The organism is Serratia sp. 201, from assembly GCF_037027545.1.
GTDB classification, from domain to species: Bacteria; Pseudomonadota; Gammaproteobacteria; order Enterobacterales; family Enterobacteriaceae; genus Serratia; species Serratia bockelmannii.
In genome coordinates this window covers 569,549-627,219 of the sequence record NZ_JAXCHC010000003.1, presented here as the reverse complement: position 1 = coordinate 627,219, position 57,671 = coordinate 569,549, and the positions used below count along the sequence as shown (strand labels likewise).

Annotated in this window: 43 protein-coding genes and 3 tRNA genes (2 of these 46 running past the window's edge); 18 read left to right on the top strand and 28 right to left on the bottom strand. The window is 60.7% G+C overall.

Annotation, left to right across the window (positions count from 1 at the left end; translation table 11 throughout):
* The 3 genes from glnD to WA302_RS18530 all read left to right on the top strand — a co-directional run.
* A protein-coding gene (gene glnD, locus WA302_RS18540) for a bifunctional uridylyltransferase/uridylyl-removing protein GlnD (protein WP_043139899.1) crosses the window boundary here: on the top strand, window positions 1–900 show its 3' portion. Its footprint begins 1,764 nt before the window's first position; the window shows 900 of its 2,664 coding nt (coding positions 1,765–2,664); the start codon falls outside the window, past its left edge; it ends in the stop codon at window positions 898–900.
* A 42-nt stretch (window positions 901–942) separates the two neighbouring features.
* A complete protein-coding gene (gene dapD / locus WA302_RS18535; protein ID WP_025304039.1) occupies window positions 943–1,767 on the top strand; it encodes a 2,3,4,5-tetrahydropyridine-2,6-dicarboxylate N-succinyltransferase in 825 nt (274 codons plus the stop codon).
* Window positions 1,768–1,896: 129 nt separating this feature from the next.
* Window positions 1,897–2,286: a DUF3461 family protein gene (locus WA302_RS18530; protein ID WP_004931929.1), complete on the top strand. Its 390-nt coding sequence runs from the start codon at window positions 1,897–1,899 to the stop codon at window positions 2,284–2,286.
* 57 nt (window positions 2,287–2,343) lie between these two features.
* Here the strand turns inward: WA302_RS18530 and WA302_RS18525 are convergent, their stop codons facing one another.
* The 5 genes from WA302_RS18525 to WA302_RS18505 form a co-directional block, all read right to left on the bottom strand.
* Window positions 2,344–2,796 (bottom strand): flavodoxin, encoded by a 453-nt coding sequence (locus WA302_RS18525; RefSeq protein WP_033644870.1) that lies wholly within the window; start codon window positions 2,794–2,796, stop codon window positions 2,344–2,346.
* A 33-nt stretch (window positions 2,797–2,829) separates the two neighbouring features.
* The gene (gene truC / locus WA302_RS18520; protein WP_049206169.1) at window positions 2,830–3,600 is read right to left on the bottom strand and encodes a tRNA pseudouridine(65) synthase TruC; all 771 of its coding nucleotides are present in this window, start codon (window positions 3,598–3,600) and stop codon (window positions 2,830–2,832) included.
* A 60-nt stretch (window positions 3,601–3,660) separates the two neighbouring features.
* Window positions 3,661–6,009 (bottom strand): penicillin-binding protein 1C, encoded by a 2,349-nt coding sequence (gene pbpC / locus WA302_RS18515; protein WP_049206168.1) that lies wholly within the window; start codon window positions 6,007–6,009, stop codon window positions 3,661–3,663.
* Between the two features lie 49 nt (window positions 6,010–6,058).
* Window positions 6,059–12,034, bottom strand: coding sequence for an alpha-2-macroglobulin family protein (locus tag WA302_RS18510; protein WP_197801136.1), 5,976 nt, complete (start codon window positions 12,032–12,034; stop codon window positions 6,059–6,061).
* A 146-nt stretch (window positions 12,035–12,180) separates the two neighbouring features.
* Entirely contained in the window at window positions 12,181–12,507 is a 327-nt protein-coding gene (locus WA302_RS18505) for a YqcC family protein (protein WP_025304043.1), read from the bottom strand.
* 178 nt (window positions 12,508–12,685) lie between these two features.
* On the opposite strand from WA302_RS18505, the gene WA302_RS18500 reads away from it, so the two are divergent.
* A complete protein-coding gene (locus WA302_RS18500) occupies window positions 12,686–13,924 on the top strand; it encodes an MFS transporter (RefSeq protein ID WP_049206166.1) in 1,239 nt (412 codons plus the stop codon).
* Between the two features lie 608 nt (window positions 13,925–14,532).
* On the opposite strand, the gene syd is transcribed toward WA302_RS18500, so the two are convergent.
* Window positions 14,533–15,081 (bottom strand): SecY-interacting protein, encoded by a 549-nt coding sequence (gene syd, locus WA302_RS18495; protein ID WP_025304045.1) that lies wholly within the window; start codon window positions 15,079–15,081, stop codon window positions 14,533–14,535.
* A 63-nt stretch (window positions 15,082–15,144) separates the two neighbouring features.
* On the opposite strand from syd, the gene queF reads away from it, so the two are divergent.
* The 3 genes from queF (at window position 15,145) to xni (ending at window position 18,360) form a co-directional block, all read left to right on the top strand.
* The gene (gene queF / locus WA302_RS18490) at window positions 15,145–15,990 is read left to right on the top strand and encodes an NADPH-dependent 7-cyano-7-deazaguanine reductase QueF (RefSeq protein WP_049206165.1); all 846 of its coding nucleotides are present in this window, start codon (window positions 15,145–15,147) and stop codon (window positions 15,988–15,990) included.
* Between the two features lie 192 nt (window positions 15,991–16,182).
* The gene (gene ppnN, locus WA302_RS18485; RefSeq protein WP_049206164.1) at window positions 16,183–17,547 is read left to right on the top strand and encodes a nucleotide 5'-monophosphate nucleosidase PpnN; all 1,365 of its coding nucleotides are present in this window, start codon (window positions 16,183–16,185) and stop codon (window positions 17,545–17,547) included.
* Window positions 17,548–17,601: 54 nt separating this feature from the next.
* On the top strand, window positions 17,602–18,360 hold the full coding sequence (gene xni, locus WA302_RS18480; RefSeq protein WP_261456831.1) for a flap endonuclease Xni: 759 nt from the start codon (window positions 17,602–17,604) through the stop codon (window positions 18,358–18,360).
* 39 nt (window positions 18,361–18,399) lie between these two features.
* Here the strand turns inward: xni and rlmM are convergent, their stop codons facing one another.
* The 4 genes from rlmM to WA302_RS18460 form a co-directional block, all read right to left on the bottom strand.
* Window positions 18,400–19,503, bottom strand: coding sequence for a 23S rRNA (cytidine(2498)-2'-O)-methyltransferase RlmM (rlmM, locus tag WA302_RS18475; RefSeq protein ID WP_019455735.1), 1,104 nt, complete (start codon window positions 19,501–19,503; stop codon window positions 18,400–18,402).
* Complete coding sequence (locus tag WA302_RS18470) at window positions 19,496–19,891, bottom strand: DUF423 domain-containing protein (protein WP_004931896.1); 396 nt, start codon at window positions 19,889–19,891, stop codon at window positions 19,496–19,498. The genes rlmM and WA302_RS18470 overlap by 8 nt, the downstream gene beginning before the upstream one ends.
* Window positions 19,892–19,942: 51 nt before the next feature.
* Window positions 19,943–20,860: a transcriptional regulator GcvA gene (locus WA302_RS18465; protein WP_025304049.1), complete on the bottom strand. Its 918-nt coding sequence runs from the start codon at window positions 20,858–20,860 to the stop codon at window positions 19,943–19,945.
* Between the two features lie 385 nt (window positions 20,861–21,245).
* The gene (locus WA302_RS18460; protein ID WP_025304050.1) at window positions 21,246–21,470 is read right to left on the bottom strand and encodes a YgdI/YgdR family lipoprotein; all 225 of its coding nucleotides are present in this window, start codon (window positions 21,468–21,470) and stop codon (window positions 21,246–21,248) included.
* A gap of 196 nt (window positions 21,471–21,666) precedes the next feature.
* Here WA302_RS18460 and csdA point away from each other — a divergent pair, with 196 nt between their 5' ends.
* Both csdA and csdE read left to right on the top strand, forming a co-directional pair.
* On the top strand, window positions 21,667–22,872 hold the full coding sequence (gene csdA, locus WA302_RS18455) for a cysteine desulfurase CsdA (protein ID WP_141998858.1): 1,206 nt from the start codon (window positions 21,667–21,669) through the stop codon (window positions 22,870–22,872).
* Between the two features lie 19 nt (window positions 22,873–22,891).
* Window positions 22,892–23,326: a cysteine desulfurase sulfur acceptor subunit CsdE gene (gene csdE, locus WA302_RS18450; protein WP_049206161.1), complete on the top strand. Its 435-nt coding sequence runs from the start codon at window positions 22,892–22,894 to the stop codon at window positions 23,324–23,326.
* Here the strand turns inward: csdE and tcdA are convergent.
* Together tcdA and mltA are read right to left on the bottom strand one after the other, a co-directional pair.
* On the bottom strand, window positions 23,317–24,123 hold the full coding sequence (gene tcdA / locus WA302_RS18445) for a tRNA cyclic N6-threonylcarbamoyladenosine(37) synthase TcdA (RefSeq protein ID WP_025304053.1): 807 nt from the start codon (window positions 24,121–24,123) through the stop codon (window positions 23,317–23,319). The two genes, csdE and tcdA, sit on opposite strands and share 10 nt — an antisense overlap.
* 84 nt (window positions 24,124–24,207) lie before the next feature.
* Window positions 24,208–25,344 (bottom strand): murein transglycosylase A, encoded by a 1,137-nt coding sequence (gene mltA, locus WA302_RS18440; RefSeq protein WP_025304054.1) that lies wholly within the window; start codon window positions 25,342–25,344, stop codon window positions 24,208–24,210.
* 216 nt (window positions 25,345–25,560) lie between these two features.
* Between mltA and WA302_RS18435 the strand changes: the two genes are divergently transcribed.
* From WA302_RS18435 to WA302_RS18425, 3 genes are all read left to right on the top strand, one after another.
* A tRNA-Met gene (locus WA302_RS18435) sits at window positions 25,561–25,637 on the top strand.
* A 57-nt stretch (window positions 25,638–25,694) separates the two neighbouring features.
* Window positions 25,695–25,771: transfer RNA gene (locus tag WA302_RS18430), tRNA-Met, on the top strand.
* Window positions 25,772–25,836: 65 nt separating this feature from the next.
* Window positions 25,837–25,913, top strand: a tRNA-Met gene (locus WA302_RS18425).
* Window positions 25,914–26,003: 90 nt separating this feature from the next.
* On the opposite strand, the gene amiC is transcribed toward WA302_RS18425, so the two are convergent.
* Window positions 26,004–27,257 carry an N-acetylmuramoyl-L-alanine amidase AmiC gene (amiC, locus tag WA302_RS18420; RefSeq protein ID WP_004931882.1) on the bottom strand — a complete coding sequence of 418 codons (1,254 nt, stop codon included), beginning with the start codon at window positions 27,255–27,257 and terminating at the stop codon, window positions 26,004–26,006.
* Window positions 27,258–27,498: 241 nt separating this feature from the next.
* On the opposite strand from amiC, the gene argA reads away from it, so the two are divergent.
* Complete coding sequence (gene argA, locus WA302_RS18415; protein ID WP_025304056.1) at window positions 27,499–28,824, top strand: amino-acid N-acetyltransferase; 1,326 nt, start codon at window positions 27,499–27,501, stop codon at window positions 28,822–28,824.
* 38 nt (window positions 28,825–28,862) lie between these two features.
* Here argA and recD read toward each other — a convergent pair whose 3' ends face one another.
* The 12 genes from recD to rppH all read right to left on the bottom strand — a co-directional run bounded on the left by recD (window position 28,863) and on the right by rppH (window position 47,499).
* Window positions 28,863–30,713: an exodeoxyribonuclease V subunit alpha gene (gene recD, locus WA302_RS18410; RefSeq protein ID WP_043139870.1), complete on the bottom strand. Its 1,851-nt coding sequence runs from the start codon at window positions 30,711–30,713 to the stop codon at window positions 28,863–28,865.
* Window positions 30,710–34,255 carry an exodeoxyribonuclease V subunit beta gene (gene recB / locus WA302_RS18405; protein ID WP_261456830.1) on the bottom strand — a complete coding sequence of 1,182 codons (3,546 nt, stop codon included), beginning with the start codon at window positions 34,253–34,255 and terminating at the stop codon, window positions 30,710–30,712. Before recB ends, recD begins: the two co-directional genes overlap by 4 nt.
* Window positions 34,252–37,140 carry a pitrilysin gene (gene ptrA, locus WA302_RS18400; protein ID WP_049206156.1) on the bottom strand — a complete coding sequence of 963 codons (2,889 nt, stop codon included), beginning with the start codon at window positions 37,138–37,140 and terminating at the stop codon, window positions 34,252–34,254. Before ptrA ends, recB begins: the two co-directional genes overlap by 4 nt.
* 232 nt (window positions 37,141–37,372) lie before the next feature.
* Window positions 37,373–40,744, bottom strand: a complete 3,372-nt coding sequence (gene recC, locus WA302_RS18395) for an exodeoxyribonuclease V subunit gamma (RefSeq protein ID WP_261456829.1) — start codon at window positions 40,742–40,744, stop codon at window positions 37,373–37,375.
* Between the two features lie 32 nt (window positions 40,745–40,776).
* Window positions 40,777–41,130 carry a prepilin-type N-terminal cleavage/methylation domain-containing protein gene (locus tag WA302_RS18390; protein WP_060435075.1) on the bottom strand — a complete coding sequence of 118 codons (354 nt, stop codon included), beginning with the start codon at window positions 41,128–41,130 and terminating at the stop codon, window positions 40,777–40,779.
* Window positions 41,123–41,569 (bottom strand): YgdB family protein, encoded by a 447-nt coding sequence (locus WA302_RS18385; RefSeq protein ID WP_043139853.1) that lies wholly within the window; start codon window positions 41,567–41,569, stop codon window positions 41,123–41,125. Before WA302_RS18385 ends, WA302_RS18390 begins: the two co-directional genes overlap by 8 nt.
* A complete protein-coding gene (locus WA302_RS18380) occupies window positions 41,566–42,144 on the bottom strand; it encodes a prepilin peptidase-dependent protein (RefSeq protein ID WP_147823283.1) in 579 nt (192 codons plus the stop codon). Before WA302_RS18380 ends, WA302_RS18385 begins: the two co-directional genes overlap by 4 nt.
* Window positions 42,138–42,641 (bottom strand): prepilin peptidase-dependent protein, encoded by a 504-nt coding sequence (locus WA302_RS18375; RefSeq protein WP_147823282.1) that lies wholly within the window; start codon window positions 42,639–42,641, stop codon window positions 42,138–42,140. Before WA302_RS18375 ends, WA302_RS18380 begins: the two co-directional genes overlap by 7 nt.
* Window positions 42,642–42,815: 174 nt before the next feature.
* Entirely contained in the window at window positions 42,816–43,610 is a 795-nt protein-coding gene (gene thyA / locus WA302_RS18370; protein WP_025304065.1) for a thymidylate synthase, read from the bottom strand.
* Window positions 43,611–43,617: 7 nt separating this feature from the next.
* Window positions 43,618–44,490, bottom strand: coding sequence for a prolipoprotein diacylglyceryl transferase (lgt, locus tag WA302_RS18365; RefSeq protein ID WP_261456828.1), 873 nt, complete (start codon window positions 44,488–44,490; stop codon window positions 43,618–43,620).
* Window positions 44,491–44,712: 222 nt separating this feature from the next.
* Window positions 44,713–46,959: a phosphoenolpyruvate--protein phosphotransferase gene (gene ptsP, locus WA302_RS18360; RefSeq protein ID WP_043139841.1), complete on the bottom strand. Its 2,247-nt coding sequence runs from the start codon at window positions 46,957–46,959 to the stop codon at window positions 44,713–44,715.
* 12 nt (window positions 46,960–46,971) lie between these two features.
* Window positions 46,972–47,499, bottom strand: coding sequence for an RNA pyrophosphohydrolase (gene rppH / locus WA302_RS18355; protein ID WP_004931849.1), 528 nt, complete (start codon window positions 47,497–47,499; stop codon window positions 46,972–46,974).
* A 696-nt stretch (window positions 47,500–48,195) separates the two neighbouring features.
* Here rppH and mutH point away from each other — a divergent pair.
* The 4 genes from mutH to WA302_RS18335 all read left to right on the top strand — a co-directional run bounded on the left by mutH (window position 48,196) and on the right by WA302_RS18335 (window position 51,319).
* Complete coding sequence (mutH, locus tag WA302_RS18350; RefSeq protein WP_025304067.1) at window positions 48,196–48,882, top strand: DNA mismatch repair endonuclease MutH; 687 nt, start codon at window positions 48,196–48,198, stop codon at window positions 48,880–48,882.
* A gap of 100 nt (window positions 48,883–48,982) precedes the next feature.
* Window positions 48,983–49,699, top strand: coding sequence for a TerC family protein (locus WA302_RS18345; RefSeq protein WP_025304068.1), 717 nt, complete (start codon window positions 48,983–48,985; stop codon window positions 49,697–49,699).
* A 155-nt stretch (window positions 49,700–49,854) separates the two neighbouring features.
* A complete protein-coding gene (locus WA302_RS18340; protein ID WP_016929923.1) occupies window positions 49,855–50,073 on the top strand; it encodes a YgdI/YgdR family lipoprotein in 219 nt (72 codons plus the stop codon).
* Between the two features lie 205 nt (window positions 50,074–50,278).
* Window positions 50,279–51,319: an NADP(H)-dependent aldo-keto reductase gene (locus tag WA302_RS18335; RefSeq protein WP_060435062.1), complete on the top strand. Its 1,041-nt coding sequence runs from the start codon at window positions 50,279–50,281 to the stop codon at window positions 51,317–51,319.
* 33 nt (window positions 51,320–51,352) lie between these two features.
* Here the strand turns inward: WA302_RS18335 and lplT are convergent, their stop codons facing one another.
* The 3 genes from lplT to WA302_RS18320 form a co-directional block, all read right to left on the bottom strand.
* Window positions 51,353–52,537 (bottom strand): lysophospholipid transporter LplT, encoded by a 1,185-nt coding sequence (gene lplT, locus WA302_RS18330; protein WP_261456827.1) that lies wholly within the window; start codon window positions 52,535–52,537, stop codon window positions 51,353–51,355.
* Window positions 52,537–54,690: a bifunctional acyl-ACP--phospholipid O-acyltransferase/long-chain-fatty-acid--ACP ligase gene (aas, locus tag WA302_RS18325; protein WP_261456826.1), complete on the bottom strand. Its 2,154-nt coding sequence runs from the start codon at window positions 54,688–54,690 to the stop codon at window positions 52,537–52,539. The genes lplT and aas overlap by 1 nt, the downstream gene beginning before the upstream one ends.
* 345 nt (window positions 54,691–55,035) lie before the next feature.
* Window positions 55,036–57,294: a molybdopterin guanine dinucleotide-containing S/N-oxide reductase gene (locus WA302_RS18320; RefSeq protein ID WP_261456825.1), complete on the bottom strand. Its 2,259-nt coding sequence runs from the start codon at window positions 57,292–57,294 to the stop codon at window positions 55,036–55,038.
* Between the two features lie 220 nt (window positions 57,295–57,514).
* On the opposite strand from WA302_RS18320, the gene galR reads away from it, so the two are divergent.
* Window positions 57,515–57,671: the beginning of an HTH-type transcriptional regulator GalR gene (gene galR / locus WA302_RS18315; RefSeq protein ID WP_028127674.1), read on the top strand. Its footprint extends 863 nt past the window's final position; only the first 157 of its 1,020 coding nucleotides appear in the window; its start codon is at window positions 57,515–57,517; its stop codon lies beyond the right edge, outside the window.

Here is a 57,671-nt window from a genome sequence, read left to right as displayed (position 1 = left end):
TGCCTGACGGTGGCGGATATCTGCGCCACCAACGAAACCCTGTGGAACAGCTGGAAGCAGAGCCTGTTGCGCGAACTGTATTTCGCCACCGAGAAACAGCTGCGCCGCGGCATGCAAAACAGCCCGGATCTGCGCGAACGCGTGCGCCACCATCGGCTGCAGGCGCTGGCGCTGCTGCGCATGGACAACATCGACGAAGAGGCGCTGCACCGCATCTGGAGCCGCTGCCGCGCCGACTATTTCCTGCGCCACTCGCCGAATCAGCTGGCCTGGCACGCCCGCCATCTGCTTGCCCACGATTCCACCCAGCCGCTGGTGCTGGTCAGCCGCCAGGCGACGCGCGGCGGCACCGAGATCTTCATCTGGAGCCCGGATCGTCCTTATCTGTTCGCCGCCGTCGCCGGGGAGATGGATCGCCGCAACCTGAGCGTGCACGACGCACAGATTTTCACTAACCGCGACGGTATGGCGATGGACACCTTTATCGTACTGGAACCGGACGGCAGCCCGCTGGCGCAGGATCGCCACGCGGCGATCCGTCAGGCGCTGCTACAGGCCATCACCCAACGAGAGTATCAGCCGCCGCGTGTGCGCCGCCCCTCTTCCAAGCTGCGCCACTTCAGCGTGCCGACCGAGGTCACCTTCCTGCCGACCCACACCGATCGCCGCAGCTACCTGGAGCTGACGGCGCTCGACCAACCCGGCCTGCTGGCGCGGGTGGGCGAAGTGTTCGCCGACCTGGGGCTGTCGCTGCACGGCGCGCGCATTTCCACCATCGGCGAGCGGGTCGAGGATTTGTTTATTCTGGCCGACGGCGAGCGGCGCGCGCTCGACCAAGAAACGCGCAGAAAGTTGGAGCAACGGTTGACAGAGGCCCTCACCCCGAACGATAAAATGTGATACAAGTAACTTTTTACCGACAACATCAGGAAAGAGAACAGCATGCAGCAATTACAGAACGTTATTGAAAGCGCCTTCGAACGCCGTGCGGACATCACCCCGGTGAACGTAGACACCGTAACGCGCGAAGCGGTAAACCAGGTGATCGGCCTGTTGGACAGCGGCGCCCTGCGCGTTGCCGAGAAGATCGACGGTCAATGGGTCACCCATCAGTGGCTGAAGAAAGCCGTGCTGCTCTCTTTCCGCATCAACGACAATAAGGTAATGGACGGCGCGGAAACCCGCTACTACGACAAAGTGCCGATGAAATTCGCCGACTACGACGAAGCGCGCTTCCAGAAGGAAGGTTTCCGCGTCGTGCCGCCGGCTACCGTGCGCCAGGGCGCGTTCATCGCTCGCAACACCGTGCTGATGCCGTCTTACGTTAACATCGGCGCCTACGTCGACGAAGGCACCATGGTCGACACCTGGGCCACCGTCGGTTCTTGCGCGCAGATCGGCAAGAACGTTCACCTGTCCGGCGGCGTCGGCATCGGCGGCGTGCTGGAGCCGCTGCAGGCCAACCCGACCATCATCGAAGACAACTGCTTCATCGGCGCGCGCTCCGAAGTGGTGGAAGGCGTGATCGTGGAAGAAGGCTCGGTGATTTCGATGGGCGTCTACCTCGGCCAGAGCACCCGCATCTATGACCGCGAGACCGGCGAAATCCATTACGGCCGCGTGCCGGCGGGTTCGGTGGTGGTTTCCGGTAACCTGCCGTCGAAAGACGGTTCTTACAGCCTGTACTGCGCGGTGATCGTCAAGAAAGTCGACGCCAAAACGCGCGGTAAAGTCGGCATTAATGAGTTATTGCGTACTATCGACTAAATTGAAATAGCGGGTGATTCACCCGCTATTTTTTTGTCTGCGTTTCGCTGGCAGTCACAGTCGCAGATCTCGCTTTCCGCCATAATCGCAGTCGTGGAATATAACGATCACATCTAAAGAGGGCGCAGTATGTACGATAACTTGAAGAGTTTGGGCATCAATCAACCGGAAGACGTCGATCGCTATAGCCTGCGTCAAGAGGCCAACAACGACATCCTCAAGATCTATTTCCGCAAGGACAAGGGCGAGTTCTTCGCCAAGAGCGTGAAGTTCAAGTATCCGCGCCAGCGTAAAACCGTGGTGGCGGACAACGCCGGCCAGGGCTACAAGGAAATTCACGAGATCAACCCGAACCTGCGTTACGTGATCGACGAACTGGATCAGCTGTGCCAGCGCGATCAGGTGGAAGTGGATCTGAAGCGTAAAATCCTCGACGACCTGCGCCATCTCGAGGGCGTGGTGTCGCACAAGATTGCCGAGATCGAAGCCGATCTGGAAAAACTCACCCGCGGCAAGTAATGCGGATCGGTTGACCCGCATCATCGTTAAGGCGCCCTTTTACGGCGCCTTTTTACGTTATGACTGCAGCAGCGTGCCCCACTGCTCGACCCACGGGCAGGCGGCCACTTCCGGCTCCGGCTGTTCCATCGCATCGATTTCCAGCACTTCACCAACGCGGGTGGCGCCCTGCTCTTGCAGCAACGCATCAAACGTGCGCCCCGCGCCACAGAAGTGGTCATAGCTGCTGTCGCCGAGGGCAATCAGCCCGTAGCGCAGTTCCGGCTGATAGCCAACCTGATCGCGAATGGCGTGGAACAGCGGCGCGATGCTGTCCGGCAAATCGCCCTGCCCGGTAGTGGAGGTGATCACCAGCGCGTAATGCTGACGATAAAACTGCCAGGCCTCCAGCGTGCCCTCTTCGAACAGTTTGACCTCATGGCCCTGCTCGCTGAGGATGTTTTGCGCCTCTTCCGCCACCAACAGCGAATTGCCGTAGACCGTTCCCACGAAGATACCAACCTGAGCCATGGCTCCAACTCCCTTCATTACCTTTAAAAATTGTCAGCTATCCTGACCGTTAGCCGAGCTAAACTCAACCCCGGCAAGTTCAGGGAATACCCCCGCCCAGCCGAACTGCGCCATCACCCCTTGCCAGTCTTCGTCCCAGCGCGCCGTCACCTGCAGCGGCTCGCCGCTCACCGGGTGCGTCAGCTGCAGATGGCTGGCGTGCAGCATCAGGCGCGGGCAGCCGAAATGCTGCGCCATCCCACGGTTCTGCCGCAAATCGCCGTGCTTGCTGTCACCGATGATCGGATGGCGAAGATGCGCCATGTGGCGCCGCAATTGGTGCTTGCGGCCGGTTTCCGGCTGCAGTTCCACCAGACTGTAACGCGCGCTGTCGTAGCGGCCGACGGCCACCGGCATCTCTACCTGCGCCAACGGCCGGTAGTGCGTGACGGCCGGCTGCGGCCCCTTGTCGGCATCGGCATGTTTATCGGCGATTTTGTCCAGCTCCGCCGTCAGCGGGTAGTCGAGGGTCGCCCCCTCCTGCACGTAACCGCGCACCACCGCATGGTAGGTTTTCTGCACCTGATGCTGCTCGAACTGCTGCGACAGCAGGCGCGCCACCTCGCTGGAGAGCGCCATCAGCAGCACGCCGGAGGTCGGGCGATCGAGACGGTGCACGGTAAAGACGTGCTGCCCGAGCTGATCGCGCACCGTTTGCATCATAAAGCGTGTTTCATGACGATCCAGCCAACTGCGGTGTACCAACCAGCCCGACGGTTTGTTCACCGCCACCAGGTGTTCATCCTGATACAAAATCTCAATCACATCGCTTTCCCAGGTAAATAGCCGTTTCGGGCGCGAGTATAACAGGCGTGCGGCTCAGCGCTAGTTTACCCATTCGATGGTCACCAGGCGCGTATCGGCGCGGCCGCGATCGTCCACCGCCCGAATGCGATAACGCCCGTTGTTGATCGGCCGCCAGTCGATCGGCTTTTTGCTGGCGCTGCTACCGAGATAGATATCGTCGACAAACCAGTACACCGTCTTGCTGTCGGCGTCCGTCACCGCATTGAAGGCGATTTTGTCCCGCCCCTGCTGCGACTGGCGCAGGGTATAGGTGGTATTTTTCAGCGGCGAAGTGATGCGCGGTGCGTTGCCGCCGACGGCGATGCCGTTGTCCTTGCAGCGGTTAACCGGCGGCGTCCGTTTCGGCAGCCCTGCCTGGGCGAACACGTTGGCCAGATCGGAAGGCCAGAATTCAAAGATTTCGGTACGGGTCTGCGCCGCGTCATACGGCGGGCAAACGACCTCGCCGCTGTGAATATCCAGCACCACAGGCCGATAGACGCTGTCCACCTTGATCGGCGACTTGCCGGGAATGAACCAGGTCTTGCCCTTTTGCTGGCACCACGGCGTCGGCAGATCGCCGCTGGCGAGACAAATCTCCACCCGCCGCAGCCGTTGGGGGAACGGATGTTTCGGTTCCCGCAGGCCAGGGTAGCTGGCGTTGACGCTGTCGATGATATTGAAAAACAGCGGCGCGGCCGCCTCGGCGCCGACCAACGCATTGTTGCCGCGCCCGTCGAAGTTGCCTTCCCACACCACCAGCACGTAAGGGCCGAAAATTCCGACGCTCCAGGCGTCGCGAAAGCCCCATGAAGTCCCGGTCTTCCAATACACCGGCAGCGAAGAAGAACGCTGTGCCAGCGTATCGCCCGGCCGCCGGTGCTGGCGCAGCATATCCAGCGTGATGAAACTGGCCTCCTCACTCAGCAGCCGCACCGGCGTCGATTCGGCCTCGTTCAATCGCATGCGAAGCGGCCGCAGCTCGCCGCGGTTCGCCAGCAGCGCATACAGCTTCGCCAATTCCTGCGCCGTCACCTCACCGCCGCCCAATACCAGCGACAGCCCGTAGTGGCTCTCATTGGCCATATTGGCGACGCCGGTCAGGCGTAAGAACTGATAAAAAGTCGGCTGGCGCAGCTGCGAGGCGACATATACCGCCGGGATGTTACGGCTGAAGTTCAGCGCGTCGGTGGCGGTCACCGGGCCGAGAAAGCGCCGGTCGAAGTTTTCCGGCGCATAGGCGCCGAACGACGAAGGCACGTCTTTCAGGATAGTCATCGGATGCAACACGCCTTGCTCCATGCCCAGCGCGTAGATGAACGGCTTCAGCGTCGAGCCCGGCGAACGTTTGGCGTTGGTGCCGTTCACCTGCCCCTGGATCGGCCGATTGTAATAGTCCGCCGATCCTACCAGCGCGCGCACCCCCATATCGCGGCTGTCCACCAGCAGCACCGCGGCGTTTTGAATGCCGCGGCTGCGGTTGCGGGCGATAAAGGCGTTAACCTGCCGCTCGACCAGCCGCTGCAACCCGGCGTCCAGCGTCGTGTCTACGCGGGTATCGCGCTGCACCAGTTGCTGCGTCTGCAGGCGTAGCTGTTCGATAAAGTGCGGCGCAATATAAGGCACTTGTTCAGGCTGCCGCAGCGCCAGCGGCAGGCGGAACAGCGTTTGCTGGCTGGCGTCGGTGGGGTAAACCCGCTGCCAACGCTGGAACAGACGATTGCGCGCCTGCGTCAACGCCGCGCCGAGCACGCCGGTTTTCGGCTCCAGACGGTAGCTGGGTGACTGCGGCAAGACCGCCAGCGTCAGCGCCTCCGGCAGAGTCAACTCCCGCGGCGGCTTGGCGAAATAGATCAGGCTGGCGGCGCCGATGCTTTCAATGTTGCGGCCGTAGGGCGCGTAATTCAAATAGGCTTCCAGGATATCGCGCTTGGAGTAGCTCAGTTCCAGCTGCACCGCACGCAGCACCTGCAACACCTTGCCGCCCGGCGTACGGGTATTGAGATGCCAGCGCATCCGCGCCAGCTGCATGCTGATGGTCGAACCGCCCTGCATTTTGCCGCCGGCGACATAGCTGCGCCAGAAACCGCGCATCAGGCTGACAGGGTTAAAGCCGGGGTTATAGTAGAACCAACGATCTTCGTGCAGCAGCAACCCGCGCACCGCCAGCGGCGACACTTGCTCCAGCGGGGTCCACAGCCGGTAGCGATCGTCGTTGGCCAGCGTAATGCGCAGCAGCGCGCCGTGCCTGTCGTAATAAACGGAAGACTGCGGCAGCCCCTGCCACAGGGGCGGATGCGGCCACAGCCGAATTGCGGTCAACAGCAGCGCCAGTAAAAACACCGCCATCAAGCCGTTTTGCAGCACGCGCCCGGTCAGGATCTTCATACGTTCTCAGCATTCCGGCGCCAGACGCTGGCCTGGCGCCGGATACGGCCTAGTCGTTGCCCGCCGGCACCACCACCAGCTTGCCGCCGCCGGCCGACATGGCCTGCACTTCTCGGTCATACATGGCTTCGCCGTAGGCCGGTGGAATAATAAAGCTGCCGGTATTGGTGGCCTTGATCTGATAGACGAACTCCTGCACCTCGGTGCCGGCGCTGCCGTAGATAATCACCCGATCTTCACGGATGTCGCTGTAATCCGGCGCCCAGGTGGAGCCGGTGGCGGCCAGCGGCGACTGCCAGCCGCCGCGATCGTCGCTCTCTTCACCGGCATCGGCCGGTTCCAGCGGCGTCTGCTGCACCACTTCGAACCCGCCCGGCAGCAGATCGACAATCGCCAGGTTGCTCTGCCCCTCTTTCGAGTTGGCGCGCACCTTCAGATGGACGTTGATCTTCTGCCCCAGCGTCACCTGCGTCACCGGTTTGCCCTGTTCGTCGGTGTACTCGCGGACGATCTCAATCCCGCGCGACAGCGCTTTTTGCGGCGCGTTCAGATCGTAACCGGCCTGCGTCACCACATACCAGGCCGGCGCGCTGCCGCCGTTGGTGAAGCGCACGGCGGTGGCATCGGCGTTGAACTGCCCCTGAACGAACAGCCCCTGCAGTTCACTGATGCGCTGCGGGTCGCCGCCGCTTTTGCCCACCTGCACGATGCCTAACGCGTCCGCATTGGCGGATTGCGCCGCCACCTGGGCCGAGTAGCTTTCCAGCGCCAGGATGCTCATTGCAGAGGAGTAGGTGGTGTAACGCTCTTCTTTCAGCGCCTTGACCATATTCTCCAGCACCTGCGGCGGAATCGACGCCACCTTCTCAGGGAAGTGACGGGTAATCAAATACAGCCGCGTCGCATCCTGCACCAGCGGATCGAAATAGTTCTGCGTCCACCAGGCGCTGTCATACGCCTTGCTCAGTTGCTGCCAGCTCGGTTGCAACAGCGCGGCGGCTTCGTCGTCCATCTTCAACAGGCGATAGGAAGAGGCCAGATACAGCGCACTCAGGTCGGTTTTCCACTCTTCGCCATAGCGTTTTTGCAGCGTATCCTGCACCGCCGCCAGCGAGTTGGTGGTCACTTCGCCCTGCAGCGTCAGCAGGTAAACCGCCCAGCTGCGCAGGCGCAGCAGATACAGATCGTCGAAACCGCTGGCCGCCAGCTCGCGCAACGCGCCGTTGGCTTCATCCAGCATGCCTTCCGGCAGGGCGTAGCCCGCCGCTTTGGCTTCGAGCAGATACTGCACCACATAAGGCGTGACGAAAGGATCGGCATCCGGCGATGAACGCCAGGCGCCGATCGCCCCGCTGTCGTTCTGGCGGGCGCGCAGCACGCCAAGCAGATTGCGCAGCTGCTTGCTGACTTCCGCCTGGCTCAGGCTGCTTTTCATCTCTGGGTGGCGGCTCTGCAGCATCAGCGGAATGGAACGGCTGACGATCTGCTCGGAACAGTAATATGGGTAATCCGCCAGGTATTGCGCCAGCCCATTGGTCAGCACCAGCGGTGAATTCGACACCGCAGCCCGGCGCTGCGCGAAAGCATCGAACATCTGGCGCAGGCCATCGACGTTCTGGCTGCTGCCACTCATGCGCCCCATCACCGACTGGGTGCGGTACGGCGCCGCCGGCCGCACCGAGGTGCTGACGGTGCGGCGGCTGGCCTGGTCGCCGTAACGGGCGTCGAACACCAGCGGCGCATCGCCCAAAACGGCTTTGGCGCGCAGGCGGAAAGCGATCACGCCCTCGCGTTTTTCCGCCAGCGTCAGGCTTTGCGTCGCGTTGCCCACCACCTCCAACTGCGGCGGCGGCGTCAGCAGGACGTTGATGGCTGCCGACTGGCCGTTCAGCCCTTCGAGGTTGTTGCTGATGCCCACGCTGACGTCGAACTCATCGCCCGGCGCCACCATCGCCGGCACGTTCGGCGTCATGATGAAGCTGTCACGCACCGTGGCGGCGGTTTGCGCCTTGCCGATTTTCTCCGGCGTCACCGAAATCGCCATGACGCGGATCTTGCCGTTGAAGTAGTCCGGCACCGGGTAGACGAACTGCTTCTCGCCGCTGACTTCGGTAATGCCGGACCAGTAGGCCACCGGCTTGTCACGCTTGCGTTTGAACGGGTTGAGGTTGAGATCCAACCCTTCGCCCGCATCGCCGCCCGGCGCCGCGGTCAGCGCCATCAGCTTGCTGAACTCCGGCAGGATCAGATCGAGGATCTGCGAGCTGCTCACGTTCAGTTCGCGCTTGCTGAAGAAGAACTCCAGCGGATCCTTCAGGCGGTAACGCGCCACCTGCAGAATGCCCTCATCGACGGCGAACAGCGCCACCTGCTGCGGCGCATCGGTCTTGACCGTCATCGTCAGGTTTTCACCCGGCTTGATGACCGCCGGCGCCGTCACCTCGAGGCTGTTTTGGCGCGCCTTGGTGCTGATCTTGAACGGCATCACGCCGTAACTCAGCGGGCTCATGAAGATCTCGCTGGAGTTGATGTCGCGCACGAACTGCACGTTGATGTAGCCGTTGCCCTCCATGCCGGCCGGCACGCGGATCGTCTGCACCGAGCTGGTGGTATCGCTGTGGAACCACTGCCAGGCGTAAACTTTGTCCTTCTCGATGGTGATCAAACCGCTGCCGGTATAAGGCGCGTTAATCGCCACCTCGATCTCCTCGCCCGGCTGGTATTCCGCCTGGTTCAGTTTCAGCTTCAGTTCGGCGTTGCGATCCAGCGAACGGCTCAGGTTGGCGTTGCCGGCCACGCTGTAGGCGACGCGGTTGAGCGTCTTGCCCTGCGCATCTTCAATCACCAGCACGAAGTCGCCCGGCTTATCAGTCGTCAGCCGCAGATCCGCGCCCTGCTCACTCAGCGCCAGCGGCTGTTCCGACAGCTGCACTTCCTTCATCTTCGACTGGTATTTGTAAACGCCCGAATCCTGTTTGGTCAGCACCGAAATGTATTTCTGTTCGATCAGCACCTGCTTCAGATTCGGCATGGCGATCTGTTTCAGGGCCGGATCGATGGCGATCACATTCAGATGCCGCTCCGCGTCGCGATTGATGTAGCCCAGATCGCCGTCGGCCTTCACCCCAATCAGATAATCGTAAGGCGAAACCAGCGTACGGGCGGTAGCCGCCACCGAACGCCCGCCGCCGGCGACGAACGCCTCCGACAACAGCTGCAGCTGATAGGTCGCGTCGGCGTAGGATTTCAGATCGAGCGGAATATCGGCCGCGCCATGCTCATCGGTGGTGCGATCTTCCAGCTCGGTTTCGAACCCGTCGCTGTTTTGCCGGTTTTCGTAGAACGCATAATCCGGGAAGCGATCGAAGCTCGGATACATCGGCCGCAGCGTCAGCCTGGTGGTCACGCGGCGATCTTGCGCCGGGGTGCCGAACAGGTTCTGCACGTCGATGCTGGCCTTCAGCTCAGACGGTTTTACCCAGCCTTGCTGGCGGTCCGGCGTCAACGCCAGCTTCACTTTCAGCTGATCCGGTTCGAACTCCTTCACATTGACCGCGGTATGGCCGAGCAGCGTGGAGGTATCGTTGTTTTTGCCGATCAGATACAGATAGACGTTCCACTCGCCGGTCGGTGAGTTTTCATCGGTGGTATAGCTCAGCTCGTTGAAACCGCTGGCGCCCAGCGTCAGCGGTACGGTGGACATCAGCTTGTCGCGCGGATCGCGAATTTCGGCACGCACCGGCACGCCGGCCAGGCCAACGCCCCAGTCGGCGGCGCGGGTGATCAGGCCAATATTGAAAGTATCCCCCGGCCGATAAACGCCGCGATCGGAGAATAGATAACTGCTGAGGGTGCGCGGATCGGTCGGCGTTTGTTCACCGGCGACGTCGAAGCGCGAGAAGTCCAGCCCGCGATCGTTATAGCTACCGGTCGGCAGGAAGGAGACATCCCCTTCCTTTTCCACCAGGAACATCACCGGCTGGCGCTCGTTGGTGTATACATCGAGCGCCGGGAAACGCACGTGGCCGTCGGCACCGGTGGTTTGGCTGAGCAGCGTCACGCCGTTTTTGGCCACTACCGACACGGTGGCGCCGCTGACCGGTGCGCCGCTTTGGATCGACTGCACAAAGACATCGCGCGTCTTATCCTGCGAGCTCTTGGCGACGATGCCCAGATCGGTCACCACCACAAAGCGCGAATCGCCGACGTCGGGCTGCTCTTCCCCTTCGCTTTCATCTTGTTCCTGATCCTGCTCGGTGCCCGCCTCTTCCGCCGCCGGTTTTCGGTTCGGCTGCCATTCGGACAGCGTCAGCAGGAATACCCCGCGATGGGAGCTGGCGTTGGTGGAGAGATAACGGGAGAGATCGATGCCCTGATAGTTCACTTCCCCCGGCCGCTCGTTGTTGAGCGCCGTTTGGTATTTGAAATGCTCGGTGAAATATTCGTCGTTGAGACGGTTGAATTCCGTGGACGAGTATTCCCGGCTTTTGAAGGAAACGATGTGCTGCAGCTGGCTCGGGATCACCCGTTTGATGTCCAGCCGCAGGCCCGCCACGTTACGCGCCGCCACGCTGATCTGCTTGTCGCCGTTAACCGACAGCAGCGAGCCCTGCGACATGAACTGCAGCGATTTCGGGAACTCCGGCACTTCGACCACCCGATAAACCTTCTTCGGCATCTTGTAACCGCCGACAGAGACCAGCTGGTTGTCTATCTCGAGCAACACAAAGCGGTGCGCCGGAGCGTCGAAACGGAAGCTGAACTGCGGTTGATAGGCCTCTTCCGCCTCGTTAAGCGTCAACGGCAGTGGCGTCGCCTGCGCCAGCACGTTTTTGCCGACGCTGTCGACCGTCCATTGATAGAAGTCTTCGGCATCGTTGGCGGCCTCGGCATCGCTCGGATCGTGCTGCGGCAGCAGCCAGGCTTTGGTGGCCCGCACCAACTCTTTATCCTTCACCGCATCGCTGAAACCGACCACCAGCGCACGCTGCCCTTGGCCGCCGTCGGTGTCCACGACCTGAGCGCTGGCGTCACTCAGCGCCAGGCTGTAGAGGGTGGGTACCTTGACCCAGTTGCTTTTCGCCTCTTCGACAGCGTTGCCGGCCGCCGTCGATTTAACGCCCTTACCGACGGTCAGATGCACCGCGCCGCCCTGATCCAGCGCCTGAAGCGGCTCGGAATGCACCCAGGCGTTCAGTTTTTTCTCGTCATAGACCAGAGAGAAGTTCAGCTTTTTCTCGGAGGACGTGCTGCCTTCCTTCAATCCCAGCGAAATCTGTTTTTCAAAGCTGGCGACGTCGACCGGCGCGTTGAACTGCAGATTGAAAATCGCGCTGCGTTTCTGCGCATTCTGTGGATCGCGGTAATACTCGGCCTGCCCCAGACGGTAATCGAACGCGGGCACGGTGAAGGCATAGCGGGTTTTGGCGAGCTTGACCTGCGGCGCCAGCAAGGTGGCGGGCTCCAGGGCCACCTCATATTTCGCTCCCATCGGCAGCGGTTTTTTCGGCGAGAACACCAGCGTTGATTCATTGCTCCACGCCCACTGCCCTTCCGCCGTCGGTTTGAGGGTGATACCGGCGCTCACGGTTTTACCCACCACGGCGATCGGCGCGACCGAGCCGCTGAAGGTCAGGCTCACCGTTTGCGGCGCCTGCCGGGCGGCGGCGTAATCTATCGGCTCGGGGTTGGCCACCTCGGCGCTGATCTCCTGAACCACCAACGGCGCCGGCTCGATGGGCTGGGGCCGATTTTGCCACCAGTGCCAACCGTAAAACGCGCCGCCCGCGGCCCCCGCCAGCAGCAGCAGGCCCAGACCGATCGCTTTCGGGTGTTTATCCACGCCGCTTTCGAGCCGCAAAAAACCGCGCGGCAGCGCAGCCCACCAGGCCGGCGCGCGCCAGCTGAGGTTGCCGACCAGCGGTCTCAGCAACCGTCCCAACAGCGACAACGCCCCACCCAGCAGGCGACAAACGCCCTTAACCAGGGTAAAAGGCAAACGCAGGATAAACCTTAATAAATCCATTATTGCAGCACCTCATCATCCTAATGCAGCCCCCGGTCAACCGTCGCGGTTCAACCGAGCCGAAAGACACCGTCGGCTCTCCTGCCCGGCATCCGCGTGAGTACTCTACACTGCCGGACGGCAAAAATCTGCGCGCCGCCGGCGGATTACGGCTCTTTATTCAACATCAAATCCAGCTGTTGCAGCAGCACCAGCAGCGGCAGGCTGCTCGGCTCACGATCTTTCAGCGCCTCTTCGAAATAAGGCGTGATGGCGAAGCGCGTCGGCAGCGGCGCTTGGGCATCCAGCAGCGCATACATGCGCGGCAGAAACACCCACTGCAGCCAGGCTTCGGCCGACATGCTGTCGATACAGAACGGCTCGGTGCTGGAAAAAGCCTCATGCTCAGGCGGCGCGGCCTGCCACAGCGCCAGATCGCGCATGGATTGTTCAATCGCCTGCAAACTGCGGCGCACCTGGTTATGTATACTCATCTGCATTCCCGATCTCTTTTCATTATGGTATTCAGCTCGCTGGCTGAAAGGCGGCAAAGCATAGCATTTTTATAGCCCAAATTTGGCGCGCCCGAGACCGGCTGCCGTTTTTATCTGGTGGCGATCGCCGCCACGCGGCACAATAGGCCCATCGAATACACCACACAGATAAAGATTCATGTCCGTAATAACAGAGAAAAAAAACCACGCGACGCCCGGTAAAGCCATGCTGGCCTCGGTCACCGGTTATGCCATGGACGGGTTTGACCTGCTGATCCTCGGCTTTATGCTGCCGGCCATCAGCATCGAATTAGGATTAACCTCATCGGCCGCCGGTTCGCTGGTCACCTGGACGCTGATCGGCGCGGTGCTGGGCGGCGTGATCTTCGGCCACCTTAGCGATCGTTTCGGCCGAATCCGGGTGCTGACCATCACCATTCTGATGTTTTCCCTGTTCACCGGCCTGTGCGCCGTGGCGCAAGGGTATTGGGATCTGCTGGCCTATCGCACCCTGGCAGGCATCGGGCTGGGCGGCGAATTCGGCATCGGCATGGCGCTGATCGCCGAAGCCTGGCCGGCGGAGAAACGCAACCGCGCTTCGGCTTACGTCGGCATGGGCTGGCAATTGGGCGTGCTGGCAGCCGCCTTCCTGACGCCGCTGCTGCTGGAACACATCGGCTGGCGCGGTATGTTCCTGGTCGGTCTGCTGCCGGCGCTGGCGTCATTCCTGATCCGCCGCACGCTGGGCGAGCCGGAGGCGTTCGTGCGGCAGAAAGACGCCGGGCAGCCGCTCTCCTTCCTGCAGCGTTTGCGCCTGCTGTTTAAGGATCGCGCTACCAGCAAGGCCAGCATCGGCATCTTCATTCTCTGTTCGGTGCAAAACTTCGGTTACTACGGGCTGATGATCTGGATGCCGACTTACCTGGCGAAAAACTTCGGCTTCTCACTCACCAAGTCCGGCCTGTGGACGGCGGTGACGGTGGTCGGCATGACGTTCGGTATCTGGCTGTTTGGCATGCTGGCCGATCGCTTCGCCCGCTGGAAGATTTTCGTGTTGTATCAGGTAGGCGCGGTAGTGATGGTGATCGGCTACGCCCAGTTGAGCGATCCGATGCTGATGCTGTTCGCCGGCGCCGTGATGGGCATGTTCGTCAACGGCATGATCGGCGGCTACGGCGCATTGATTTCCGATACCTACCCGGTACAGGCGCGCGCCACCGCGCAAAACATCCTGTTCAATCTGGGGCGCGGCGTCGGCGGCCTGGGGCCATTGGTGATCGGTGCGCTGGTGACGCAGGTGTCGTTTACCGCCGCCATCAGCCTGCTGGCGGCGATTTACCTGCTGGATATCTACGCCACGCTGTTCCTGCTGCCGAAAAAACAGGGCGCAGGCGATACGCTGGGCGCGATTGGTTAACGCTGGCGATGGATTAAGCAGAGGAGCACGCACGGCGGGAGAGAACAAAAAGTTGGGGGCACTGCGTTAACAGTGCCCCCGGTTCGTTTTATAGCTATCCCGCTACACAGTGTGCTCCCTGCTCAATCCTTGAAAACTTTTCCTGCGGCCATCCTGACCAAGTGATCCTTGCATCATCCTGCAGCATCGTCCTGACGCGGTTCCTCAGCCTTCCTGACCCGCCGACAGTCCTGTGTCGGCTCTCAATCTCCGTCCTGGAGGTGTCCCTGGTTTCTATCCTGAAACATCCTGGGCATCTCCTGACGCCATCCTTCGCTCTGCCTGAGCGCATCCCTTTCTTCTTCCTGAAGCTGCATCATCCTGATGCTTTCCTGCTCCGCCGGTTCCGTTCCGGTAACGATAAGATCGCTTAAATTCCCCGGAATCACAAGGGTTTGGGAGGTGTCTCACACTAAATTAAGACTAAGAGTTATCCTAAAGAAATTCTAACCAATTGATCTGGATAACAATAATCTCATAGCCTGGAAAAAGGTGGGAAAAATTAAGAGCGATATCTCACAGCCCGTGTGAGAGATCTCTCACACGGGCGACGGCGAATCCGTCGCGATTCAGTCCAACACCGGGCGCAGCGCATCGAGGAAATTCCCGAGCGTCGCCGCCAACAAGGTGCGCTTATCGCTGCCGAACTGCTCCAGTACCACGTTGCCGCTGACGTTGCACAGCGACACCATCGTCATCTCGGATTCGGTGGTCGCCAGGAAGAGGGTCGGCGACAATTTGAGGCGCTTTTGCGTCACTAAATGGCCGATGAGGTTTTCCTGCAGGCGGATAAAATCCTCTTCGCTCCAGACCTGCAGCAGGCTCAGGCGATGCTCGCCGAACTGCGCGCTCATGTCGCCGGCGTATTGCTGCGTGTAGAAGCGATGCGCATCCGGCTGCAAACGCAGCTCCAGCGCGGTCTCTACCTTTTCCAGCGTCGCCGCCGGTTCGAAAGGCTGCGGCAACCACAGCACGTCGTCCTCGCGATTCTCCACGATGCAGGGCGACGGCACGCCGTACAGCGCCTCGCTGGCCGGCGCGTGGCCGCGCTCTTGCTGCCACAACTCGACATAGCGTTGAGTGAATTCACGCAGAGCGTGCGATACATCATGGTCCATATTCTTTCTCGCATACGTTAAACTGACGGCCATTGTACCTATCTCTGACCGAGGTGACAGCAGATGTCCTCATATCAAGACCACCAGGCCCTGTCAGGGCTGACGCTGGGCAAACCCACCGCCTACCGCGATCGCTACGACGCCACGCTGCTGCAGGCGGTGCCGCGCAGCATGAACCGCGAGCCGCTGGGGCTGTATCCCGACAACCTGCCCTTCCACGGCGCGGACATCTGGACGCTGTACGAACTCTCCTGGCTGAACGCCAACGGGCTGCCGCAGGTGGCGGTCGGCGAGATCAGCCTCAATGCCGACAGCCTGAACCTGATCGAATCGAAAAGCTTCAAGCTGTATCTCAACAGCTTCAACCAAACGCCGTTCGCCGATGGGGAAACGGTGCGCAGCACCCTGCAACGCGATCTGTCCGCCTGCGCCCAGGGCGAAGTCAGCGTCACCCTGTTCAGCGTCGAGCAGTTGGAAGGCTTGCCGATCGCCCGTCTGGCCGGCGACTGCATCGACCAGCAGGATATCCGCATCGACAATTATGAGTTCAACGCCGACTACCTGTTAAACGCCGCCGGTGAAGAGGTAGTGGAAGAGCAATTGGTCAGCCACCTGCTGAAGTCCAACTGCCTGATCACCCATCAACCGGACTGGGGCTCGGTGCAGATAAGCTATCGCGGCGCCAAGATCGATCGCGAAGCGCTCCTGCGCTACCTGGTCTCCTTCCGCCACCACAACGAATTCCACGAACAGTGCGTCGAGCGCATCTTCAATGATTTGATGCGCTACTGCCGGCCGCAGAGCCTGACGGTTTACGCTCGCTACACCCGTCGCGGCGGGCTGGACATCAACCCGTGGCGCAGCAACGTCGCGTTCACTCCCGAGCACGGCCGCCTGGCGCGCCAATAAGTGCGAAACATTGCTCAACAACTGAGCTAACGAGCGGTTTGTGTTGGTAAAAGCGCAGGGACGGCGGTAAGGTTAAAACGAGGCTGCAGCCGGGCAGAACGCCCGTTGCACCGCAGTACACCAACCATAACGAGATGCTGTTTTGCTGCGTATGGATTACTACCGCCCCGCACCGGGTGCAAAGGAGTTACCTTGATTACACACATCAGCCCGCTTGGCTCTATGGATTTATTGTCGCAGCTGGAAGTAGACATGCTGAAACGCACTGCCAGCAGCGACCTGTACCGCCTGTTCCGCAACTGTTCGCTGGCCGTGTTGAACTCCGGCAGCCAAACCGACAACAGCAAACAGCTGCTGTCGCGCTATGAAACCTTCGATATCAACGTGCTGCGCCGCGAGCGTGGCGTGAAACTGGAGCTGGTCAACCCGCCGGAAGAGGCGTTCGTCGACGGCCGCATCATCCGTTCATTGCAGGCCAACCTGTTCGCCGTGTTGCGCGACATCCTGTTCGTGCACGGCCAAATCGCCAGCGCCGGCCGTTTCCAGCATCTGAACCTGGAAAACTCGGCCCACATCACGAACCTGGTGTTCTCGATCCTGCGCAATGCACGCACGCTGCATCTGGATGAAGATCCCAACATGGTGGTGTGCTGGGGCGGCCACTCAATCAACGAGAACGAATACCTGTACGCGCGCAAGGTCGGCAGCCAGCTGGGCCTGCGCGAGTTGAACATCTGCACCGGCTGCGGGCCGGGCGCCATGGAAGCGCCGATGAAAGGCGCAGCGGTCGGTCACGCACAGCAGCGTTACCACAACAGCCGCTTCATCGGCATGACCGAGCCGTCGATCATCGCCGCCGAGCCGCCTAACCCGCTGGTGAACGAGCTGGTGATCATGCCGGACATCGAAAAACGTCTGGAAGCGTTCGTGCGCATCGCGCATGGCATCATCATCTTCCCTGGCGGCGTCGGCACCGCCGAAGAGCTGCTGTACCTGCTGGGTATCCTGATGAATCCGGAGAACAGCGAACAGGTGCTGCCGCTGATCCTGACCGGGCCGAAAGAGAGCGCCGACTACTTCCGCGTGCTGGACGAGTTCATCATGAACACGCTGGGCGACGCGGCGCGCCGTCACTACACCATTATCATCGACGATCCGGCGGAAGTGGCGCGGCAGATGAAGAAAGCCATGCCGCTGGTGAAGGAAAACCGCCGCAACACCGGCGACGCCTACAGCTTTAACTGGTCGATCCGCATCGCGCCGGATCTGCAGCTGCCGTTCGAGCCGACCCACGAGAACATGGCGAACCTCAATCTGTATCCGAACCAGCCGCCGGAGCAATTGGCCGCCGCGCTGCGCCGCGCCTTCTCCGGCATCGTGGCCGGTAACGTGAAGGAAAACGGCATCCACGCCATTGAACAGTTCGGCCCGTACAAGCTGCACGGCGAACCGCAGATGATGAAGCAGATGGACAGCCTGCTGCAGGGCTTTGTCGCCCAGCACCGCATGAAGCTGCCGGGCAGCGCCTATGTGCCCTGCTACGAAATCGTCGCCTGATCCTCAATCCTGGGCGGCGTAACGGCCGCCCTGTTTTTTCTGACCTTGCCGCCCATGATGATACACCTACTGATTGTCGACGCCCTGAACCTCATCCGCCGCATTCACGCCGTACAGGGCTCTCCTTGCGTCAACGCCTGCCGCCACGCGCTGCAGCAGCTGATCCAGCACAGCCGCCCGACCCACGCGGTAGCGGTATTCGACGAGGACGATCGCAGCGATAGCTGGCGTCACCAAATTCTGCCGGACTACAAGGCCGGGCGTTCGCCGATGCCGGAAAACCTGCAGCAGGAGATGCCGCAGTTGCGTGAGGCCTTCGCCGAGCTGGGCGTCGCCAGCTGGCATTCGCCCGGCAACGAAGCGGACGATCTGGCGGCCACGCTGGCGGCGAAGGTCGCCGGCGGCGGCCACCAGGTGACCATCGTCTCCACCGACAAAGGCTATTGCCAGCTGCTGGCGCCGAACGTACAGATCCGCGATTACTTCCAGAAACGCTGGTTGGATATGCCTTTCGTGCAGCAGGAATTCGGCGTGCAGCCGCAGCAACTGCCGGACTACTGGGGGTTAGCGGGGATCGGCAGCAGCAAGATCCCCGGCGTGGCCGGCATCGGGCCGAAAACCGCCGTGCTGCTGTTGCAGCAGTCGGGCAGTCTGGACGGGATCTATCAGCACCTGGAGCAGGTGCCGGAGAAATGGCGCGGCAAGCTGGAGCAGCACCGCGAGCTGGCCTACGTCAGCAAACAAGTCGCCACGCTGCGCACCGATCTGTCGCTGGACGGCAACCTGCAGCAGCTGCGACTGCCGATACAATAAGGGCGCTGCAAGCAGCGCCCTTCATCAGGTTTAACGCGATTAATCGCGCTCGTCGCGGCGACCCGGCACCGCCGACCACATGCGGCGCACGTGTACGGTGATCTCTTCGCGGTCGTGATACAGCTGTTTGGCGTGCACTTCGACGCTGATGCCGGCAGCGCCCAGCGCTTCGCGGATGCTCATCAGGTTTTGCGACACTTCCTCATAGCGCTTTTTCATCGGCAGCTTGAGGTTAAAGATCGCTTCGCGGCACCAACCTTTCACCAGCCACTGAATCATCAGGCTGGTCACTTTCGCCGGTTTCTCCACCATGTCGCACACCAGCCAGTAGATTTTGCTGCTGTTCGGCTCGAACTTGAAGCCGTCGGCGCGGTGGTGCGTCACCTGGCCGGTTTCCATCAGGCTCGGCGCCATCGGGCCGTTATCCACCGAATGCACCATCATGCTGCGTTTCACCAGCTGATAGGTCCAGCCGCCCGGGCAGGCGCCCAGATCGACCGCGTGCATGCCGCTGGCCAGGCGTTCGTCCCACTCGTCGGCGGGGATGAACACGTGGAACGCTTCTTCCAGCTTCAGCGTCGAACGGCTCGGCGCATCGGCTGGGAAGCGCAGACGCGGAATGCCCATGTAGAACGGCGAGTTGTTGTTGCTGTAGGAGTAACCGACGTAGCAGCAGCCCGGCGCGATGAAGAACACGTGCACCACCGGGCGAGTCGGGTTCTCGCGCGCCATCAGCACCTTCTGCTCGCGCATCGCGGCGCGCAGCGGCACCGTCAATTTGCGGCAGAATTTCATCAGCTCTTTGCTTTCGTTGGTGTCCGGCACTTCCACCCGCAGCTCGCCGCCGCGATCAACCACGCCGATCAGCATGCCAACGATCGGCGATACCCGATCCTCCGGTGGCAGATCGCGCAGCAGCTCACCCACCACGATCATCTGGCGGGCGAAAATCAGTTCGCGGAACGGAATCTCCCGCGCCAGGCGATCGGCATCGTCCGGCTGATAGCATTCGAACAGCACGTAACCGCTGTGCTCTTTTACCCGTGCAAAGCCGTAAATCTCCAACTGGGCGGCTTTGTCGGTGATCTCTGCCGCACACTCTTTTTCAAAGCCGGGGCGGCAGTACAACGCAATCTTATTCATGGCGCTCGGCCTTTTTCCTCAGACGCAAAGCGCCAATCAACATCAATATCCAGCCGATCAGGAAGCACACGCCGCCAACCGGCGTGATATATACCCAGACCTTCAGGTGCGACAGCGCCAGGCAATAGAGGCTGCCGCTGAACAACACGGTGCCGAACGCCAACAGCGCTCCGCTCCAGTAAAACCACAGGCTCACGCGGCGCTGCATCGCGACCGCCAGCGCCAGGATGGCCAGGGTGTGGAACCCCTGATACTCCAGCCCGGTACGGATCCAGGCCATTTCATTGGCGCCGAGCGTACCGCTTAACACATGCGCGCCGAATGCGCCCAGCGCGACAAACACAAAGCCGCTGATAGCGGCGAAAACCAGCATGGAACGGCTGCTCATCGTGATCTATCCCATTAAAAATCACCGGCCGCGGCAAGGCGGCGGCCGGCCTTATTGTTCGTAGCGGAAGCGGAACTTCTCTTGTTCGCTGGCGGCACGCGCCAGGATCCACTGCCGGAAGGCGGCTATTTTACCCAGTTCTGCCTGGCTGTCATGACATACCAGATAAAAAGCGTTTTTACTGACCAGCACATCGTTGAACGGGCACACCAGGCGACCGGCTTCAATCTCGGTTTGCGCCATCACGTTGTTCACCAGCGCCACGCCCTGACCGTGCACCGCCGCCTGCACCACCATGGCGCTGTGGCTGAAGATCGGCCCCTGCTGCACGTTGATGTGCTGCAACCCCAGCTGGCGCGTATAGGCCAGCCAGTCGCGGCGTGAAACGTCATGCAGCAACGTATGATAAGCCAGATCCTCTGCGGTTTTCAGCGGATGATCGCCGGTCAGCAGGCTCGGCGAACACACCGGCAGCAAATATTCCGCATACAGGCGCTCGGCGCGCAGTCCCGGCCAGTTGCCGCGGCCGTAGAAAATCGCCACGTCGACGTCGTCCGCCAGCTTGTCCTCTTCGCGGTCCACCGCCTGGATGCGCACGTCGATGCCCGGATAAGCTGAGTTAAAGCCGGACAGCCGTGGCACCAGCCACTGAATGGCGAAGCTCGGCGGCAGACTGACGGTCAATGCCCCCTTGGCGCTACGCGCCTGCAGCTTGCGCGTCGCCTCGTTGATCGAAGAGAAAATCTCCTTGATATCGAGGTAGTAACTTTGGCCCTCTTCGGTCAGCAGCAGCGAGCGATTGCGCCGGCGAAACAGCTTCAGTCCGAGAAAGTCCTCCAGCGACTTGATCTGGTGGCTCACCGCGGCCTGGGTCACGAACAACTCTTCCGCCGCCTTGGTGAAACTCAGGTGGCGAGCGGCCGCATCGAACACGCGCAGCGCATTGAGGGGAGGTAAGCGTTTAGACATTAAATTAGCTACTTTTGTGTAACATTAATCCGAATGATTCGGCGCCGAAAATCGGGCGGCTTTGTGTGGCAAGCCATCGGTAAACGCTAACGGCGTATTGCCATTAGTTTTTTTAATCCGAGCCATTATAATTTGTCCGTTGAGGATGCGCCAGCAAATACCTATAGTGGCGGCACTTCCCGGGCCGGAACGAAAAGGGAGTGGGTGTCGAGGACGCCGATGAACTTTTGGCTTGTGGTTGTGATGTTGTGTTTGCAAATTGTCCGGCGATTCCGGACATGGTAGCTAGGCTACTGTTTTTTCACTTCCTGTACATTTACCCTGTCTGTCCATAGTGATTTTATGCAGCACCGCAAAACTTGCGGTGCTTTTTTTTGCCTGACGGTTACTGGTTGCTTTCAACCATCTCTTTCACATCGGCGCGGTTGATCTGCTGCTCGACGCCGTTAGCGTCTTTATAGCTGATCATGCCGGTATCGTTGTCCACTTTTGGCTTGCCGTCAGCGACAATGGTGCGTCCGTCATTGGTATGCATCACGTAGTTGCTGGAACAGGCGGCCAGGGTGAACGTCAGCATCAGGGCAGAGAGAACTGCGGCTGTTTTCTTCATTGAGGACTCCTTTTTAGTTTTAAATGCTGATAAATACCTTTTATGTGTATAGATGCGATTAATAAGCGCACATTTAATAGCATAACAAACTTTTCCAATTTTGCCAGGCGATAAGTCCTAATAGGCAGGATCGCTTGTCTCCGGCGGCAAAATAGGACAGGATCACCCATCGACTCAAGCCAGTGACAATCAGGGTATGACGCCTTTTAACCCCAGCCTTTTTCGCCAACAGTTTCCCGCGCTCGCGCAGGATGGTATCTATCTGGACAGCGCCGCCACCGCGTTGAAACCGCAGGCGGTCATCGACGCCACGCAGCAATTTTATCGCGATGACGCCGCCACCGTGCACCGCAGCCAGCATCGGGCGGCGCAGGATCTGACTGCCCGCTTCGAGCAGGCACGCGGCCAGGTGGCGAAATTGATCAATGCGCCGTCGGCCGACGACATCGTCTGGACGCGCGGCACCACCGAGGCGATCAACCTGGTGGCGCAGAGCTACCTGCGCCCGCGTCTGCTGCCGGGCGATGAAATCCTGGTGAGCGAAGCGGAACACCACGCTAACCTGATCCCCTGGCTGATGGTGGCGGAACAAACCGGCGCGCGGGTGGTGAAACTGCCCATCGGCGCCGATCGGTTGCCGGATTTGACGCAGCTGCCCGCCCTGCTCAACGACAAAACCCGCCTTTTGGCGTTGGGGCAAATGTCCAACGTCACCGGCGGCTGCCCGGATCTGGCACCGGCAATCGCCATGGCGCATGCCGCCGGCGCGCACGTGATGATTGACGGCGCTCAGGGCGTGGTTCACGGCCCGGCCGACGTACAGCGGCTCGATATCGATTTCTACGCCTTCTCCGGCCACAAGCTGTATGGCCCGACCGGCATCGGCGCGCTGTACGGCAAAGCCGAGCTGCTGGCGCAGATGGCCCCCTGGCAAGGCGGCGGCAAGATGCTGACCCAGGCGTCGTTCGACGGTTTTACCCCACAAAAGCCGCCGCACTGTTTCGAAGCCGGCACGCCAAACATCGCCGGCGTGCTGGGGTTGGCCGCCGCACTCACCTGGCTCAGCGAACAGGACATGGCGGCGGCGGAGCGCTACAGCCGCGAGCTGGCGGATCAGGCCGAACAGCGGTTGGCGCAGCTGCCGGGCTTTCGCAGCTTCCGCAGCTCCGGCTCCAGCCTGCTGGCGTTCGATGTCGCCGGCATACACCACAGCGACATCGTCACGCTGCTGGCGGAGCAAGGCATTGCGCTGCGCGCCGGCCAGCACTGCGCGCAGCCGCTGATGGCGGCATTAGGCGTCAGCGGCACGCTGCGCGCGTCGTTCGCCCCCTACAATACACAACAGGATGTCGATACGCTGGTCAGCGCGTTGACTCACGCCCTCGATCTGCTGGCCGACTGACGTGATTTCCGGAGACACTATGCTCGCCCCCCATCCTTTTGGCCGAGAGATCACCGCCGAAGCCTTGATTGCCACCTTCAGCGCGCTGAAACAGTGGGAAGACCGCTACCGCCAGCTGATCATGCTCGCAAAACGGCTACCGCCGCTGCCGGAGGCCTTGCGCAGTGAAGAAATGGCGTTGAGCGGGTGTGAAAACCGTGTCTGGTTAGGGCACCAATTGCTGGAAGACGGCACGCTGCACTTCTATGGCGACAGCGAGGGCCGCATCGTGCGCGGCCTGCTGGCGGTGCTGCTGACCGAAGTGGAAGGAAAAACGCCGCAGCAGATCGCCGCATTGGATCCGCTGGCGCTGTTCGACCGTCTGGCATTGCGCGCGCAGCTGAGCGCCACCCGCGCCAGCGGCCTGGCGGCCTTGGGCTCCGCCGTCAAGGCGATCGCCGCCCGTTACGCCTGACGCGCCGCCTTCGCCACCATCTTTTTCAGCGCGTGCGATACGGCGACGAAACCGAAGGTGGCGGTAACCATGGTCGCCGCACCGAACCCCGCGCTGCAATCCATTCTTTTTGGCCCTTCCGCCGTGCTGCGCGAAGCGCACACCGAACCGTCCGGCTGCGGGTAAACCAGCGGTTCGCTGGAGAAGACGCAGTCGATGCCCAGCTTACCCTTACCGTTTTTCACCACGTTGAAATCGTGCTTCAACCGCTCGCGCAGCTTGGCGGCCAGCGGATCCTGGATGGTTTTGGCCAGATCGGCCACTTCGATTTTGGTCGGATCGACCTGACCGCCGGCGCCGCCGGTGGTCACCACCGGGATCTTGAAGCGGCGGCAGTATGACAGCAACGCCGCCTTCGGCCGCACGCTGTCGATCGCGTCGATGACGTAGCTGAAGTTATGGTCCAGCAGCTCGGCGACGTTGTCCGGGGTGATGAAATCGTCGATGCAGGTCACCCGGCATTCCGGGTTGATCGCCAGGATACGCTCCGCCATCACCTCGGTTTTCGATTGCCCGACATGCTGGCGCAACGCGTGGATCTGGCGGTTGGTATTGGTAACGCAGACATCATCCATGTCGATCAGGGTGATGGCGCCGATGCCGGTGCGCGCCAGCGCCTCAGCCGCCCAGGAACCCACGCCGCCGATACCGATCACGCAGACGTGCGCCTGCGCGAACACCGCCAGCGCCTGCTGGCCGTACAATCGCGCCGTGCCGCCGAAACGCTGCAGATAGGCTTCCGAATAAGCTGTGCTCATAACGCTTTAATTACCTTCGTAATGCAAATGATAAGGGCCGGAAAATCCGGCCCTTGCGGGTCAATCTTTTCACGTCGTATGCGTTTACCGAGTGGCCAGCAACGAACCGCCGCCGTTTGACTGATTGGCGCTGAACAACTGACCGCCACCGTTGTTCTTCAGCACCCAGACGCGGCCATAGTGGTTGTAGTATCCCGCCGAGTGGCCGGCATCCGGCCCGATGCCCTGATACATGTCAAAATGCTGGCCCTTGATGGCCCCGCCCACGTCGAGTGCGACCATCAGACGCATCTCGTATTTTCCCGTGAATTTACCCTTGTTGTCCAGCAGCGGCACTTCGGCCAGCAGCGTAGTGCCCGCCGGGATCAGCGAACGGTCGGAGGCCACCGAGGCTTTGGCGATCAGCGGCACCGCACTGGCGCCCTTCACCGGCGCAAAAGCTTCCGGACGGAAGAACACGAACGACGGGTTCTGCTCCAGCAGCTCACGCACCTCTGCGGCGCTGTGGGTATCCGCCCACTGACGGATCGCCTGCATCGACATGTCCGCCTTGGCCACTTCACCGCGATCGATCAGCACCTTGCCGATGCTGCGATAGGCGTGGCCGTTCTTGCCGCCGTAGCCGAAGAACACCAGCGGCTGGCCGTTGCCGTAGTCGACATAGCCACTGCCCTGGACTTCCATCATGAAGTTGTCCATCAGCGAGTTGGTGTAAGCGATGATATAGCGATCGTCAAGCGCGCCGGAATAGATGCCCGCGCGATCCGGCAAGCGGCCTCTGCCCTTCGGCGGCATGCGGTACAGCGGATAGCGGAACTCGCCCTGTTGGGTATAGCGCGCCTGCACCACCGGCGTATAGTAGCCGGTAAACTGCACGTTGCCGTAATTGTCGACACCTTCCATCTGGTAAGCGCTGAGGCCGTACTGGCTCAGCATGCGCGTGTCGGCGCCGGACGCCATCCAGCTTTGCACCGCCTGATAGGTGCTGTTGTTGCGGTTAAACAGCGAAGGCGACGCGTACTTGATCTCCATCAGCTGATCCGAATAATCCTTGGCGTTGACCGGCGAACCTTTGGCGTTGGGCTGATTGACCAGCTCCAGCGATTGATCCAGACGGCCGTCTTTATATTGCTGACCCCGATCGGTCGGCTTGGACGAACAGCCCGCCAACACCGCCACCAACAACCCGCCCAGCAGGTATTTGCCCCAACGTCCTTTCATCGCGCACACTCTCAAACTGATATGATCTACCGGCTGAACGATAACAAACGCTCATTGATAAAGGAATCGCTGCAAATAAAAAAAGCCGCACGGAGGATGGTGATGAAAAAGAAGGCAAATTGCGGGCAAATCCAGCAGAAAAACGGGTTTAGGCCAATAAAATGCAAAAAGGGTTTGCAACAAAACGCACGGAGAGTATAGTGCGCATCCATCGGACGCGGGGTGGAGCAGCCTGGTAGCTCGTCGGGCTCATAACCCGAAGGTCGTCGGTTCAAATCCGGCCCCCGCAACCAACCGATGCCGCATTGGCGGTATTTGCGTTTGGCTTCGATAACAAAGTATTATACGGACGCGGGGTGGAGCAGCCTGGTAGCTCGTCGGGCTCATAACCCGAAGGTCGTCGGTTCAAATCCGGCCCCCGCAACCAACCGAATGTCGTACCAGCGGCATAACATGAACGGTGGTTTCGTAGTAATACAGCATCAAGACGGACGCGGGGTGGAGCAGCCTGGTAGCTCGTCGGGCTCATAACCCGAAGGTCGTCGGTTCAAATCCGGCCTCCGCAACCAACTCTTGATGACAACAGATAAGCACCCTTCCGGGTGTTTTTTTGTATCTGCAATCCGCAAAAATAGCCGGACTCGCGCCCGGCCCTGCTTTTATCGGCTCGCCAGCGCGCCGCCGTTGGCGAAATAAGCCTTGATCCCCGCCAGAATCGACTCCGCCACCTGCTGCTGGAAATGGCTGGTGCGCAGCTTGCGCTCCTCTTCGATGTTGCTGATAAATGCCGTCTCTACCAGGATCGACGGGATATCCGGCGCCTTCAACACCGCAAAACCGGCCTGATCGACGCGATTCTTGTGCAACCGGTTGATTTTCCCCATCCGATTCAACACTTCCTTGCCGAACTTCAGGCTGTCGTTGATGGTCGCGGTCTGGATCAGATCGAACATGGTATGGTCGAGATAGCGGTCGCCGCTCTTGCTGACGCCGCCGATTTGGTCCGACGCGTTCTGCGTCTGCGCCAGGAACTTGGCCGCCGAGCTGGTGGCGCCCTTGGTGGACAACGCGAACACCGATGAACCGCGCGCGGCGCGGCTGGTAAAGGCGTCAGCGTGAATCGAAACGAACAGATCGGCGCGCTGCTTGCGCGCCTTGGCGACACGCACCTTGAGCGGGATAAACACATCTTCGTTGCGCGTCATGAACACTTTCATGTTCGGCTCGCGCTTGATCATGGCGCTTAGCTTGCGGGCAATCTGCAGCACGATATCTTTCTCGCGCGTCTTGTACTTGCCAATAGCGCCGGGATCTTCGCCGCCGTGGCCAGGATCCAGCATGATGACGATCGGCCGATCGCGCCCCGCCTTGCCGGCCTGCGGCGCTTCCGGCGGCAGCGTGCGCTCCAGATCGCCCTTGTTGTAATCTTCCAGTAACGCCAGTAGCGGATCATACTCCTCACCGCCGCTGCCGCCCTTGGTCGGGTAGAGATCCATCACCAGACGGTTGCGATACTCCGGTACCGGCGCCAGCGTGAAAATATGCGGGCTGACGCTCTGCTTGAGCTCAAGCACCAGCCGCACGGTATTCTGATCAAACTGGCCGACGCGCGCCTGCTTGAGATACGGATCGTCGGCGCGCACCTGCCCGGCAATACCTTTCAGCACGCTGTTGAGGTGGACGCCTTCGATATCCACCACCACGCGATCGGGATTGGTCAGGGCAAACTGCTTGTATTTCAGCTCGACGTTGGATTCCAGCGTGACGCGGGTATAAGTGGAGGATGGCCAGACGCGCACGGCAATCACGTGCGACGACGCGGCGAAGCCCGTGCGACTCACACTCAGCAACCAGCTGGCGGCAACGCCCTGTAATAAACGACGGCGGCCCAGATTGTGATTAGCGTTTGGCATGCGGCTCCGGCAGTAATAGCTGTTTACAACAGATTAAAAAAACACCAATAAAATGGGGGTGCCGAAAAACTTTAACCAATCATGCCAGCCCTGTCATCAGAAAATCTTTTTATGGTTTTTCAATTTATTAACGATTTAGCGCCCTTAGCTCGCTCTTCATGACGATTTCCCACTTGCCATTAGCGCCATAAAAGAATAAAAATACAAAAATATCGTATAAATATTCACAAGAGGTTTGCCCGTGAAGGAACGTAGTACAGAGCTGGTGCAAGGATTCCGTCACTCAGTCCCTTATATCAATGCCCACCGTGGCAAGACGTTTGTCATCATGCTCGGCGGGGAAGCCATCGAACACGAGAATTTCTCCAACATCGTCAACGATATCGGGCTGTTGCATAGTCTGGGCATCCGCCTGGTAGTGGTTTACGGCGCACGGCCGCAGATCGACGCCAACCTGGCGCAGCATAACTCTGAGCCGATCTACCACAAGCACACGCGCGTAACCGACGCCCATACGCTCGAACTGGTCAAGCAGGCCGCCGGTTTGTTGCAGCTGGACATCACCGCCCGCCTGTCGATGAGCCTCAACAACACGCCGCTGCAGGGCGCGCACATTAACGTGGTCAGCGGCAATTTCATCATCGCTCAGCCGCTGGGTATTGATGACGGCATCGACTATTGCCACAGCGGCCGCATTCGCCGCATCGATGAAGAAGCGATCCATCGCCAACTCGACAGCAACGCCATCGTGCTGATCGGTCCGGTCGCGGTCTCAGTCACCGGCGAGAGTTTCAACCTGACTTCGGAAGAAGTGGCCACCCAGTTGGCGATCAAACTGAAAGCGGAAAAAATGATCGGTTTCTGCTCCTCACAGGGCGTGACCGATGCAGAAGGCAATATCCTTTCCGAACTGTTCCCCAACGACGCGCAAAAGCGCCTTGAAGAACTGGAGGAAGGCGGCGATTACCATTCCGGCACCGTGCGCTTCCTGCGCGGCGCGGTGAAAGGCTGCCGCAGCGGCGTGCGCCGCAGCCACTTGATCAGCTATCAGGAGGATGGCGCGCTGGTGCAAGAGCTGTTCTCGCGCGACGGCATCGGCACCCAAATCGTGATGGAAAGCGCCGAGCAGGTGCGCCGGGCGACGATCAACGACATCGGCGGCATCCTGGAACTGATCCGACCGCTCGAACAACAGGGTATTCTGGTGCGCCGTTCACGTGAACAGCTGGAGATGGAGATCGACAAGTTCACCATTATCGAACGCGACAACCTGACCATCGCCTGTGCGGCACTGTACCCGTTCCTGGAGGAAAAAATCGGTGAGATGGCCTGTGTCGCGGTACATCCCGATTACCGCAGTTCTTCGCGCGGCGAGATGCTGCTGCAGCGGGTGGAAAATCAGGCGCGGCAGATGGGGCTGAAGAAGCTGTTCGTGCTGACCACCCGTAGCATCCACTGGTTCCAGGAACGTGGCTTTACCCCGGCGGAGGTCGACGTGCTGCCGATGCAGAAACAGGCGTTGTACAACTACCAGCGCCGCTCCAAAATTCTGCTGGCGGATCTGTAATCACAGTGGGCGCGGCCGTTGCCGCGCCCGTTCATCGCTTATTCCGTTGCCTGCAACCGTTCAGCCAATCCGCTGCGGCGCTGGGTCGGCGTGCGAATAGCCCGCAGCAGTACCGTCTCCGTAGCGTACAGTGAGAGCTGCTTACGCGCACGAGTGATCGCGGTATAGACCAGCTCACGCGTCAGCACTGGCAGGAAATGGTTCGGCAACACCAGAACCGTATGGTCAAACTCCGATCCCTGTGATTTGTGCACCGTCATGGCATAAGCGGTTTCATGCGCCGGCAAACGGCTTGGCTGTACCGACTTGATGCTGCCGTCGGGCAGTTGGAAATGCACGCGCAGATCGCCGTGCTCATCCGGCAATGTAATGCCGATATCCCCATTGAACAGCCCCAGTGCGCTGTCGTTGCGGCCGATCATCACCGGCCGCCCCCGGTACCAGCGGCCAAGCACGCCCGGTTTGCGGTCGATCAGGCCCGCACGCTGCAGCCCGAGCTCAATGCGCTCGTTCAGGCCGGCGACGCCGAACGGCCCTTCACGCAGCGCACACAGCACCTGGAAACGGCCAAAAGCCGCCAGCACCGTCGCCGCGTCCGCCCCTTCGGCCGTCAGCCGCAGATAGTCGCGGTAGCCCGCCACGCAGGCATCCAACAGCGCCTGATACTCTTCGCTCGTCGCCAGCGCATAGCCCGCGACATCGCCGAAACTGCCGTTTAGTGCCGCCAGTGCGCGATCCCCCGCGCCGGCGTTGACCGCCAACGCCAGTTGGCCGATGCCGGAACGTGCATCGAAGCGATAGCTCTTGCGCAGCAGACACAGGCTATCGCGCACCGCCGCTTCCGCGTCGGCCTGCCGCCCTTCGATCGAACAGCCGGTCAGGCGGCTCAGCTCTGCGGCACGCGCATCGCTGTATCCCTGCTCGGCAAAACGGCAAATATCCCCCAGCACCGCGCCGGCCTCTACCGAAGCCAGCTGATCGCGGTCGCCAAGGAAAATCACCCGCGCCCGATCGGGCAGCGCGGCAATCAGGCGCGCCATCATCGGCAGATCGACCATCGAAGCCTCATCCACCACCAGCACATCCAAATGCAGCCGGTTGCCACGGTGATAGCGCATGCGCTGACTGTTCGGTTGCGCCCCCAACAGACGGTGCAACGTCGCCGCCTCCGTCGGGAACAACGCCTGCTGCGCCGGGGTCAACGCCAACTGACGGCTGGCGCTGCCAAGCGACTCCGTCAGGCGCGCCGCCGCCTTGCCGGTCGGCGCCGCCAGCTGAATTCGCAAGCGCGCGCTTTCATCCAGCTGCACCAGCGCCGCCAGCAGCTTGGCGACGGTGGTGGTTTTACCGGTGCCCGGCCCGCCGGAAATCACCGCGATACGCCGCGTAGCCGCCACCGCGGCGGCGATCTTCTGCCAGTCGGGTTCGTCACTCGCCGTGCCGAACAAGCGGTCGAGAATGGCGCGCAACGCCTCCTCCGGCACCGCCAGCGATTCACCTTCGCCGCCGATAAACGCCGCCACTTCACCTTCGTTTTGCCACATGCGCTGCAGGTATAAACGCGGCCCGCGCAGTACCAGCGGCGTTGCGCCGCTGCCATCCCCGACCGCCGCACTGGCCGCCAAACGCTGCTGCCAACGCGCGCTATCCGGTCGCCCGACCGCCTCCCACACCGCCAACGCCAGCGCCGGTTGGCGCCCTTCAAACAGCGTGTCCGCCTGCAGTTGCTCCAGCATCAGGCAGACATGACCGGCCCCCGCCTCTGCGCTCAGGCAGGCGGCGGCCAGCAAAATATCAGGCTCGTCTTCGTTCGCCACCACGCGGGCGAACTGCACGTCTAGCGGGCGCAGCGCGCCAAGCGCCACCGCCTGCTCCAGCAGTGCGATCATGATCCTTCCTCCGCCGCCTCGCCACTGAACAAGCGATCCATCCCCTCCACCAACTCAAACTCGGGGAGACAGGTGAAAATGCCATTGCCCGGGTGCGCCGCATCCACGCCGCGCAGGAACAGATAAATCACCCCGCCAAAATGGCGTCGGTAATCATAATCCGGCAACCGATGGCGCAGATAACGATGCAACGCCAGCGTGTACAGCTGGTATTGCAGATCGTAACGATGTTCCGCCATCGCCTGCTCCATCGCCGGCCGGGTATAGGCGCTGCTGTCCTCTCCTAGCCAGTTGGACTTGTAGTCCAGCAGGTAGTATTTGCCCTGCCAGCAGAACACCAGGTCGATAAAGCCTTTCAGCATGCCCTGCACCTGGTGAAAATCCAGCGCCGGACAGCGGGCGGAAAGCGGATCGTAACGCTTCACCAGGGAATCGAGCTCCTTCGCCTGCAACAGCCGATTAATCGGTAAATAGAACTGCAGCTCTGCCTGCTTATGCTGCGGCGTCAGCGCCGCCAGCGTCACGCCGCTGTCGTCGAGCGACGTATTGAGCAGCACCTGCATCCACGCCAGCAGAATCGGTTGCCAGTGTTCGGCGAACCCTTGCTGCTGTAGCTGTTCCAGCAGCCACTGTTCGTCGAGCGGCTGGGTGAAGTCCAGCGTTTCAAACAGGCTGTGCAGGAAGGTGCCGGGCGTTGCGCCGCGCGGGAAGGTATGCGGTGTAAGCGCTGGCTCACTTTCTTCCCCGCGCTCACCGGCCGCGTCGACATCCAGACGCGGCAGCAGATCCTGCATCAGGCTCGCGCCGTGCTGTTGCAAACCGGTATAGCTGGTCACCCGCCAAAAATCCTGGATCCGCCGGGTAAAGCTTTTCGCCTCCAACGCCTCGGTTAGCGAAGCCTGGGGGTGCCAGGGTTCTTCATCCGGCGGTTCAACCAGCGACAGCGCGATACCGCCGCCCGCTAATTGCTGCAGCCGCTCCTGCAGATACACGGCGTCACCGGCTTGCCCGCCCTGCACCAGATAACCCAATGCGCTGCGGTGCAGATCGGTATCGCCCTGTTTCTTGCGCGTGCCCTGGAACAACGGTGCGATGCCGATGCTGCAGTGGTACACCGAGCGGGTCAGCGCCACATACAGCAGACGCAGGTCTTCCGCTAATCGCTCCTCCTCCGCCCAGGCCTGGCTCTCTTCATTGGCGTCGAGATCCAGCAACGCCTGGAAACTGTGGCGATCGTGATACAGCGCCTGTTGCTGCTGGCGGAAGTTGCCGACGAACGGCAGCCACACCAGATCGAACTCCAACCCCTTAGACTTGTGAATCGTGATCACCTGCACCAGATGCCGGTCGCTCTCCAGCCGCAGCTGCTGATTATCGGACTGACGATTAGGCTGGGCGATCTGCTGCGCCAGCCAGCGCACCAGCGCATGCTCGCTGTCGAGCTGCGCCGCCGCCTCTTGCAACAGCTCCCCCAGATGCAGCACGTCGGTCAAGCGACGCTCGCCGCCGGCGCTGGCCAGCAGGTTCTCCGCCAGCTGGCGCGCTTTCATCACCTCGCTCAGCATCGGCAACACGCCGCGGCGCAGCCAGAGCGTGCGGTAACTGTCGAATTCATTAACCAGCGAGTCCCAGGCGCGCTCATCGCGGCTCAGGCCGTCCAACGTCGGCGCGTCCAGCCCCATCAGCCCGGTGGCCATGGCGCTGCGCAGCGTGCGCTCTTGCTCCGGCGCCAACACCGCCTGCAACAACCACAGCAGGTCTTTGGCCTCCGGGGTGTCGAACACGCTATCGCGGTTGGACAGATACACCGACGGAATAGAAAGCGCACTCAGCGCATCGCGCACCAACGCCGCCTCATTGCGGCTGCGCACCAGCACCGTGATATCGGAGGCTTGTACCGGCCTTGGCATCTTGCCGCCCTGCAGCCACGCCTGCCCCTGCTGCCCGGCGCTGAGCCAGTCGCGAATTTGCGTGGCGCACAGGCGCGCCATCAGCTGTTGGTAATCACTTACACCGGCGCCTTCCCCCTGCTGCAGCCAGAACTGCATCGCCGGTTGCGGCTTGCCGTGCAGGTCAAACGCCAGCCCTTGGTTCTTTTCCGCCGCGCTGACCTCGATAAAGGGGATTTGGCCGAACAGGAAAGGCTTTTCTACCTGAGAAAACAGGTGATTAACGCTGGCGACCATCGACGGCGACGAGCGCCAGTTGGTCTCCAGCGTATAGTGGGCGCTCACCTCTGAGCGCGCCCGCATGTAGGTAAAGATGTCGGCACCGCGAAAGGCGTAAATCGCCTGCTTGGGATCGCCGATCAGCAGCAGGCCGCAATCGGGCCGGCCGACGTAAAGTCTTTGGAAAATGCGGTATTGCTGCGGATCGGTATCCTGGAATTCATCGATCATCGCCACCGGGTAACGCTGGCGGATCGCCTGTGCCAGCTGTTCGCCACCACCGCTTTGCAAGGCGCCGTCCAGCCGGCTGAGCAGGTCGTCAAACCCCAGCTCGGCGCGCTGGCGCTTTTCTTGCTGAATGGAAGTGCGGATCTCGCTGAGCGCGCGCGCCATGATCAGGTCGCGCAGCGTCAAGGGTTCATCAAACAGCTCGTCGATCGCCGTGAACAGCGCATGCCGCGGCGGCTCGCCTTTCTTGGTCTTCTCCAGCAGCACCGACTGGCGAAATTTATCCAGTTCCTTCGGCAGCTGGTAGTCCTGAGTCTCCTGCCCGCTCCATTCGCCGACCTTGTTCAGCCAGTTCGGCAGGTGTTTGCTGCTGTAGCTGCGCTTATCGACACCGGACTGGGCGATTAACGCCTCCAGATCGCCCGCCGCCGCCCGCCATTGCGCCTTGATGGCGTCGATGCGCGCGACGATCTGCTCGTGGCGCATCAGGACGGTTTCTTCGTCCTTCGGCGGCCGACGCAGCGCCGGCGCTTCACCGTGCAGATAACCGGAAAGGTCGGCCAGCAACGCTTCCGGGCCGCTCCACTCCTGGCTGACCGCACGCGCCACGCCCAGTGGCAACGGATAGCAGTGGCGACGCCAGAAATCGGCGCAGGCCTGCCGCCGCAGCGGCAGTTCATCCTGCACCAGCGTTTGTTCAAACAGCATGCCGGACTCAAAGGCGTTGTGCGTCAACATTCGTTGGCAAAAGCCGTGGATGGTGTAAATCGCCGCTTCGTCCATCTGCCGCTCCGCCGCCAGCAGCTGCGAGGCGGCGTCGGTCAAATCGTCAATTTCTTCCATCAGCGCCGAAAACAGCGGGTTGGCGCTGATACCGCGCACGCAGGCGATGCGCAGCCCGTGGATATTGTCGCGGATGCGCCCGCGCAGCTCCTCGGTGGCGGCCTCGGTAAAGGTCACCACCAGGATTTCTTCGACCGTCAGCGGCCGGGGAAACGCTGCTTCACCGCCCAACCCCAGCAGCAAACGCAGGTACAGCGCGCCGATGGTAAAGGTTTTGCCGGTGCCCGCTGACGCCTCGATCAGGCGTTCGCCGAACAACGGTAACGTCAGCGGCTCCAGCCTTTGCGGGGCAACTTCCGTCATGGCGTCGCCACTTTGCGCGGCAGGATCTGCTGCAATGCAGACGCGTTCGGATAGGTAACCCAATCCTTAGGCGCCGCGTAATCCGCCTTGTCTTGCCCGCTGCCGCTCACCTGCGACAGCACCGCCAGCCCCTGCGGTTGGATCACCGCCTGGTGGAAATAATCCGCCAGCTTGGCCGGCGTCAGCTGTTGCACCTGCGCAATCAGCTTCTGACGGGTATCGAAGGCGAAATTGCCGCGATCGAAATCGTTGGCGAACCGGCTGGCTTCTTCGCTGAGGGTTTGCGGCCGCTGCTTCAGCTCATTAATGAGCGCCTGTTTGTACTGCTCAAAATCGGCCTCGCTCATGTCGCGCAAGCGCTTCTCGGTTTTCGGGTAGAAATCCTGATAGCGCTGGTACAGGTAGGCCGGCTGCTTGCTGTTGCTCTGCAGCAGGAAGCCCACGCCCCACTGGCGGCCCACCGACATCGGGAAGGCGAAGACCGCATACCCCAATTGCTCCTGAGTGCGCAGCTGGCTGTAGAACCACGGCTGAATGATCTGCCCCAGCAGCGAGCTGTAGGCCATGCCGGTCACTTCGTCGTAGCCGGTCGGCACATAGACCGCCGCCAGCGCCGAGTCGGTGCTGCTGCCCACCTGTTGCAGGTTGGCTAGCTGATTCTTGTCCACCACCACGTCTTCGCCGTGCCACCATTCGATGCCGGTACAGCCCAGACGATGTTTCAACGTCGACGCCAACGTGTCGACCTGCTGCTTGCTCATGTTGCCCACCACCAACAGCTCCGGCGTGGCCTCGGCCAGCAGGCTGTCGCGATAGGCCAGCACGTCTTTCAGCGTCAGCGTCTTCAGCACTTCGCGGCGCTCACTGCGTTCGGAATACGGCACGCGGGAAACCATCTGCACCGGCTGAATGGCCAGCTCAAACGCTTTGCCCTTCTCGGCGGCGTCCAACTGCTCCAGGTACCAGGATTTGGCCTGCGCCAGCTGATCTTCCGTCGGCGTGAAGCTGGAATAGCCCTCGATCAGCGCCGTCAACAACTGCGGCAAACGCTGGGTAAAGCCGTTGGCGTTAAACATCAGGCCGTTGTTCGGCGACGTCGAGAAACTCAACCCGCCGACCGACGCCTGATAGCTCAGTTGATCCAGCGCGAGGCCGGCCAGATAATCCGTCAGCGAGAACAGCACCTGGTTGCGCGCGGAATCCATGGTCTTGGCGTTGCGGAAAGCGACGGTGACGTCGGCCTTCGGCTCGTCGGCGAAATAACGGCTCGGCATATACAGCACGCGCAGGCCGGGTTTATCCACCACCATTTCCGGCTTTTTGAACTCGTGCGACGGTTTGGTCAGGGTGAAATCATCCGGAATGTACGGGTTGAGCGCCGGCAACGACAGAGAAATGCCGCTGCCCAGCTGCTGCCACTGCGTAAAGCGCTGTGGCGTGATTTTGTCGACCTGGTAAGGCGCGTTGACGAAATAGGCCGTCTTGTTGTGCGGCTCATCGGGGCTGACGAACCAGATGCGCGCATTTTGCGGCGTCATGGCATCCAGACGTTCAGCGATCGCCTTGGGATCATAACGATCGGCCAGGTAGGGTGCGTCCAGCGCATGCTCAACCGGCACACGCAGCATGGTGTCCACCAGCCATTCGATGTAGTCCATGTCGCGCGTGATCGACGGATAACGGAAGTCCAGATTCAGAACGTGCGAGATTTCGTCGAAATAACTCTGCTTGATGCCTTCGCTGCGCAGCATTTTCAGGTAGTTGAAAATGGCGGCGACGACCTCGTCGCGTTTGGCCAGACCTTTGTCGGTCAGTGAAACGCTGATGGCGAAGACGCCGCCGTTGCGATCGACCATCGGATCCGCGCCGGCATTGATGGCGTCCGCCAGCCCCTGCTTCTGCAACCAGTCAGACAGGGTGTTTTTGCTGCGGTTGCCGATCAGGTAGCTGATGTAGGTATCGGTTTTGCTGCGAAACGCGGCGCTGTTGTTATCGATGCGGAACTCGACCTTCAGCTGCTTGCGCGGCTGCGCCGGCACATAGTGAATGATGATACCCTGCTGTTCCGGCGTCACGGCCGGCACGGTGATCGGCGGCACGCTGGCGTCGTGATTCGGCACGCGGCCAAAGGTTTTCGCCGCAATATCCGCCAACTGCGGCAGCGGCTGATTACCGTACAAAACGCCCATCATCAGGTTGGCGGAGTAGTAGCGTTTATAGAAGCCGGTCAGTTCATCATGCAACTTGCTGTCCGGCTTGTCTTTCAGCGTATCGAGATTGCCGCCGGAGAAGCGCGCGCTCGGGTGCGCCGGGTTAAGGGTTTCCGCGCCGACCTGCGCCATGCGCATGCCGTCGCGCGAGCGCGCCATCGTCAATTCGGCGTTCACCGCGTTGCGCTCACGATCGGCATTGCCCGGATCCAGCAGCGGCTCGGCAATGGCGTCGGCCATGCGATCGACCGCCGGCTCCAGCGCGTCATTCTCCACTTCCAGATAGAAGGCGGTGCGATAAGAGGCCGTGCTGGCGTTATGGCTGCCGCCGTGCTTTTTCAGGAATTCGGACAGGTTTTCCGGCTCTGGATAGCGTTTGGAGCCCATCAGCACCATATGTTCCAGATAGTGCGCCAAGCCCAGTTGGCTGTTCGGATCTTCGAGCGACCCGACCGGCAATGCCAGCGCCGCCAGCGATTTCGGCGCCTGGGCATCGGACACCAGCAACACCGTCATGCCGTTAGCCAACTTGATCGCCTCGTACTGACGCGGATCGTGTTCGCTCTTGTTGATCTTCTCCGCCAGCGGTTGCCATCCTTGCGCGGCCCAACTCAACGGTGCCCAACACATAGCCAATAATACCAGCCCGGCGATACGGGCCAACTGTCTGCGCATATCCAAAATAAACCCCTATTCTGACGTCGCTACGCCCACTCCCTGACGTTGGCGACGTGCATCAAAACCACATAACCAAATCGGTACTCGCCGGGTTCTTCGCCAATGTGGCGGTCCGAAACACGGCGGGTATATGCCTGTACGTTATGTCAGACCGGGAATTACCCCAATGGTTGAATATAACCTTCGTTATTTTTACCACCTCCCGCTGCACAGCACCACCGAGGGATTGTTACCCCAGGTTATGCCGCGCCACCGGCAGCAGATAACGCTCTGTTTCGGCCAGAATTTGCGCCAAGTATTCATTATCCAATTGGCGGAATACTCGCTGCACGTAGGGATCTTCCCCTTCTCCGGGAATGCGCTGATCGCCCTGCCAAGCCTGCAGCAATTTGGCGCGGGCCTTAATTTGCGCGTCTTCCTCCCAGTCGATTTGCTGCGTTTCCGGCAGATAGCACTGGCTCAGCCACGCCCAGCCGCTCTTGTTCAGCAACAGCAGCGGCTCACACAGACCGCGTTGATAGCCCGCCAGCAGTTCCGCCAACTGCGCCTGCGCCTCTTCTGGCGCCAGCGCGGCAAAGCGCCAGGCGGAGTTCTTGCGGCCATACATGCGGCTCTCGCCGGTGCCGCCGGCACAGCAATACACCAGGTGCTCCAGCCACAACAATATGCCGTCCACCGCCGACAGCGTAGCGGGCCGCCAGCGCAACAGGCCGTCATCCTGCACCTGGTGCAGCCAGCCACTGAGGCGCACGCCGGCGATATCGATATCCAGCTCCAGGCTATGGCTCTGCGCCCGTTCCGCACGCACCTGCTCGGCCAGTTCGCTCATTTCTTCCTGCTGCTTTTGCCAATAAATTTCGCCGAAGGCGCCATAGGGCAACCCACCGGCGGCGCGCACCCGCTGGAATAGCCGCTCGGGATCGTCGCCGTCGATAAGCGTATTCAGCAGTTGACTGTTGAACTGGTAACGGCTGAGGTTATCCAGCGTGAAGGGTTCTTCGTCCGGCAACTCGGTCTCTTCCAGGATAAAACTGACGCCCAAGCGCAGCTGGAAGAAGGCACGAATCGGATGGCGATAAAACCGCAGCAGCTCATCCAACGCTATTTGCTGCAGCGCTTCGGCGGGCAGCGGCTGGTTGAACGCCGGATGCGCCGCACCGCGACCATCGGCGGCGGGCAGCCACTCGGCGGCATAGCTTTGCGCCTCCGAGCCCGGCAAGAAATTCTCGGCGGCGAACGGCATGCGCGCATGCCACTTCAGCAAGTGCTCGCCCACTCGGCGGGCGCTGTCGTCTGCACTAAGTTCCTCGTCTCCCGGCAGACAATAGCTTTGCTCCAGGTACTCCAGCAGCTCGGTGACCAGCACCGAAGGATAGCGCGGGCTGTTGTCCTGAATGGAACGGCCGATGAAGCTGATATACAGCCGCTGCTGAGCGGACAAAATCGCTTCCAGGAACAGATAGCGGTCGTCATCCCGCCGGCTACGGTCGCCACGTTTGACCTGCTGCGCCATCAGATCGAACCCCAGCGGCGGCAGCGTGCGCGGATACACGCCGTCGTTCATGCCCAGCAGGCACACCACCTTGAACGGAATGGAACGCATCGGCATCAGCGTACAGAAGTTGATTTGCCCGGCGAGGAAGCGCTGACTGATGCGTTCCTGATCGAGGCGCGCCGCCAGATCGTCACGCAGAATGGTCAACGGCACCTCGTCGGGATAGCGCGCCGCCAGGCCAAAATTGATGGCCTGCTGCCACTGCTGTTCGATCAGCGCCAGCACGACTTCAGTGTCACTGTCCGCGGCGAAGAAGGCATCCAGCAGTTGCCGGCACAACGGCAGCCACGCCTCGAGCGGGCGCGCTTCGCTCAAGACTTGCCGCCAGTGGCTGAGCTGCGCCAGCAGGTCTGCCAACTGCCCCGCCAACTCGGCGGCCAACCCGCTCGATTCGTCGTAAGGTAAAATGCCCTGCCAATCGCCGGCATTGCTGTCCATCGCGTAGCCGAGCAGCATGCGCGTAATGCCGAAGCGCCAGGTATGCTGGCCAGTGGCGGGCAGATCCAGTTCGCGCACGTTATCGTCGTCCAGGCCCCAGCGAACGCCGGATTCACCAACCCAGTGACGCAGCAGGCGCAGCCCCTCTTCGCCGATGGCGAAACGGGTAGCCAGGGCAGGCACCTCCAGCAGCGCCAGCACCTGTTCCGAGGTAAAGCGGCTTTGCGGCAAATCGAGCAGTGAAATGAACGCCTGCAGCGCCGGATGCGCCTGCCGCGCTTTACGGTCAGAAATGGCGAACGGCAGGTAGCGCTCGGCGGGCGCGTTGCCGAACACTGCCTGAATATAAGGCGTGTAGCTGTCGATATCCGCTACCATCACGATGATGTCGCGCGGTGTCAACGACGGATCCTGCGCCAGCATGGTCAGCAGTTGATCGTGCAGCACCTCCACTTCCCGCTGTGGGCTGTGGCAGGTGTGCAGGCTGAGGGAGCGGTCATTCTCATCAAGCGGGCGTTTGCTGACGCTGCTTTCCAGCGTTTCCGCGGTAATACCGATCACCGCATGATCTTCCAACTCCAGCATGTCGCGCTGAACGGCGTGCAGCATGGTATCCGCCGGGATATCGACAAAGGCGTCGACCTCTTGCGCCCCTTCCATCTGCGACAGCAGATAGAGATGATCGCGCCCCAGCTTGCCCCAGGAGGCCAACAGCGGGTTGCTGAGCTGCTGCTGGCCTTCGGCGTCAAACAGGCGCGCCGCGTCATCCGGCTCGCGGAACAGCCCCTGCTCACGAGCCTGGTGGTAGTGACGGCGTTTACGGCTCTGCAAGCGGGCCAGGAAAGCGTAATCCTGAATGTCGCCCCAGTAATAACGACAGGGGTTGGTGAACATCAGGTGGATATCGATATGCCGCCCCAGCGCCTGCAGCGCCTCCAAATAGACCGGCGGCAACGCCGAGATGCCGCAGATAAACACCCGCGGCGGCAAACCGGGTGGGCACGTTTTTGCCTGCTCCAGCGCGTGGATAAAGCGGCTGTACAGATTGGCGCGGTGCCATTCCGGCTGCCCCAGTTCGCGTGTGTACTCTACCAGCCGCGCCCAGAGCGGCGCCTGCCATTGCTGAGCCTCCGCCAGACCGTCGATGCGCTCACCGCGCTGCCAACTCTCCAGCCACTGCGGGCGATAAACCAAATATTGGTCGAACAGGTCGGCGACCCGGCCGGCCAGCTGATGAATTTTGCGCTTGTCGCCGTCATCGGTCAGATAGTGCTGTAGCGGCGCAAACGCCGGTTGGGTCAGCATCTCTGGCAGCAACCACATCAGCTTCCAGGTCATGGCGTCCTTGCTGAAGGCGCTCTCTTTCGGGATATCCGGCAGCACCCGGGTGAACATGTCCCAAATAAAGGTCGCCGGCAGCGGAAACGCGACATTGGCGGCGATGCCGAACTGTTCCGCCAGCTGCATCTGCAGCCATTGCGCCATCCCGGGGCTCTGCACCAGCACCACTTCCTGTTGAAAAGGATCGGCCAACGGATCTCTGGCTATCAGCGCGCTGGTCAGCGTCTTCAATAAATCCAGCTGATTGGAATGATAAACCGTGAACATGAACGCTCCTTTAAAACAAAAAACATACCGGCTCAAAAACGGGTGCAATACCAACGGCTCAGCGTTGCCCACTGCCGCTGCGGCGTTTGAACCCTGACCGTCAATCGACGGCAATCACTCTCCGCATCGTCAAGCGCCGCCTCACGTCGCCAGCCTTCCGGCGGTGGTTCGGCATCGAGCCGCCCGGTGACGGCGAACGTTTCCAACTGCTGGTGCGCCAGCGCCCAGGCTTGCCGGTAGTGCCACTGGCGCTGAAACGACTGCAACAGCACCTGATGATACTGTAACAAGCCAAGCAGCGACACCGAGAACAGCAAGGCTGCCACCAATACCTCCGGTAGGCTGAAGCCGTTGCGGGATAGCCGCCCTGCGCGAGCGTTAGCCATCGCAGTCAGCCAGCCTTTTCTCGGGGCAAAAATCCAGCCGCCCCCCTGGCTGCGCTTGCACCTTGCCAGCAGCCTCTGCATCGTCAAACACGCCCCATTGATACAGCCAAAGCGGCTCCCCCCCGTGCATCTCACCAAGGCCGCGTACCGTCACCACCCCCGCTCTGGTAGACAGCCGGGCGCAGGCCGTCAATTCCACGCGCTGCCTGCATAGCCAGGCCGCTGCACTCAGCTCGGCGCGCGGCCAGCGCTGGCTCATCCCCCAACTCAGCGCCGAAGCGGCCTGATTGTAAGCCTGAAGGTAACGCTGCTGATCGGCGGCCAGTAACAGCGCGTTATCCAATTGCCGATGCTGAGCATTGAGCAACATCAGCCCCAGCGCCAGCAGCAACATCACCGCCGCCAGGGTGCTACCGCCTCGCTGGGTGCGCCGCTTCATGGCAGCGCCGCCATTTCGACGCTCCCGCTCAGACTGCGCCTGATACGCGTATCGCTGGCGGAGCGCCCCGTCAGCGTCAGACGAGCCAACGCTGCGCCGTGATCGCCCCGCTCTATCGCCACATGAAACCGCTCAATGCGCACTTCGTCATGATCGAGTAGCCGCTCCCAGCCGCCGCCGTCGCATTGGCTTACGCCGCGCTGCCCTTCCAAGCCGCCATTGCGCAGCCGATAACCGAAATAGCCTACATCCTCGCCCGAGGTGAGCCATTGCCCGCTGCGGGTGATGTCGTAAGCGACGATAACGCAGCTGCCCGCCGCTTCTCCCGATGCCTGGCCGATCAGCAACGGACGGCCTGCGCACTGCCCGGCGCAAAAACCGGCGCGGCGCAGATCTTTCTCAATGCCGAACGCCAGCTGTCGCAGCGTTGACTCCAGCCGAAAGTGCTGACCAACGGCCACGTTCTGCTGGCGTAACAGCGGGTAAGTTTTTGCCGCGCCAAGCGCGATCACGCTGCCGAACACCAGCGCCAACATGACCTCCGGCAGAGTAAAACCGCGTTCGACAGTCAGCATGGCGCGATCCCCCTTATCCGGAGCCCTTCGCTGCATAAACGCAGCCGCCCTCGGGCAGACAGCACTAGCCGCAGGCCGCCTGCCTCATTGCTGAGCTGGATATGCCCCGCCTGCGCAGTATTGCGCAAACCGTAAAACCCGATTTCTTTGTCGGTATAACCGCTCAGCGCAACGTCACGATAAAACGGCAAAAAAACGGAGCCTTCGGCTGAACCGCAATCCGGCGGCGGCACGCCACCGCCCAGACACCAGGGCGTGCCGTTCTTGAACCACAGCAGCGCCGGGCGGTTACGCCAGTTGGCGTCCGCCTGCAGTCGCAGCAAAAACGCCAGCAGCTGTTGGGCCGTGTGTTCCAGCCGCAGCGCTTGCTGATGATAGCGCCATTGCCCGACGCCCCAGCCGGTGAGCATGCCGGCGATCAGGAGCGCCGCCAACAGCTCAATCAGCGTCATACCACGCTGGCGGTCATCGATGTTCGATAGCGTATTTTCGTTCATGCGGCCAGTGTAAGGGCCGTAACAAAGCGGTAAAGCCGCATGCGCAAGCCTTGCGGCAAGCTGCGCAATGTTTTCCCTATAGTGACAAATGGCGACAATAAAATGCGGCGCGGCGCGCAATGCGGATAAAAAAAGGGGCGCAATCGCTGCGCCCCTGGTGTGATGCGGTTAAGGTCAGATCGCGACCGGCGCCTTGATGGCCGGATGCGGATCGTAACCTTCGATCTCGAAGTCTTCGAAACGGTAATCGAACAGCGAAGCCGGCTTGCGTTTGATCACCAGTTTCGGCAACGGACGTGGTTCACGCGTCAGCTGCAGCCGCGTCTGTTCCATGTGGTTGCTGTACAGGTGGGTATCACCACCGGTCCAGACGAAATCACCCACTTCCAGATCGCACTGCTGCGCCATCATGTGCACCAACAGCGCATAGCTGGCGATGTTGAACGGCAGGCCCAGGAACACGTCGCAGGAACGCTGGTACAGCTGGCAAGAGAGCTTGCCGTCCGCCACGTAGAACTGGAAGAACGCGTGGCACGGCGCCAGCGCCATCTGGTCCAGCTCACCGACGTTCCAGGCGGAAACGATGATGCGGCGCGAATCCGGATCCTGCTTCAGCTGTTGGAGCACATTGCTCAGCTGATCGATCTGACGACCATCCGCCGCCCCCCAGGCGCGCCACTGCTTGCCGTACACCGGGCCGAGATCGCCGTTTTCATCGGCCCACTCGTCCCAAATGGTGACCTTGTTGTCACGCAGGTAGGCGGTGTTGGTATCGCCGTTCAGGAACCACAACAGCTCATGAATGATCGAACGCAGGTGACATTTTTTCGTGGTCACCAACGGAAAGCCATCCTGCAAATTGAAACGCATCTGGTGGCCGAAAATCGACAACGTGCCAGTGCCGGTACGGTCGGCTTTAGGAGTGCCCTCGGCGAGCACCTTGTTCATCAAATCCAGATACTGTTTCATTTGTCCCTCACGACAGTTGTTGCTGCGGGCGACGACGGTACGCCCAAATCATCATAATAATACCGGCCACCACCATCGGGATGGACAGGATCTGCCCCATGCTGATCACGCCGTCGAACAGGCCAAGCTGGGCATCCGGCTGGCGGAACGCTTCGACGATAATGCGGAATGCGCCATAACCGCTCAGGAACAGGCCCGATACGGCACCCATCGGCCGCGGCTTGCGGATGAACAGGTTCAGAATGATAAACAGCACCACGCCTTCCAGCAGCAGTTCATACAGCTGGGACGGGTGACGCGGCAGCACGCCGTACTGGTTCAGCAGCGGCAGCAGAGAAGGATCGGCGGCGGCGAGGGCCACGTCTTCGCTGCGCGAGCTTGGGAAAAGCATCGCCCAAGGGGTGTCGGTAGTCACGCGGCCCCACAGTTCACCGTTGATGAAGTTGCCGAGGCGGCCGGCGCCCAAACCGAACGGGATCAATGGCGCGATAAAATCGGAAACCTGGAAGAAGGTGCGTTTGGTACGACGAGCGAACCAGAACATCACCAGAATCACCCCCATCAAACCGCCGTGGAACGACATGCCGCCATCCCAGACCTTGAACAGATAGAGCGGGTTATCCAGGAACAACGGCAGGTTGTAGAACAGCACATAGCCCACGCGGCCGCCGACGAATACGCCCAGGAAACCGGCATAGAGCAGGTTTTCCACTTCGTCTTTGGTCCAGCCGCTGCCCGGCTTGTTGGCGCGGCGCACCGCCAGCCACATGGCAAAAACGAAGCCGACCAGATACATCAGGCCGTACCAATGCAAAGAAACCGGGCCAATGGAGAAAATGACCGGATCAAATTTAGGAAACGCCAGATAGCTATTGCTCATCTATCACCACAACATGTCTGTTATTTTTCCCCATGCGGGGGCGGCAGGTGCCAAACGGCGACGGACATTACCTCGCGCCTTGCAAACGGCAGCATTGGCCGCTGCGGTTTGCAAGACGACGAACATGCGTCGCGCTGAGGTTGCGCATCATAACATAGGCTTGGCGCGGTCCGGGCCGGCAGCGCGGGAAAAGTTCTGTAAAAAAATCACATCGCGCGGCGATTATCTGCCGCCGCGAATCAATCCGCCCATGCCGCGTCGCTCCATAAACGCCGCCACCAAATGGCGCACTTCCGTGGTCATTTGGGTGTTCAACACCCGGAGCGCCAACACTTCCGCGTCGGCAAGGTCGATATGTCGCAGCAGGTATTTGATGCGCGCCACGCTGCGGCCGTTCATGCTCAGATTGCGATAGCCCATGCCCACCAGCAACAGCGCGCCCATCGGATCGCCGGCCAGTTCACCGCACAGGCTAAGCTGCAGCCCGGCCGCTTTCCCCTGTTCGGCGATCAGCTTCAGCACCTGCAGCATCGCGGGATGCAGACTGTCGTACAGCGAGGCTACCCGCGTGTTGTTGCGATCCACCGCCAGCAGGTACTGGGTCAAATCGTTGGTGCCTACCGAGATGAAGTCGACGCGCCCGGCCAAATGCGGGATCAGGAAAATCATCGACGGCACTTCCAACATCACGCCGATTTTCGGTTTCGGGATCGCGTAGCCAAGCACCTCTTCCACCTCGCGCCCGGCGCGGTCAATCAGGCGCTTGGCCTCATCGACCTCTTCCAGGCTGGTGACCATCGGCAGCAAAATGCCCAGGTTGCCGGTGCCGGCATTGGCGCGCAGCATGGCGCGCACCTGTATCAAAAAGATCTCCGGCTGGTCCAGAGTGATGCGAATGCCGCGCCAGCCCAGGCAGGGATTTTCTTCGCTGATCGGCATGTAGGGCAGTTGCTTGTCGGCGCCGATGTCTAGCGTGCGCAACGTGACTGGTTTGTTGGGGTAAAGCTGCAACATACCTTGATACTGCGCGACCTGTTCTTCTTCGGAAGGGAAACCGCTTTGCAACATGAACGGAATTTCAGTGCGGTACAATCCCACGCCGTCCACCCGGCCGCCCAACAGCTGTTCATGTTCCGGGCTGAGGCCGGCGTTCAACATCACCTGAACGCGTTCGCCGCTTTTCAACTGCGCCGGCTGTTCGACGTCGTCTTCCGCCAGCTTGCTCAGTTCCTGTTCTTCGCTGATCAGCCGTTGGTATTCCTGCACCAGCACCGGCTCAGGATCGACCAGCAGTTCGCCGCGATACCCATCAACGATCAGCAGCCGCTGGCTGAGCAGAGAAGGCTGGATGTCGGCGCCCATCACCGTCGGCACGCCCATCGCCCGCACCAAAATCGCCGCATGCGAGTTGGCGGCGCCGTCGCGCACCACCACGCCGACCAGGCGATCCTGCGGCACTTCTGCCAGCAATGTCGCGGTCAGTTCATCCGCCACCAGCACAAAACGCGCCGGCCACTGGGTGGCGCCCTGAGTGGTGTCGTCGAGGTGGAACAGCAGGCGCTGGCCCAGCGCGCGCAGGTCGCTGCCGCGCTCGCGCATATAGGTGTCCTGCAGTTTGGCGAACTGTTCGGCAAAGGCTTCTATCACCTGCTTCACCGCCCATTCCGCCACCGAGCCGTTATCAATTTCGGCGAACAATTCGCGCTTGAGGCGGGCATCGTTTAGCAGGTGAGAATAAAGATCGAAGATCGCCGCGCTCTCTTTTTGCGAGCTGGCGGCAAAACGCTTGCTGAAGCGACGAAATTCCGCGCCGGCCTCTTCCAGCGCCAACGTCAGGCGCTCGCGCTCGCTGGCGGTGTCCAGCGTCGACGCGCGGTAAACCTGATCGAGCGAAGGCTGGCTGCTGTCCTGCCACCCTTCCGCCACCGCCACGCCGGGCGAGGCCGCCAGCGCGCGCACGCGCGTTTGGCGATACTGGCCGAAAATGGCGTTAAGCTGCGACTGTGACAGGATCCCGGCCATCTGCGTGGCCAGGGTGACCATGAAAGACTCTTCGCTTTCGTCGAACTGGCGCAGCTCACGCTGCTGCACCACCAGCACGCCCAACAGCTGGCGCCGGTGAATGATTGGCACCCCGAGGAAGGATCGGAAACGATCCTCTTTCACCTGAGGGACATATTTGAAACTGGGATGGCTTTGAGCATCGGCCAGGTTGATAGGCTCGGCCCGGCGGCCGACCAACCCGACGACGCCCTCGTCAAACGCCAATGCGATAGTGCGCCCGCGCGGCTTTTTCAGACCGCGCGTGGCCATCAGGTAGTAGCAGCGGCGATCGTTGTCCGCCAGGTAGATGGAACACACTTCGGTGTCCATCGCCAGACAGGTTTCATTGACCAGCAGATCCAGCGCATCCGTCAGACTGGCCGCCGCGGCCACCTTCTCTACAATTTCTCGCAAGCGCGTGAGCATAGTCGGCTTAACTTAACCTCTCTTTCGGCGATAAGCGGGGGCCTGCCGCGGCGCCGCCTGCTCTTGCATCGGCATCACGGTCACGGCGAATTCTTTCATCACCCGGCGGTAAACGTCGCGTTTGAACGACACCACCTGGCGCACCGGATACCAGAAGCTCACCCAGCGCCAACCGTCGAACTCCGGCGTGCTGCTGCGCTGCATATTGATATCAGCGTCATTGCACAGTAGCTGCAACAAAAACCATTTTTGCTTTTGGCCGATACAAACCGGCTTTGTGTCCCAACGCACCAAACGTTTCGGCAATTTATAGCGCAACCAGTTGCGGGTCGAAGCCAGGATGCGCACATCCTTTTTACTCAGCCCCACTTCTTCGAACAGCTCACGGTACATCGCCTGCTCCGCAGTTTCGCCAGGGTTAATCCCACCTTGGGGAAACTGCCAGGAGTGCTGACCGTAACGGCGGGCCCATAAGACCTGCCCCTGACGATTACAGATTACGATACCAACATTCGGGCGGTAGCCATCATCATCGATCACCGGACTACCTCGATAAGCTTAAATTCGCATAGATGTCCTGATTGTTTCACACAAGCTACAGGCGGTAAACCACTGCTTTACGGTGCTGCGGGCCGGATAACATTGGGATAACTCACAGATATAGGCAAAGTTATAAACATACCCCAGCCTTTTAAGCCGGTTTTATTCACTTTTTCTGTGGATAGGTGTGTGCAGAACTCGAGGGATAAGCCGGTAAAACTCTCACACCCTCAAATATCCCCTCATACCGAAAAATACACATTTACTTTAAAAACATATAATTAACCAACAACACGCACTGGTGAACAGGTCAAAAATGTGATCTATGCACGGTAAGGATCTTACCCTGGCGAAAGATCCACCAACGCCGTTTTTATCCACAGATTATGCGGGCAAGTTACGCACAAAACGGACAAATTCGTAAAAAACCGCCTGAGTCAAGGCTGTAAATTGAACCAGTGATCGGCAAAAATTTGGGTTATCCCATAAATCTGTGGATAAATAGGTGTAAGATCCTGTTTATTGTCGGTGGCTTCAGGTGAACAAGCCCCGTGAGTGTATTGTCGGCCACGTAAGGAAAGAAAAAAAGTCATGTAAAATCATGCTACTATTATTCTTTTCCCCAGGCGACAGCGGTTATCGCTCGCCGCGTATAATTGCAGTACATTTTTCAACCAAATTCGACAGGCTTGATTTATGGCATTTTTATCCCCTTTGCCGCCCCCGCCGGAAAATGAACGGCAGCTGTTCGAGCGCGCTCAGGCGCTGGCCGGCTTCAGCTTTGGTGAACTGGCCGCCCGTGCGCAATTGCCGATCCCCAAGGATCTGAAACGCGATAAGGGTTGGGTGGGCATGCTGCTGGAGCTGTATCTCGGCGCCATGGCCGGCAGCAAACCGGAACAGGATTTTCCCGAGCTGGGCATTGAGCTGAAAACCATTCCTGTCGACGCCGCCGGCAAACCGCTGGAAACCACGTTTGTCTGCGTCGCCCCGCTCACCGGCAACAGCGGCGTCACCTGGGCCAGCAGCCACGTTCGCCACAAGCTGGCGCGCGTGTTATGGATACCGGTAGAAGGCGAACGGCAGATCCCGCTAGCCCAGCGCCGCGTCGGTTCGCCGCTGCTGTGGAGCCCGAGCGCGGCAGAAGAAGAGAGGTTGCGCCGCGATTGGGAAGAACTGATGGATCTGATCGTGCTCGGTCACGTAGAACGCATCACCGCGCGCCACGGCGAAGTGCTGCAACTGCGCCCCAAAGCGGCCAACAACAAGGCGCTCACCGAAGCCATCGGCGAACAGGGGCAACCTATCATGACGCTGCCGCGCGGTTTCTATCTGAAAAAGGGTTTTACCGGCGCGCTGCTGGCAAGACATTTCTCAATCTAGGCGATTTCGTTTAACTCTGGTTTAGCTAACCCTGTCAGCGCCGCGATAAACGCGTATAATTCACACTTTGCATTTATTTAGTATTAAGGTGTGTCGGGCAATGTTCGAATGGATTATGGATCCCAATGCCTGGTTAGCGTTAGGTACGCTAACCATTCTTGAGATCGTACTGGGTATTGATAACATCATTTTTCTGTCGCTGGTGGTGGCCAAGCTGCCCAAAGCGCAACAGAACAAAGCTCGCCGGCTCGGGCTGGCCGCCGCCATGATTATGCGTCTGGCGCTGTTGGCCTCCATAGCCTGGGTGATCCGCTTGACGCACCCGCTGTTCACCGTGCTGGATCACTCTATTTCCGCCCGCGATTTGATCCTGCTGCTGGGGGGATTGTTCCTGATCTGGAAAGCCAGCAAAGAGATCCACGAAACCATCGAAGGGTCGGAAGAAGAGCACCACACCAAGGTGCACAGCTTCTTCGGCGCGATCGTGCAAATCATGCTGTTGGATATCATCTTCAGTCTGGACTCGGTGATTACCGCCGTGGGCCTCTCCGACCATCTGTTCATCATGATGGCGGCGGTGGTGATCGCCGTCGGCGTGATGATGTTCGCCGCCCGGCCGATCGGCGAATTCGTCAATCGCCATCCGTCGGTAAAAATGCTGGCGCTGGCGTTCCTGATCCTGGTGGGCTTCACGCTGATGCTGGAAAGCTTCCAGGTGCACGTGCCGAAAGGCTACATCTACTTCGCCATGTTCTTCTCCATGTCGGTAGAGGCGCTCAATCTGATGCGCAGCAAGAAAAACCGTTCGCCGGAATAACCCTACGCGGAGGCCGCCATAGGCGGCTTCCGCCGTTTCGTTGCCCCCTCATTTCACTTTTTCTTATCAGATAAAGACTTATCTGAGACGCCCCCGGCCAAGAGTTTGCTAATCTTGAAAGAACATTGTTTTCTGCATAATCGAGGATCCGCAGGATGAAAAAGTGGGTAATGGCAGTGTCTGCGCTGGTGATGGCCGCCGGTTTGGCGGGATGTTCCAGCGACTACGTCATGGCGACCAAAGACGGCAACATGATCCTGACGCAAGGCAAACCAGAGATCGACACAGACACCGGACTCATCAGTTATAAAGATGAGAAAGGCAACCACCGCCAGATCAACGGCGATCAGGTTTCCCAGGTTATCGAACGCTAATCACCGCACGCCGGCTATCGCCCGCTCGAGCGCGGTAGCCCTCATTCGTGTCCGCACGGAATCCGCTTCCCCCATCTTCACCGCTTGGTTATAGTCAGGAAAGGCGACATCGCCGCCCGACGGACTTTGCGCCGTCTTCTGAATTGGGCTCCTGTTTCACCGGGCCGCACGGCCCGTCAGCGCTAACAAGAAAGGAAGGCCGTTAATGCAATACCACCGTATTCCCCACAGTTCTTTAGAAGTGAGCGTGCTGGGACTGGGCACCATGACCTTTGGCGAACAGAACAGCGAAGCCGACGCCCATGCGCAACTGGACTATGCATTGGCCGCAGGCGTGAACCTGATAGACACCGCCGAACTGTACCCGGTACCGCCCCGCCCGGAAACCCAGGGCCTGACCGAGAGCTATATCGGCAGTTGGATCAAAGCGCGCGGCAATCGCGAAAAAATCGTCCTGGCCAGCAAAGTCTCGGGCCCGGTGCGCGGTACCGACAGCAGCATCCGTCCGCAGCAGGCGCTGGATCGCAAAAACATCCGCGCCGCGCTGGACGCCAGCCTCAAGCGGCTGAATACCGATTATCTCGATCTTTACCAATTGCACTGGCCGCAGCGCGCCACCAACTGCTTTGGCAAACTCAACTATCAATATACCGATGACAAAGCCACGGTCACGCTGTTGGAAACGCTGGAGGCGCTGACCGAGCAGGTGCGCGCCGGCAAGATCCGCTATATCGGGGTCTCCAATGAAACGCCCTGGGGCGTGATGCGCTATCTGCAGCTGGCGGAGAAACACGAACTGCCGCGCATCGTGTCGATCCAAAACCCGTACAGCCTGCTGAACCGCAGCTTTGAGATTGGCCTGGCCGAGATCAGCCAGCACGAAGGGGTAGAACTGCTGGCCTATTCCAGCCTGGCGTTCGGCACCCTGAGCGGTAAATACCTCAACGGCGCTAAACCGGCCGGTGCGCGCAATACGCTGTTCACCCGCTTCAATCGTTATTCAGGGCAGCAAACCCAGCTGGCGATCGCCGAATACGTGGCGCTGGCCAAAAAACACGGGCTGGACCCTTCGCAGATGGCGCTGGCCTTCGTGCGTCAGCAGCCGTTCGTCGCCAGCACCCTGTTGGGCGCCACCTCGGTGGAGCAGTTGAAAATCAACCTCGACAGCCTCGACGTGATTCTGGATGAGGACGTGCTGCAGGCGCTCGAAGAAATCCACACCCGGTTTACCATTCCGGCACCTTAATACCCTGAGGGCGCAGCCTGGCTGCGCCCCGTTTCACCGCCGCTGCGACCACCACAACGCGCAAATCGCCAGCGCAAACACCACGCCAAACCCTACGCCGACGCCCACTACCGGCACGCCCAGCTTCACGACCAAAGAATACAGGCCCAGCATCAGCAACATGGCGGCGTTTTCACCCAGGTTTTGCACCGCGATCGCATTGCCGGCGCCGACCGAATGTTTGCCCCGCTCCTGCAGCAACGCGTTGAGCGGTACGACGAAGAAGCCTCCCAGCATGCCGATGATCGCCAGCAAGACGTAGGCATTGAGCATGGTCGTTTGCAGCGCAAACACCGCGACCGCGACGCCGATCAGGATCCCGGCCGGCATACAGCGTTTCACCGTCTCCAGCGTGACGAAGCGCGCGGCGGTGCCGGCGCCCACCACGATGCCGACGGCCACCATGGCGTTCAGCAGCGTCGGCGTGGCATTATCGGCAATACCCAGCGCCACCGGCACCCACAGCACCAGCAGAAAACGCAGCGTCACGCCGGCCCCCCAAAACAGGCTGGTGCCGATCAGGGAGAAACGCGTCTGCCCATCGCGCCACAGCGTAACGCAGGCGGTAAAGAAACTGTTCGTCATGGCCCGCGGCCGCCATGAAGCCCCCGGGCGCGCCGCCGCCAGACGCGGAATATACAGGTTGGCGACCACTGCCCCCGCGTAAACCAAGGCGCAGGCCGCCAGCGCCGCGACCACATGCCAGTCCGCCAGAATACCGCCGGCCACCGAACCGGTCAGAATGGCCGCGATGGTCGAGGCCTCGATCAGGCCGTTAGCCTTGACCAGTTTCTCGCCGCTGGTGATCTCGCCCAGAATGCCGTATTTGGCCGGTGAATATGCGGCGGCCCCCACGCCGACCAGGCTGTAACCCAGGAACGGGTTCCCCCCAAAACAGATCACCAACGCTCCCGCCAATTTTAGGGCGTTGGCGAACATCATCACCCGCCCTTTGGCAAAGCTGTCGGCGATCTGCCCGACGAATGGAGCCAGAATGATATAGGTGGCGACAAAGGCCATCTGCAGGATCGGCTGGCTCCAGTCTGGATACAGCTGCTGCTTGATCAACGCCAGCGTGGCGAACAGCAACGCATTGTCGCCGAACGCCGAGAGGAACTGTGCGCTGATCACCGCGATCATGCCGCGTGACAACAAAGGGGACTCGGTCGAAGGATTCATCAGGCACTCTCCGGCTGTTCGGCCATATGACGCAGGGTGACGAAATCGGGTTTGCCGCTGCCGAGCACCGGCAGCGTTTTCAGCAGGCGAATATCGCGCGGCACCGCCAGCTCCGGGCTACCCAGTTCACGCGCCACCCGCAGCAATGCCTCGCGGGTAATAGCGGGATCGGTGGTGAACAGCACCAACGCCTCCCCCTTGCTGCTGTCGCCTTTGACCGTGGCGGCATGCAGTTTTTCCGGCGACAGCCGTTGCGCCAGCAGTTCGACGCTCTCCAGCGACACCATCTCACCCGCCAGCTTGGCGAAGCGTTTCACGCGGCCGCGAATGGTGCAGTAACCCTGCTCATCCAGGCTGACGATATCACCGGTGTCATACCAGCCCGGCTGCAGTACACCATTCGCATCTTCCGCCGCCGGCGGCTCCAGTTCGCCGGGGCGCTCAACCCGCAGATAGCCTTTCATGATATTCGGCCCCCTCAGCTGCAGACGGCCGCCGTTATCAATACCCGGCACCGCGATCAGGCGCGCCTCCATCTGCGGCATGATGCGGCCGACGGTGCCCACCTTGGTCGCCAGCGGCACATTGATCGAGACCACCGGCGCGCACTCGGTCACGCCATAGCCTTCCAGAATGCGGATGCCGTATTTGTCCTGATAGATCTGTTTGGTGCTGTCCGCCAGTTTCTCCGCACCGGCCACGACATAGCGCAGGCGGGCAAAATCATACGGATGCGCGAAGCGCGCATAGTTGTTAAGGAAGGTCGCCGTGCCGAACAGCACCGTGCAGTTACGGTCATACACCAGCTCCGGCACCACGCGATAGTGCAGCGGGCTGGGGTAGAGGAAAATGCGGCTGCCGGTGATCAGCGGCGTAAGCAGCCCCACCGTCAGGCCGAACGAGTGGAACAGCGGCAGCGACGACATGAAGCGGTCGCGCGGCGTGAAATCGGCGATGGTGCGGATTTGTTCTACGTTGGCCAGCAGACTGGCGTGCGAATGCACCACGCCCTTGGGGTGGCCTTCAGATCCAGACGTGAACAGGATCAGCGCCGCGTCCTCCGGGCGTTGCGGCAACGCCGCGCGTTGCGGCTGCAGCAAGTGACGCAGGATCCACAGCTTATCCGCCAGCGTGACGGTGTCTTTCAGATCTTCCAGATACATCCAGTTAGCCTGCGGCACCTGTTCCGGCAGGTGGGTCAGCTTGCCCTTCTCCAGAAACTGGCGCGAGGTGACGATGGTCTTGATGCCGGCGGCCGTCATCGCGCTGTTCAGGCCCTTGGCGCCGGCGGTGTAGTTGAGCATCGCCGGAATGCGATTGCGCAGCGAAGCGCCGAAGATCGCCGCCGCGGTGATAGTGGCGTTCGGCAACAGCAGCCCGACGAGTTCCCCTTCGGCGGTAAAGCGTTGCAGAATGCGGCTGACACCCAGCGATTTTTTGATCAGCGTCTGGTAGCTGTCTTCTTTGAAAGCGATGTCTTCGATACACGGTTTTCGGCGCCCATAGCGGTGCTGCGCTGCCAGCAAGGCATGGAACAGCGTCTGCGGTTCGCGCGTGTCCATCCGCGCCCGCATCATAATCTGCATCAGCCGATCGCCCGCCAACGCCCGGCGATCGCGCGCACGCGGCGCCTCCGGCATCGGCAGCGTGGTTGGCGGCAAGATGCGAATGTTGATTTGCGGGAACCAGCGGATCTTGAACACCCCAGCCATACGGCCGAACGGGCTGAATTCGGGGCCGTCGATCCGCACCGGCACCACGGTGGCGCCCGATTTGGCGGCAATAAACGCCGCGCCGTCGTAAATTTTCATCAGTGCGCCGGTCACGGTGATGCGCCCTTCAGGGAACACCACGATCGGCCGTCCCTGTTCGACCATCCGCACCAGCTGCTTGATGGCCATCGGCTTGGTAGGATCGAGCGAGACAAAATCGATGTAAGGCCGCAGCCAGCACATAAACCAGCTCTCGCCGATGCTGGCATAGACCGCAAACACCGGTTTTATCGGCAGGAACAGCGCTAACAGCACGCCGTCGAGGAAAGAGACGTGGTTCGGCGTAATCAGTAATTTTTGCCGCTCGAAGTGCTGGACGTCCCCTTCGACCCGAACCCGAAACAACAGGCGAAACAGCGCGCGCAGCAGTGAAAAGATCATGCCCTTCTCCCTTGACCATGGAGGCGTAAATCGTTGTAGGGAAAAGAATACTATATGGCAGGCAAAAAAAAACCTACGCATCCGCGTAGGTTGGTGCAATTGAAAATGGCTTCAACATACAGAGTATGCTGATTTCTCACCAATCAATACCTCTGGGATCACCTACTCTAGAGAGATGGCGTGCAGGAAACTACCGCCGAATCGCAAGAGTTCTGCTCCAAGTGCAACCAGCTGTAAATTTCCCGCGATCTGCTGTAATAACTCAATGAAACTTAAACCTTCCCGCAGCGACGATAAAATAAATATAACAACGATGAGCCGGTGACCCAGACGTGAAATCTTCACTCATCGCGCGCTGACCTCCACCAGACAGCTCATGGCGTTCGGCCCCTGCGTCAGCGGCGAGGTGCCGATATCGAGCGTCAGCACGTTCGGGTTGCCCGCCTGCTCGACCGGTCGGCGCTGCGCGTCGTAACCCGGCTCGAACCAGGCACCGGTCGCCATCAGCACCACGCCGCGCGTCACGCCATCGGTGAGCGATACCCCCGCCAGACAGCTGCCGCGTGCGTTGCTAACCAGCACTTCGGCGCCGTCCGCCACGCCGCGCGGCGCCGCATCGTCCGGATGCATGTACAAGGTTTCGCGCCCGGCAGTCTTGTTGCCCTGCGCCAGCGGCGCCGGATCCATCTGGCTATGCAGGCGATCGCTCGGTTGAATGGAGATCAGGTGCAGCGGCCAGTTTTTGGCCTGCGGCGCGCCCAGCCACTCCACCGGCGGCCGCCACTGCGGATGCGGCGCGAAATCTTCGTAGCGATAGCCGGCGATCCGCTCGCTGAACAGCTCTATCTTGCCGCTGGACGTTTGCAGCGGGTTAGCCTGCGGATCGGCGCGGAACGCCTCAAAAAAGACGAACTCTTTGGCCGGCGCGGGCAGTTCGACATAGCCCCGGCGCCAGAAATCCTCAAACTCGGGCCAGGCGACGCCGGCGCGCTGCTGCGCTGCGCCGCATTGCCGGTAGATAGCTTCGATCCAAGCCCGCTCGTCGCGATTCTCGGTAAAGCGCTCACGATAGCCGAGACGCTCCGCCAGATCGGCGAAAATATCGAAATCGTTGCGCGCCTGATGCTGCGGCGCAATGGCCTGATGCATCGCCAACACGTAGCGATCGCGCGACGAGCCGCCGATGTCGTTACGCTCCAGCGAACTGGTGACCGGCAGCACGATGTCCGCCATTTTGGCCGCCGCCGTCCACCAGATATCTTGAACGATCACCGTGTCCGGCTTCTGCCACCCCTCCACCAGCCGATTCAACTGCTGATGATGATGGAACGGGTTGCCGCCGGCCCAGTGCACCAAATGGATATCCGGATAATGCCGCGTCTCGCCGCAAAATTGATAGGCTTCGCCGGGGTGCAACAGCATGTCGCAGATGCGCGCCACCGGGATCGCCAGCCCGGCCGGGTTTTCGCCTACCGGCATGGTCGGCGCGGGGGTATCGACGCGCGGGTTGCCGACGCCGTTCATCGAGCCGTGGCCGAACGAGAAGCCGCCGCCCGGCAGCCCCACCTGGCCCAGCATCGCCGACAGCGCGATCATCATCCAGTACGGTTGTTCCCCCCGATGTGCGCGTTGCACGGAGTAGGAGCAGGTGATGAAACTGCGCACGCCGATCAGTTGCCGCGCCAGCAGCGCAATACGCACCGCCGGAATGCCGGTAATGGCGCTGGCCCAGTCGGGGGTTTTCGCCACGCCGTCACCGGCGCCGTTCAGGTAATCCGCCAGCTGTTGATAGCCTACGCAGTGGCTGTGCAGGAAGGCTTCATCCTGCGCGCCCAGCCGCTGGATTTCATAAGCCAGCGCCAGCATCAGCGCCACGTCGGTATTCGGCCGGATCGGGATCCATTCCGCGTTGACGAACGCGGGGCAGTCGTCGCGCATCGGGCTAATGTTGATCACCGGCGTGCCCTTATGCGCCAGCTTTTGCAGCCAGGGTTTGAGCGCATGTTCCGCCGCGCCGCCGGAAGAAACCTGAGCGTTTTTCAGCGCCAGCCCGCCAAACGCCACAAACAACTCACAATGCTCCACCACGCTCGGCCAACTGGTGACGCGCCCGGTCAAGGGCGAGAAAGTGCCGATCACATACGGCAGAAAGAACTGCGCCGCGCCCCAGCTGTAGTTGCCCTGCTGATCGACCCCGCCGCCGCCGCCGAAGTAGAACCGCCGCACCAGCGAGCGTGCATGGTGCAGCCGCCCGGCCGACGACCAGCCATAAGAACCGGTGAACAGCCCGGAGGCGCCGTAGCGATCGCGCACCCGGCGATTCTCTTCCGCCACCAAATCGAGCGCTAACTCCCAGCCCACCTCGACGAAATCTTCCCTGCCGCGCAGCTTACGGTCGCTGCCCTCGCGCTTTTGCAGCCACGAGCGGCGCACCGCCGGTTTGCGAATGCGTTTGTCGGAGTAGACCATCGGGACGATGGAATCGAGCAGCGGCGAAGGGTCGGGATCGTCGACGAAGGGTTCACAACGGATAAGCCGACCGTCTTCAACCACGGCGGTATAAGCGCCCCAATGGGCGAGCTGCGGATAGCGTTTAATGGACATGGCATTCTCGGCGCAAATCGGAATGCACAGACGTTACCTCAGCCCGGCGCCAGTGCCAACGTACAAATTGCGCTATCGTTCGGTCGTCGATGGTTATGCGTACAGACTCGAAGAGATTCTGCAACGGCCGCCACAAGTTGCGCACGAGACCGCTTGCGGCCCCGGTTTTTTTCCGCAAAACTGGGGGATGTAAGCGATTACCCAGGATGTGTTGACTGATATGGCTACGATAAAGGATGTTGCCAGGCTGGCGGGTGTTTCCGTGGCCACGGTATCCCGCGTGATAAACAATTCCCCCAAGGCCAGCGAAGGGTCGCGCACCGCGGTGCTGGCCGCCATGGAACAACTGCAGTATCACCCTAACGCCAACGCACGAG

What these genes read in the sequence shown, in the direction of transcription:
- WA302_RS18460 (WP_025304050.1), bottom strand. Translation starts at nt 21,470, where the DNA reads ATGAAGAAAACAGCCGCAGTTCTCTCTGCCCTGATGCTGACGTTCACC.
- WA302_RS18500 (WP_049206166.1), top strand. Translation starts at nt 12,686, where the DNA reads ATGTCCGTAATAACAGAGAAAAAAAACCACGCGACGCCCGGTAAAGCC.
- aas (WP_261456826.1), bottom strand. Translation starts at nt 54,690, where the DNA reads ATGATCTTTTCACTGCTGCGCGCGCTGTTTCGCCTGTTGTTTCGGGTT.
- mutH (WP_025304067.1), top strand. Translation starts at nt 48,196, where the DNA reads ATGGCATTTTTATCCCCTTTGCCGCCCCCGCCGGAAAATGAACGGCAG.
- dapD (WP_025304039.1), top strand. Translation starts at nt 943, where the DNA reads ATGCAGCAATTACAGAACGTTATTGAAAGCGCCTTCGAACGCCGTGCG.
- ptsP (WP_043139841.1), bottom strand. Translation starts at nt 46,959, where the DNA reads ATGCTCACGCGCTTGCGAGAAATTGTAGAGAAGGTGGCCGCGGCGGCC.
- csdA (WP_141998858.1), top strand. Translation starts at nt 21,667, where the DNA reads ATGACGCCTTTTAACCCCAGCCTTTTTCGCCAACAGTTTCCCGCGCTC.
- csdE (WP_049206161.1), top strand. Translation starts at nt 22,892, where the DNA reads ATGCTCGCCCCCCATCCTTTTGGCCGAGAGATCACCGCCGAAGCCTTG.
- rlmM (WP_019455735.1), bottom strand. Translation starts at nt 19,503, where the DNA reads ATGAATAAGATTGCGTTGTACTGCCGCCCCGGCTTTGAAAAAGAGTGT.
- WA302_RS18345 (WP_025304068.1), top strand. Translation starts at nt 48,983, where the DNA reads ATGTTCGAATGGATTATGGATCCCAATGCCTGGTTAGCGTTAGGTACG.
- thyA (WP_025304065.1), bottom strand. Translation starts at nt 43,610, where the DNA reads ATGAAACAGTATCTGGATTTGATGAACAAGGTGCTCGCCGAGGGCACT.
- mltA (WP_025304054.1), bottom strand. Translation starts at nt 25,344, where the DNA reads ATGAAAGGACGTTGGGGCAAATACCTGCTGGGCGGGTTGTTGGTGGCG.
- syd (WP_025304045.1), bottom strand. Translation starts at nt 15,081, where the DNA reads ATGGACCATGATGTATCGCACGCTCTGCGTGAATTCACTCAACGCTAT.
- WA302_RS18320 (WP_261456825.1), bottom strand. Translation starts at nt 57,294, where the DNA reads ATGTCCATTAAACGCTATCCGCAGCTCGCCCATTGGGGCGCTTATACC.
- recB (WP_261456830.1), bottom strand. Translation starts at nt 34,255, where the DNA reads ATGACGGAAGTTGCCCCGCAAAGGCTGGAGCCGCTGACGTTACCGTTG.
- amiC (WP_004931882.1), bottom strand. Translation starts at nt 27,257, where the DNA reads ATGCCAAACGCTAATCACAATCTGGGCCGCCGTCGTTTATTACAGGGC.
- WA302_RS18385 (WP_043139853.1), bottom strand. Translation starts at nt 41,569, where the DNA reads ATGAAGCGGCGCACCCAGCGAGGCGGTAGCACCCTGGCGGCGGTGATG.
- WA302_RS18510 (WP_197801136.1), bottom strand. Translation starts at nt 12,034, where the DNA reads ATGGATTTATTAAGGTTTATCCTGCGTTTGCCTTTTACCCTGGTTAAG.
- WA302_RS18340 (WP_016929923.1), top strand. Translation starts at nt 49,855, where the DNA reads ATGAAAAAGTGGGTAATGGCAGTGTCTGCGCTGGTGATGGCCGCCGGT.
- WA302_RS18375 (WP_147823282.1), bottom strand. Translation starts at nt 42,641, where the DNA reads ATGAACGAAAATACGCTATCGAACATCGATGACCGCCAGCGTGGTATG.
- WA302_RS18465 (WP_025304049.1), bottom strand. Translation starts at nt 20,860, where the DNA reads ATGTCTAAACGCTTACCTCCCCTCAATGCGCTGCGCGTGTTCGATGCG.
- queF (WP_049206165.1), top strand. Translation starts at nt 15,145, where the DNA reads ATGTCCTCATATCAAGACCACCAGGCCCTGTCAGGGCTGACGCTGGGC.
- WA302_RS18470 (WP_004931896.1), bottom strand. Translation starts at nt 19,891, where the DNA reads ATGAGCAGCCGTTCCATGCTGGTTTTCGCCGCTATCAGCGGCTTTGTG.
- recC (WP_261456829.1), bottom strand. Translation starts at nt 40,744, where the DNA reads ATGTTCACGGTTTATCATTCCAATCAGCTGGATTTATTGAAGACGCTG.
- ptrA (WP_049206156.1), bottom strand. Translation starts at nt 37,140, where the DNA reads ATGCGCAGACAGTTGGCCCGTATCGCCGGGCTGGTATTATTGGCTATG.
- tcdA (WP_025304053.1), bottom strand. Translation starts at nt 24,123, where the DNA reads ATGAGCACAGCTTATTCGGAAGCCTATCTGCAGCGTTTCGGCGGCACG.
- WA302_RS18525 (WP_033644870.1), bottom strand. Translation starts at nt 2,796, where the DNA reads ATGGCTCAGGTTGGTATCTTCGTGGGAACGGTCTACGGCAATTCGCTG.
- lgt (WP_261456828.1), bottom strand. Translation starts at nt 44,490, where the DNA reads ATGAGCAATAGCTATCTGGCGTTTCCTAAATTTGATCCGGTCATTTTC.
- WA302_RS18335 (WP_060435062.1), top strand. Translation starts at nt 50,279, where the DNA reads ATGCAATACCACCGTATTCCCCACAGTTCTTTAGAAGTGAGCGTGCTG.
- WA302_RS18505 (WP_025304043.1), bottom strand. Translation starts at nt 12,507, where the DNA reads ATGAGTATACATAACCAGGTGCGCCGCAGTTTGCAGGCGATTGAACAA.
- WA302_RS18390 (WP_060435075.1), bottom strand. Translation starts at nt 41,130, where the DNA reads ATGGCTAACGCTCGCGCAGGGCGGCTATCCCGCAACGGCTTCAGCCTA.
- pbpC (WP_049206168.1), bottom strand. Translation starts at nt 6,009, where the DNA reads ATGAAGATCCTGACCGGGCGCGTGCTGCAAAACGGCTTGATGGCGGTG.
- recD (WP_043139870.1), bottom strand. Translation starts at nt 30,713, where the DNA reads ATGATCGCACTGCTGGAGCAGGCGGTGGCGCTTGGCGCGCTGCGCCCG.
- WA302_RS18380 (WP_147823283.1), bottom strand. Translation starts at nt 42,144, where the DNA reads ATGCTGACTGTCGAACGCGGTTTTACTCTGCCGGAGGTCATGTTGGCG.
- lplT (WP_261456827.1), bottom strand. Translation starts at nt 52,537, where the DNA reads ATGAATCCTTCGACCGAGTCCCCTTTGTTGTCACGCGGCATGATCGCG.
- WA302_RS18530 (WP_004931929.1), top strand. Translation starts at nt 1,897, where the DNA reads ATGTACGATAACTTGAAGAGTTTGGGCATCAATCAACCGGAAGACGTC.
- xni (WP_261456831.1), top strand. Translation starts at nt 17,602, where the DNA reads ATGATGATACACCTACTGATTGTCGACGCCCTGAACCTCATCCGCCGC.